Origin of the sequence: Streptomyces virginiae, from assembly GCF_040638905.1 — a bacterium.
Taxonomy (GTDB): domain Bacteria; phylum Actinomycetota; class Actinomycetes; order Streptomycetales; family Streptomycetaceae; genus Streptomyces; species Streptomyces virginiae_B.
Genome location: NZ_JBEZYV010000012.1, coordinates 53547 through 101007, shown reverse-complemented (window position 1 = coordinate 101007; position 47461 = coordinate 53547). Strand labels below are relative to the sequence as shown.

The window sequence follows — 47461 nt, the reverse complement described above, 5'->3', positions numbered from 1 at the left end:
CCGCGGGGACGGGCGGGATGTACTGCGTCGCGGCCTCGTCGTGCCCAGGGGCCGCGGGCACGGGCGGGATGTACTGCGTCGCGGCCTCGTCGTGCCCAGGGGCCGCGGGCACGGGCGGGATGTACTGCGTCGCGGCCTCGTCGTGCCCGGGGGCCGCGGGCACGGGCGGGATGTACTGCGTCGCGGCCTCGGGCAGCGGCGGATAGCCATAGCCGTGCGGTGCACCGGGGCCCTCGTAGCCGGGCCCGACCACGTGGCCGGGCTCGGACGCCGGTGCGGGGTACGCCTGCGGGTAGCCGTATGCGGCCCCGGGGTGCGCCTGCTGCGGCTGTTCCGGGTACGCCGGATAACCGGACGCCGGGTCCGGATCCCACGGGGCACCAGGCTGCGGTGCGCCCCCTTGTCCGCTCTGCGTCACCGGGACTCCTTCTCCGACTCGCCCGACCGTACGGAACCGTCCGGCAACGCTACCTGCTCGCGGGACGGAGCGGGGGCGGGGCCCGGGGAGCCGGGGCCGGGGGCGGGGTGGGGTGTCGTCCGGGACTGCATGATTTATGGCGCCCTGGGGCGGATCGGCCGTACTGGCTCCTACCGCGCCAACACATCACGTTTCACGTCCCGGCCAACACCCCACCCCATTTCCGACCTCGTTCCGTCCCCTATTCAGCCCCGCCGCACCATCCAGCCCCGCCGGCGTTTGAGGCGCGGGGTCCGGGCGGAGCCCCGGTTTGGTGCCGCTGGCATTCGGGGCAGACGGTCAGGCGACTCGGGCGGCGAATTCCCGGACCGCCGCCTCCTCCCGGTACGGCTCCAGCCGGGCCCTGAAGTCCACCAGGTACTCCGCCCCCCGGTTCGAGCGGAGGCCCTCCAGCAGTTCCGCCGCCTGCGTGGCCGTCTGGCAGGCCTGCTCCACCTCCCGCTGCTGCACCTGCGCCGCCGCCAGCAGCAGCAGTCCGATGGCCCGGCGGCGGGCCTTGCCCGCCGGGAGCCCCCGCAGGGCATCCTGCGCCTGCCGGGCCGCCGCGTCCCCCTGCTCCAGGTCCCGGTGGCAATGGGCCAGCTCGTCCGCGAGGTACGCCTCGTCGAAGTGGCGGATCCACACCGGGTCGTCGCCCGACTCCGGCTCCGCCCGCTCCAGCGCGCTCACCGCCCGCGCGGACAGCACGCCCGTCGCCCGGCCGTCGCCCAGCAGCGCGTGCCCGCGCGCCTCGGCGGCGTAGTACATGGCCTCGACCCGCGGAGTGACCTGCCCGCGGGTCCCCTCCTGGGCGGCCCGCGCCAACTGCGCGATCTCCCGCGGGTTGCCGAGCTCGGCGGCGAGGTGGCTCATGGACGCCGCCAGGACGTAGCCGCCGTACGCCCGGTCGCCCGCCGCCTGCGCCAGCCGCAGCGCCTGGATGTAGTAGCGCTGCGCCAGGCCCGGCTGGCCCGTGTCGACCGCCATGTAGCCGGCCAGTTCCGTCAGCCGGGCCACCGCCGCGAACAGGGCCCGCCCGACGGGTTCCCGGTAGGAGCCGCCGATCAGGCCGGACACCACCGAGTTGAGGTAGTGCACGACCACCGGCCGTACGTGGCCGCTGCCGAAGCGGTGGTCGAGGTCCTTGAGGGCTTCGGTGGTCGCCCGTACCGCCTCGACGTCCGACATGCCGACCCGCGAACCGCCGCTGCGGGCCACCTGGGTGTCGGCGCCGGTGATCAGCCAGTCGCGGCTCGGCTCGACGAGCGCCGACGCGGCCACGCTGGAGCCCACCAGGAAGTCGCGGCGGCCGACGTCGCTGCGCCACAGCTCGCAGACCTGCTCGATCGCGCCGATGACGGTCGGGGAGAACTGCAGGCCGACGCCGGAGGCCAGGTTCTTGCCGTTGGCCATGCCGATCTCGTCGATGGTGACGGTCCGGCCGAGTTTGCGCCCGAGCGCCTCGGCGATGATGCCGGGGGCCCGGCCGCGCGGCTGCTGGCCGCGCAGCCAGCGCGCCACCGAGGTCTTGTCGTAGCGGAGATCGAGGCCGTGTTCGGCCCCGCACATGTTCACGCGCCGGGCGAGCCCGGCATTGGAGCACCCGGCTTCCTGGATGAGCGCCTGCAGCCGTTCGTTCGGCTGGCGGGCGACGAGAGGCCTGGCTGCCATGAAAACCCCCTGCTGACCGCGGGTGATCCGTTGGAATGATCACTTCCCGCCTGATGTGCGGAGAATCTTCCGCTCTGCGTCGTGTCGCTACCCAGCAACAGCGCCCCGGCCTCCTACGCGCCCCCACGCATGCATCAGTGCGCCCCGTATGCAGGATCGATGCTCCGCCCGCACGCTGGTTTACGCCCGTAACCCCGGGTGATCCGGGCAGTTGTGATGGGCGTGGAAGAGACCATGGGAGTCACGGAGACCGCACCCATCCCCAAGCAGCGCGGCGAGCAGCTGCTGGACCATGCCGTGCGGTACGCGGAAGAACGGCACTGGGATGTCTTCGCCGGCACCTGGTTGGAGCCCGGGGACGGCCGGGAGCTGTGCTCCTGCGGGGCCGCGGACTGCCCGGTGCCCGGCGCGCACCCGGCGGTCAAGGACTGGGCGGCGCACGCCACCGGCAGTGCGGTGCAGGTGCGCCGGGTCTGGGGCAAGCACCCGCAGGCGTCGATCCTGCTGCCGACGGGCCGGACCTTCGACGCGCTGGACGTGCCGGAATCGGCCGGCTTCCTGGCGCTGGCCCGGCTGGAGCGGATGCAGCGCACCCTCGGGCCGGTCACGCTGACGCCCGACCACCGGATGCTGTTCTTCGTGCTGCCGGGCGCCGGCGTCAAGGTCGCGGACCTCGTGCGCACGCTGGGCTGGTCGCCGTCCGCGCTCGACCTGACTGCCCGCGGGGAGGGCGAGTACGTGGCCGCCCCGCCCACCCGCTTCGGCGGGCGGGGCGCGGTCCAGTGGGCGCGCCGCCCCACCCCCGCCAACCGGTGGCTCCCGGACACGGAGGAGCTGATCGATGCGCTGGCGTACGCGTGCGGCAGCGAGGCGGCGGCGGAACGCAAGCGGCGCCAGGGGTGAGCACGCTCCCACGCGATGACGATGCGTCCGGAAACTCATGACATAAGTAACTGATGAGGCCTCTCCCCCTCCTCCTATCGTGAAGGAGGAACGACCAAGGGGGACGCGATGAGAGGCAGGCGCATGCCGGACCAGGGCGATGCGACGGGTGGAACGTACGGGACGGATGGTGCGCGAACCGCGCCGTCCGCCGTGCGCGTGGAAGGTCTGTGGAAGCGGTTCGGCGAGCAGGTGGCCGTCGCCGGCATCGACCTGGAGCTGCCCGCGGGCAAGTTCGTCGGCCTCGTGGGGCCGAACGGCGCGGGCAAGACGACCACGCTGTCGATGGTGACCGGGCTGCTGCGCCCCGACATGGGGCGGGCCGTCGTCGCGGGGCACGACGTGTGGGCCGACCCGACCGAGGTCAAGGCGCGGATCGGCGTACTGCCGGAGGGGCTGCGGCTCTTCGAGCGGCTGTCGGGGCGCGAACTGCTCGGCTACATGGGCCGTCTGCGCGGACTGCCCGGCGATGAGACCGACAAGCGGGCGACGCAGCTGCTGGAGATCCTCGACCTCGCCGGTTCGCAGCACAAGCTGGTCGTCGACTACTCGACCGGCATGCGGAAGAAGATCGGCCTGGCGGCGGCGCTGCTGCACAACCCCGAAGTGCTCTTCCTGGACGAGCCGTTCGAAGGCGTCGACCCGGTGTCGGCACAGACCATCCGCGGGGTGCTGGAACGTTACACCGCGTCCGGTGCCACGGTCGTCTTCTCCTCCCACGTGATGGAGCTCGTCGAGTCGCTGTGCGACTGGGTGGCCGTGATGGCCGCCGGCCGGATCCGCGCCGCGGGCCCGCTGGCCGACGTACGGGGCTCCGCACCCTCCCTGCAGGCCGCCTTCCTCGAACTGGTCGGCGCGCACGGGCGTGACGCGTCCGGGGACTCGCTGGACTGGCTCGGCGGCAACTCCGGGGCGGTCACGCGATGAGCGCGCCCGCCGCCTCCGCCGGGGCCTCCGGTACGTCGGGTGCGCCCGCGGGGGTGTCCGGCGCGGCCGGGATCGCCGCCGGACCGGCCGCCGCCTCCGCGGCGCCGCTCGCACTCACCCCGATCTTCGTCCGCATCAAACTGTCGCTGCTGCGCAACGGCCTGAAGGGCTCCTCGAAGCGCAAGGCCGCCTACTTCTCGACGCTGGCCTTCGCGCTGGTGGTCGGCTTCTTCATGACGCTCGGCCTGGGCCTGCTGCACGGCCACGCGCACGCGGGCACGGCGGTGGTCCTGCTGGCCGCGATCCTGGCGCTCGGCTGGGCCTTCATGCCGCTGTTCTTCCCCACCGGGGACGAGACGCTGGACCCGAGCCGGCTGGTGATGCTGCCGCTGCGGCCGCGTCCTCTCGTAGCGGCCCTGCTCGCGTCCTCGCTCGTGGGCATCGGGCCGCTGTTCACGCTCTGCCTGGCGGTCGGCTCGGTGATAGCCGTCGCGCGCGGCGCCGCCGGCGCAGTGGCCGCGGTGGTGGCCGTACCGCTCCTGCTGCTCGGCTGCGTGGTCCTCGCGCGGGCCGTGGCGACGGCCAACGTCCGGCTGCTGACCAGCCGCAAGGGGCGTGACCTGGCGGTGCTCAGCGGTCTGGTCATCGCGGTGGGCGCGCAGCTCGCCAACTTCGCCAGCCAGAGCCTCTTCCAGTCGGGCGGCCTGTCCGCGCTGGAGCCCGTCGAGGCGGTGGTGCGGTGGCTGCCGCCGGCGACCGCCGTCGGCATGGTGGACTCCGTGAGCGAGGGCGCGTACGGCCGGGCGGCCGCCCAGCTGGTGCTGACCCTGGCCGCGCTGGCCGGCCTGCTGTGGTCCTGGGAGCGCAGCCTGACCCGGCTGATGGTCACCCCGGACGGCTCGACGATCTCGGCCTCCGGGCCCGTCAAGGACCGCGGTGGCGTCGGCGGCGGCTTCTGGTCGCTGCTGCCCTCCGGCCGGACGGGCGCCTCCATGCAGCGCACCCTGCGCTACGTCGTGAGGGACCCGAAGACGAAGTCGGCCTGGGTGACCGCGCTGGCGATCGGCATGATCGTGCCCGTCGCCAACGCGGTGCAGGGAACCGGATCGGTCTACCTCGGCAGCTTCGGCGCGGGCATGCTCGGCGTCCAGATGTACAACCAGTTCGGGCAGGACACCTCGGCGTTCTGGATGGTCGCGCAGACCATCTCGGGCACCCGCGACGCGTACGTGGAGCTGCGTGCCCGTGCTTTCGCGCTGGCCCTGGTCACCCTCCCGTACACGGTCCTCGTCACGGTGGTCACCGCCGCCCTGCTGGACGACTGGCAGGGCTTCCCCGCGGCCGTGGGCATGGCCCTCGCCCTGCTGGGCTCGATGCTGTGCACCGGGGCTCTGGCCTCGGCCCGCTTCCCGTACTCGATCCCGACGGAGGGCGCGTTCAAGAACGTCGCCCCGGGGCAGGGCGGGCTCGCCTGGGGCGGGATCCTCGGCGGGATGCTGGCGTCGGCGCTGGTGTGCGCGCCGGTGATCGCCCTGGCGGTATGGCTGAACACGGCCGAACACCGGGACGTGTCCTGGGTGGTGCTCCCGGTCGGCGTGGCCTGGGGCTGGCTGGCGGCCTGGGCGGGCCTGCGGCTCGCGGCGCCGACGGTGGCGCGCAAGCTGCCGGAGATCCTGTCGGCGGTGAGCAAGGGCTGACGTCGCCGGCCGCAACGCTACGGGCCGGCCTCCGCTCCCCTGGTGGGGGTGGAGGCCGGCCCGTTGCGTGGTTTGCGGGGCGCCAGGCGGACCGGGGCGCTCTGTCGGTCGGAGCAGCAGCTGCGCGATTACGCGCACAACCCGCCGGGTCGACTGCGCCGACGACTCGGCGAGTTCTACCCGGTTCCGGACGTCGGCCTGCCTGAGGCGTCGATCCAGAGGTGGCTCCTCCTCCTCGCCGACCACATCAAGCAGAGCATCGAGGGCGGCGAGGGTCCTCGCCCCTCCGTACTACTGCCCGAGACCCGCTGGGAATGGCACGCACGCTTCCCCGAACTCGGCCAGTTCCTCGGTGGTTGGTTCTCGCAGGACATGGCGGACGAATTCAGCGACCACGCGGCAGCCATCCGCGACTACGACGGCGCTACGGACCGCAGTCTCGTGGCCCGCCTCGTCGGCGAGATCCGCGAACTGCTCGCTCTCGGGCTGGACGAAGACGAACACGCCCTCGCCGTGGCGGAGCTGGGGATGGAGCTCGACCCGCCGACACAGCATTCGACGGGGCAGCTGGCTTGCTTCCGTGGCTGACGGACTGAGCGGCTTCCGACCGGAGTACGCGTAGCCGTCCGGACAGGTCGCTCTCCCACTCCGTCGGACCGGTGTCAGGAGGTGTGGGCCGGGATGTCGTCCAGGAAGGGCTCCAGGACGGCGCGCCAGGCTGTCGGTTGGTCGTAGTGGAGGTAGTGGCCGGCGTCGGGGATCTCCGCGTAGCGGCCGGCCGGGAGGACACGGACCATCTCCTGGGCCTCGGCGCGGCCCAGTTCGCCGTCCAGGCCGCGGACCACCAGGGTCGGGCAGCGGACCTGGGCCAGCTCCTCCCAGTGGGCGTCGTGGACCCAGGTTTCGCGGGCCGTCAGCATCTGGCGGCGGGAGAAGAGCGGGCGCCAGCCGTCCGAGGACTCGTGCATGACCTCGGCGAAGAAGGCGCCGCGGCCGGGGTCGGGGCGCTCCACGCGGGGGTCGTCCTCGCCGAACCAGCGGCGGGCGGCGTCCTGGGTGGGGAAGGGGAGGGGCCAGAGGTGGAACCAGTCCTCCCACTCGCGTTGGGAGGCAGCGCCGAGGGCCGAGGCGCGCATGTCGCAGATGACGAGGGCCGCGACCAGGTCCGGGCGGCGGGCGGCGAGCTGCCAGGCGGTGAGGGCGCCCATGGAGTGGCCGATCAGGGTGACGGGGGCGAGGCCGAGCTGTACGACGGCGGCTTCCGCGTCGGCCACGAAGGCTTCGCGGCCCAGGGTGGTGTGCGGGGCCGCACCGGCGGGCGGGCGGGCACTGTGGCCGTGGCCGCGCTGGTCCAGGGCGACGACGCGGCGGCGTTCTCCGAGCCAGTGGGCGGTACCGGCCCAGTGTGAGGCGCGGCCCATCAGCCCGTGCAGTAACAGCACGCCGGGGCGGGGGTCTGCTCCGGGGACCGGTTCTCGGAACTGCCAGGCGGCCAGCCGGACACCTTCGGCCCCTGTCACATCGATGCGCTGTACCACCGCAGATGCACCCCCTTCGCTCCCCGCCAGCCTATCGAACCCCCATTCGAAAACGGGGTTCTCGCCCACAACACCGCTCTTTCGAGTGACCTTGCTCAAGGATTGACCGCCGCTGCCGATGGAGATCCTTTCAACAGGGAGCGGGCCGCTCGGGGAAGACGGTCCGTGGGGACGACCTTGAGAGCTCGGGGCTCCAGGTCACACAGGGGAGGACCGGTCCCGGCGCCGCAAGGCGCCGGGACCACCCACACCGAAGGACCCCGGGGTCAGCGCTTCGCCACGAACACGTGCGAGGCGATCTCGGCCTCCAGCTCGGCGGCCTCGCCACCGCTGCCGACCAGCACACCCCCAGGGGACTCGGTCACGCTCACCACCGAGCCGGGCTGCACGCCCGCCCGCCGCAGCGTGTACATCAGCTGGGCGTCCGTCTGGATCGGCTCCCCGATCCGCCGCACGACCACCGTCTTGCCCTCGGTACCCGGGTCGAGCTCGGACAGGCTGATCATGCCGTCCTCCAGGAACGGCTCGGCCTCCGCCTTCTCGCCCAGCTCCTCCAGCCCCGGGATCGGGTTCCCGTACGGCGACTCGGTCGGGTGGCGCAGCAGCTCCAGCACCCGCCGCTCCACCGCCTCGCTCATCACGTGCTCCCACCGGCAGGCCTCCGCGTGCACCTGCTCCCACTCCAGGCCGATGACGTCGACGAGCAGGCACTCGGCGAGCCGGTGCTTGCGCATCACGCGCGTCGCCAGCCGCCGGCCCTCGTCCGTCAGCTCCAGATGGCGGTCCGTGGCGACGGCCACCAGACCGTCCCGCTCCATGCGCGCCACCGTCTGGCTCACCGTCGGCCCGCTCTGGTCCAGCCTCTCGGCGATCCGGGCGCGCATGGGGACCACGCCTTCCTCTTCCAGCTCGAGGATGGTGCGGAGATACATCTCCGTGGTATCGATCAGTCCGGACATTCGTGCCCCTCGGATTGCGTGCGCTGGCCCTGTCCCCAATTCTGACGCATCGGGCGGACAACCGTCCCGTGCCGCGGGCCAAGACCGGTCCCGGACCTCCCCCGGCCCCTGGGCCACGGGATTGACGGCCGTATTGACACGCCCTTGGTCCAGACCGCACGGTGAGCGGCGGACACGGACGCACCCCACCTCTGGAAGGGCCTTCGGCGTATGAGCGAGAGCAAGCTGGCCGGTCAGTTCTTCGACGCCGCCATCGGCCTGCTGGAGCGGGTCCGGGACGAGGAGGCCCCGCGCATCGCCCAGGCCGGCACCCTCGTCGCCGACGCCGTCGCCGGCGGCAACCGCCTCTTCGCGTTCGGCGCCGGCCACTCCTCACTGCCCGCCCAGGACGTCGTCTACCGGGCGGGCGGCCTCGCCCTGATGAACTTCCTCGCCGTCCCCGGCACCGCCGGAGTCGACGTCATGCCCGCCACCCTGGGCAGCGCCCTCGAACGCGTCGACGGCCTCGCCGGCGCCGTCCTCGACAGCAGCCCCGCCTCCGACGGCGACGTCCTCGTGATCATCTCCCTGTCCGGGCGCAACGCGCTGCCCGTCGAGATGGCCATGAACGCGCGCGCCATCGGCCTCAAGGTCATCGGCGTCACCTCGGTCGCGTACGCCACCGGCACCCGCTCACGGCACGCCTCGGGCACCTTCCTCAAGGACCACTGCGACGTCGTCCTCGACAGCAAGATCGCGGTCGGTGACGCGGAACTGAGCATCGACGGCATCGACGCCCCCTTCGCCCCCGCCTCCACCGTCGTCACCAGCGCGATCATGCAGGCGGTCATGGCCACGGCCGCCGGCGAACTCGCCGCCCGCGGCCTGGAGCCCCCGCTCCTGCGCTCGGGCAACGTCGACGGCGGCCACGAGTGGAACGGCCGCGTCATGCAGGAGTACGGCGACCGGATCTTCTTCCGTCACTGAGCGGACCCGGAGCCCGCCGCCAGGTCCAGGTCCGCGGCCACGCGGGCCGCCACCTCCTCCGCGTACGCCGCGTCCGCACGCTCGAACGCCGCCCGCGACGGCCCCCGCAGGAACGTCAGCGCCCCCAGGGTCCGCCCCCGGCTGCGCAGCACCGTGCACAGCACGTGCGCCGCGCCCTCGGGCCACTGCCGGGCCCGCGCCCACTCCGCGTCCGCCTCACCGCGCGGGGCGCTGGTGCGCACCGAGCCGATCCGGTCCAGCGCCTGCAGCGCCGGGTGCCCGGCCGCGTACCGTACGGGGATCGAACCGGGCCCCGGCAGCGCGGGCGGCGACGCGGCGCACCGTACGAGCCTGCGCCGCTCGGAGTCGGCCGCGGGGGCCAGTACGTCCAGCAGGGCGTGCTCGGCGAAGCCGGCGAGTGCGAAGTCCAGGCGTACGGCGGCCGCCTCCGCCGGGTCCTCGCACTCGGCGGCGGCCCGCCCCGCCCGGTGCAGCTGGTGGGAACGGAACCGCGCCTGCGCGGCGTCGAGCTGCTCCTGCCGGGCCTCGGTGACGTCCTGGAGCAGCCAGCCGACGCCCAGCGGCACCGGTTCCTCCGCGAGCGGTGAAGCCAGCCGCACGAACCCGCAGCGCCAACACCGGCGCCGTACGCCCTCGGCCGTGCGCACCGACACCCACATCTCCACGGGCGCGGGCGGCGCCCCCTCCGCGAGCACGTGCTGGAGCGCCCCCTCCAGCTCCTCCACCCCCTGGGTCAGCAGCTCGCCGAGGGGCCGGCCGAGCAGGGCGGTACGGCCGGTCCCGAAGGCCCGCGCGGCGTGCGCGTTGACCACGGCGGGCCGCAGGTCGACGTCGACGAGGACGACGCCCCAGGAGGCGTCCTCCATCAGGGCCTCGCTCAGCGCGATGGACCGCTCCAGGTCGATCTGTGCGTGCACCTCGCTGAAGGCGCAGTACACCCCCGCGGGCGAGCCGTCCGCGCCCGGCACCCCGGCGGACTGCGTCCGTACCAGGACGCGCCCGCCGTCCTTGGTGAGCAGCGCGAACTCGTGGACCTGGCGCCCGGGCACGTGCTGGGCGGACATCAGTCTGTCCTGTACGTCCTGCGCGTCGGCGGCCCGCACCGCCCACCCTTCGAACCCCTTGCGCCCCACGGCCTCCCCGGCGGACCAGCCCAGGATCCGCTCGGCCTCACGGTTCCAGTGGGTGATCACCCCGTCGGAGTCGAAGGCGCACAGCGCGGCGTCCATCCCGTCCAGCAGCGCGGCGAGCAGATCGTCAGTGGTCTCGTCACGTCCGGAAGCACTCACCTGGAACCCCCAGCAGGTGTTGGCGTATGCGGCACGTCAGATCATTGAACTCGAACGTGACGCAGCCCACACCGCATTCGGAGAAATCCCTGCGGTCCCCCACATCTGGGGCAACATGCCCGCGACGGCGACACAGAGAGCCGCTGACGCCCACCATCCGGCTCAAGGACCGAAGCCGTGCGGGCTCTGCGGTCGCGGGCGTGCAGCTGCGCGGCGATTCGGCCCGCAGGGGCGGACCACCCTCGTCCGCCGAGGGCTGGTCAGCATCGCGCCTGTGCCGGTTCACACCCGTGATGGAGTTCCACGTGGAGCAGACCGCGTTCGGCACGGTCTTGATCGCGGCGGCCGTGTCATCCAGTGACCGGGATTTCTCGGAGCGGACGCACTCCGGATTCGAGATCACAACGCTGACCAGCCGTTTTGATGTCTCCCACCGGAATTTGCGGCTGCTCCGGAGAGCCGACGGACACACCTGTGGATTCGCCGACGAAATTCGATTGAGCCACGAGCGCGGGCCTGCTTACAGTGGACGCACACTGAAAGGAGGTGATCCCGGAAATGTATGAACTCCGGACGCGTGAGGTGGCTGCGGGCTAGGGCCCGTCGTCAGCAACGCACCCAGTGCGGTGCCCGGCGGATCGCCCGGCGCCAATCCCAAGCAGTCACCCGACCCGCGGGCTCGCCGGCACGTCCGGCCGGCTCCTCTCACTGCAGGAGAGGACCCGAGCCCGCGGGTCGTCTGCGTCTACGCTCCCGCCGCGGGTGGGCAGGAACGGGAGCGGGCCGCCTCCCGCGGGGCGCGAACAGGCGGCGTGGTCCCCGCGGCTACGGGCAGAGCCGTTCCAGGCGCCACTTCTCGCCCTCCAGTACGTAGTGCAGCCGGTCGTGCAGCCGGTTCTCGTGGCCCTGCCAGAACTCGACCTCCTGCGGAACCACCCGCAGCCCGCCCCACTCCGGCGGGACCGGGACCTGCTCGCCCTCGGGGTAGCGCGCGGCCAGCTCGGCGTAGCGGCCGTCCAGCTCCGCCCGGGAGCCGATCACGCTCGACTGCTCGCTCGCCCAGGCGCCCAGCTGCGAGCCGTGCGGCCGGGACCGGAAGTACGCCGCCGTCTCGTCGCGGCCGATGCGGGACGCCGTGCCGGTGACGATCACCTGGCGGGCGATGGGGTGCCACGGGAAGAGCAGCGCGACGTGCGGGTTCGCGGCGAGCTCCCGGCCCTTGCGGGACGCGTAGTTGGTGAAGAAGACGAAGCCCCTGCTGTCGAACTGCTTCAGCAGCACCGTGCGCGAGCTGGGCCGTCCGTCGGGGGTGGCCGTCGAGACGACCATGGCGTTCGGTTCGAAGAGGTGCGAGTCGGCCGCCTGCTGGAACCACCGGGCGAACTGCTCCATGGGGTCCTCGGCGAGGCTCTCCTCGTGGACGATCTCCGAGCGGTACTGCTTGCGCATCATGGCGGGGTCAATGTCCTGATCGGTCACGCGAGCCATCCTGCCGCAGGTGGACCGGGGAGGGTGTGCCGTATGTCACGCTTCCGCAGTCGGGGCGCAGCCGCCAAAATCTTGGGGCCGGTCCGAAGGCCCCCGCACGGGTGACCATCGGCCGTGCCGGGCATCAACGGGGATGACCGCGCCGGACCGCGAGTCACGCCGGGAGCCGCGCGTGTTCGCACTATCTGAGGAGCCGCCTGATGTCCGACTTCGTACCCGGGCTCGAAGGGGTCGTCGCGTTCGAGACGGAGATCGCCGAACCCGACAAGGAAGGCGGATCGCTCCGCTACCGGGGTGTCGACATCGAAGACCTTGTCGGGCACGTCTCCTTCGGGAACGTGTGGGGCCTGCTGGTCGACGGTGCTTTCAACCCCGGCCTGCCGGCCGCCGAACCCTTCCCCATCCCCGTCCACTCCGGTGACATTCGCGTCGACGTGCAGTCCGCCCTCGCGATGCTCGCCCCCGTGTGGGGTCTGAAACCGCTGCTGGACATCGACGTCCAGACCGCCCGCGACGACCTGGCGCGCGCGGCCGTGATGGCGCTGTCGTACGTCGCCCAGTCCGCCCGCGGCCAGGGCCTGCCGATGGTCCCGCAGCGCGAGATCGACAAGGCCGAGTCCGTCGTCGAGCGGTTCATGATCCGCTGGCGGGGCGAGCCGGACCCCAAGCACGTCAAGGCCGTCGACGCGTACTGGACGTCCGCCGCCGAGCACGGCATGAACGCCTCCACCTTCACCGCGCGCGTCATCGCGTCGACCGGGGCGGATGTCGCCGCGGCGCTGTCCGGCGCCGTCGGCGCCATGTCGGGGCCCCTGCACGGCGGGGCGCCGTCCCGCGTGCTCGGCATGATCGAGGAGATCGAGCGCACCGGCGACGCCGTGGCGTACGTGAAGAAGGCCCTCGACAAGGGCGAGCGCCTGATGGGCTTCGGGCACCGCGTCTACCGCGCCGAGGACCCGCGCGCCCGCGTGCTGCGCCGCACCGCCAAGGAGCTGGACGCGCCGCGCTACGAGGTGGCCGCCGCGCTGGAGAAGGCCGCGCTGGAGGAGCTGCACGCGCGTCGCCCCGACCGTGTGCTCGCCACCAACGTGGAGTTCTGGGCCGCGATCATGCTGGACTTCGCGGAGGTGCCGGCGCACATGTTCACCTCGATGTTCAGCTGCGCCCGTACCGCGGGCTGGTCGGCGCACATCCTGGAGCAGAAGCGCACGGGCCGCCTGGTGCGCCCGTCGGCCCGCTACACGGGGCCGGGCCGGCGCAACCCGCAGGAGATCGAGGGCTACGCGGACATCGCCGACACCGCCTGACCGCTCGGCGCCTGCGCGGCTCGGCCGCCGCACCCCGCGGGGCGCCGCGTCCCGGACTCCTCCGGGCGCGGCGCCCCCGCCGCGTTTTCGGGCCGCCCGGCTCAGCCCAGGGCCGCGTCGAGGATCCGGGACCACTGGGCCACGACACGGGCCCGTCGGGCGGCGTCGTCGGTCAGGACGTTCGCCAGGCCCAGGCCGCGGGCCATGTCGAGGAGGCCCTGCACGGTCTCCCGTACGCCGGGCACGGACTCGTCGGCGCCCAGCAGTTCGACGGCTATGCGGTGGGTCTCGCGGCCGACCCGGGCCTCCAGCTCGGTGACCCGCGGACGCAGCTGCTCCTCGTTGGAGGCGGCGACCCACAGCTGGAGCGCGGCGCGGAAGAGGGCGCCCGTGTACAGGTCGACCAGTGCCTGCACCACGGCCGGGCGGGCGGCCGGGCCGGCGTGGAAGAGGTCGCGCAGGGCGGTGGAGCGTTCTTCGGCGACGTACTCGACGGCGGCGGTGAACAGGTCCTCGCGGGTCGGGAAGTGGTGCTGGGCCGCTCCGCGCGAGACGCCGGCGCGTTCCGCGACGGCGGAGACGGTGGACCCGGCCCAGCCGTGCTCGGCGAGGCAGGACACGGCCGCTTCCAGCAGGTGGCGGCGGGTGACGCGACTGCGCGCCTGCTTGGGGCCGGTCATGGCCGCGGCGGCGGCGCTGTCGGTCACAGGGCCCATGACGGGTCCCGGCGCTCGAAGCGGGCGGTGATGCCCTCGCGGGCCTCGGCGGAGGCGAAGTGGTGTGCGGACAGTTCGGTGAGCGCGACGCCGTCCTGGGCGAGGGCCGCCCGCACAGGGGCGGTGACCAGTCGCCTGGTCGCGGCGAGCGCCTCGGGGCCGGCCTTGCGCAGGCCCGAGAGGACGGGCGCGAGGATCTCGTCGACGTCCTCCCCGTGGAGGGTGAGCAGCCCGATCCGTGCGGCCTCGGCGGCGTCGAACGCCTCCGCCGTCAGGAAGTACCGGGCTGCGGCGCGCGGGTCCAGGCGGGGCAGGAGCGGCGCGGAGATGACGGCGGGGACCACGCCCAGGTGGGTCTCCGTGAAGGCGTACGAGGACTTCGGCCCGGCGGCGGCGATGTCGCAGACGCCGAGCAGGCCGAGGCCGCCGGCCCGGACGTGGCCGGTGACGCGGGCGACCACCGGCTTGGGCAGCTCGGTGATCTCGCGCAGCAGGGCCACGAAGTCGGCGGGGTCGAAGGGCGACTTGAGGTCGGCTCCGGAGCAGAACGTGCCGCCGGTGTGGGTGAGGACGACGGCACGCACCGCCGGGTCGGCCCCGGCCGCGGCGAAGGCGGCGCGGAGCTCGGCGACGAGCTCCGCGGAGAGGGCGTTGCGGTTGGCCGGGGAGTCGAGGGTGAGGGTGGTGACTCCGGCCGCCGTTGCGGCGTGGACGGGTGTGGCCATGGCTCCTCCGGAGCGGTCGCTGGGTGCGCGGGGTCCTTCGGGGGAGCGTATGCGCTCCTGCCCTGCGGGCTTGCTCGGCGGTGTTCGGGTTGCCCTGCGGGCTCGGTGTTGTCCGGCCGGGGCCGGTCCCCCAGGGGGTGTTCGCCGGTCTCGGGGGCTGCGCCGGTCCCCTGCGGGGGTGCTCGGCGGGTGCAGGGCATGCGGTCCCCCCGCGAGGTGGTCGGCGGTGTCCAGCGGTGGCCGGTCCCGCGCGGGTGCTTGGCGGGGTCGGGGTGTGGGGCGGTGCCCCGTACGAGGGTCTCCTCGGCTCGGCGCGTGCGGGCATTTCTCGGCCGTACCCGGTGGTCGCGCCTCGTCCTGCGGGGACCCTCCTACGTGTCCCCACCCCACCGCCGGCTCCGGCAGCGATCCGGGATCCCGTGAAGCGTCCCCGCCCACCGCCGGCTCCGGCAGTGCCGGGGATCCCATGGGGTGGCTCCGGCCTGCCCGCGGCCGGGTTGGTGGAGGGGAGGGGGGGACGTGGCGGGGTGTCCCCGCAGGACGAGCGCGCAACCACCGGGTACAGCCGCGATGGCCCGCACGCGCCGAGCCGAGGAGACACCCCGGCACAGCACCCCGGACCGACCAGACCCCACCCGGCTCCGCCGAAGCAAGCCCCACACCTCCGAGCCGCCCCCAGGGCAACCGGAGCGACCGGGCCGACCCCGCCGAGCCAGCCCGCAGGGCCCTAGTAGGACTTGGGGAGGCCTAGCGTTTGGTGGGAGACGAAGTTGAGGATCATTTCGCGGCTGACGGGGGCGATGCGGGCCACGCGGGAGGCCGTGATGAGGGAGCCGAGGCCGTACTCGCGGGTGAGGCCGTTGCCGCCGAGGGTGTGGACGGACTGGTCGACCGCGCGGACGCAGGCCTCCCCCGCCGCGTACTTCGCCATGTTCGCGGCCTCGCCCGCGCCCATGTCGTCGCCGGCGTCGTACAGCGCGGCCGCCTTCTGTGTCATGAGGCGGGCCAGTTCCAGTTCGATGTGCGCCTGGGCCAGCGGGTGGGCGACGGCCTGGTGTGCGCCGATCGGCTCCTTCCACACCTGGCGGGTCTTGGCGTACTCGACGGCCCGGGCGAGGGCGTAGCGGCCCATGCCGATGGCGAAGGCGGCGGTCATGATGCGTTCGGGGTTGAGGCCGGCGAAGAGCTGGAGCAGTCCGGCGTCCTCGTCGCCGACCAGCGCGGAGCATGGCAGGCGGACCTCGTCCAGGGTCAGTTCGAACTGCTTCTCCGCCGCCTGGAGTTCCATGTCGATGACCGAGCGGCCGAAGCCGGGGGTGTCGCGCGGGATGATGAACAGGCACGGCTTGAGGGCCGGTGCGGCCCCGCTGGATGATGCTGTTTCGGTGCGGCCGACGATGAGGGTGGCGTCGGCGATGTCGACGCCGGAGATGAAGACCTTGCGGCCGGTGAGGATCCAGCCGTCGCCGTCGCGGCGGGCTGTGGTGGTGATGCGGTGGGAGTTGGACCCGGCGTCGGGTTCGGTGATGCCGAAGGCCATGGTGAGGCTGCCGTCGGCGAGGCCGGGGAGCCAGGTCCGCTTCTGCTCGTCGGTGCCGAAGCGGGCGATGACCGTGCCGCAGATGGCGGGCGAGACGACCATCATGAGCAGGGGGCAGCCGGCGGCGCCGAGTTCTTCGAGGACGATGGCCAGTTCGGCGATGCCGCCGCCTCCGCCGCCGTACTCCTCGGGGAGGTTGACGCCGAGGTATCCGAGCTTCGCGGCGTCGGCCCACAGTTCGTCGGGGTGGGCGCCCTCGCGGGCGACGCGGGCGAGGTACTCGCGGCCGTAGCGCTGTCCGAGGGCGGCGACGGCGGTGCGCAGGGCCTTGTGTTCGGCGGATTCGATGGTGGAGCTCATGGCTGCGGTTCCTCCTGGACTACGGCGAGCAGGGCACCGAACTCGACCTGTTGGCCGGTGGCGGCGTGGAGCGCGGTGAGCGTGCCGGAGGCCGGAGCGAGGATGCGGTGCTCCATCTTCATGGCCTCCAGCCAGAGCAGGGGCTGGCCGGCGGTGACGTGGCTGCCGGGGGCGAGGCCGTCGGCCACGCGGACGACGGTGCCGGGCATGGGGGCGAGCAGGGAGCCCGGTTCGGTGCGGTCCTGGGGGTCGGGGAACCGGGGGACGGGGGTGAGGGTGTGGGCTCCGAGCGGGGAGTCGACGTAGACCTCGGTGTTGTTCGAATTTCGTTTCACGTGGAACATCCGGCGGATGCCGTCGACTTCGAGGGTGACGAGGTGCCGTTCGGCGGACAGGACTCGAATGCCCGGGTGGTCGACGGGGTGGTACTGGACCTCGTACTCGGTACCGGCGGAGGTGTAGCGGCGGGTCTGCGGCTGGGAGCGCACGTTGCGCCAGCCGCCGAGGCGGGCGGCGAGGGGTGCGTCCGGAGTGGGGGCGGCCTCGGCGAGGGCCGCGGCGAGGGCGGCCGTGCCGGCGTCCGGGGCGGTCTCGGTGAGGGCGGCGAGGTGGCGGTCGTAGAAGCCCGTGTCGATCTGTGCCGTGGTGAACTCCCGGTGCCGCAGGGAGCCTACGAGCAGTTCGCGGTTGGTGGTGAGCCCGTGGATGCGGGCTCCGGCGAGGGCGTGGGCGAGGGTGCGTACGGCCTCGGCACGGGTGGGGGCGTGGGCCACGACCTTGGCGAGCATGGGGTCGTAGTGGATGCCGACGGTGTCGCCGTCGGTGAAGCCGGTGTCGACGCGGACCTGGCCCGGGATGTCGAGGGTGTGCAGTACGCCGGTCTGGGGGCGCCAGTCCTGGGCGGGGTCCTCGGCGTAGAGGCGGGCCTCGACGGCGTGGCCGGTGGGCTCCGGGGGCGACAGCGGCAGGGCGGCGCCTTCGGCGACGCGCAGCTGCAGGGCGACGAGGTCGAGGTCGAAGACCGCTTCGGTGACGGGGTGTTCCACCTGGAGGCGGGTGTTCATCTCCAGGAAGTACGGGCGTCCGTCGGCGGTGACGAGGAACTCGACGGTGCCCGCTCCACGGTAGGAGACGGCGCGGGCGGCGGCGACGGCAGCGGCGTGCAGGCTGTCGCGCAGGGTGTCCGGCAGGCCCGGCGCCGGGGCCTCCTCGATGACCTTCTGGTGGCGGCGCTGGAGGGAGCAGTCGCGGGTGCCGAGGGCCCAGACGGTGCCGTGGGCGTCGGCGAGGATCTGCACCTCGACGTGGCGGCCGCGTTCGATGTAGGGCTCGGCGAACACCTCGCCGTCGCCGAAAGCGGAGGCCGCTTCGGCGGACGCGGCGTGGAGGGCCTCCTTGAGGACGTCCAGGTCGCGGACCACGCGCATGCCGCGACCGCCGCCGCCGGCGGCCGCCTTGAGCAGGAGCGGCAGGTCGGCGGGGGTGGCGGTGGCCGGGTCGACGGGGTCGAGGAGCGGGACGCCGGCGGCGCGCACCAGTTCCTTGGCCCGGGTCTTGGAGGCCATGGCCTCGATGGCCTCGGGGGGCGGGCCGATCCAGATGAGGCCGGAGTCCTGGACCTGGCGGGCGAAGTCGGCGTTCTCGGAGAGGAAGCCGTAGCCGGGGTGGACGGCGTCGGCTCCGGCGGCGAGGGCGGCCTTGATGACCAGGTCGCCGCGCAGGTAGGTGTCTGCGGGGGCGGCGCCCGGCAGCCGGACGGCCGCGTCGGCGGCGCGGACGTGCAGGGCGTCGGCGTCGGGGTCGGAGTGGACGGCGACGGTGGCCAGGCCCAGGTCGCGGGCCGTGCGGAAGATCCGTACGGCGATCTCGCCCCGGTTGGCGACGAGCAGGGAGCTGATCTGAGGGGTCATGTGCGGGCTCACATCCGGAAGACGCCGAAGCCGCCACGGGCGCCCTCGACGGGGGCGTTGTGGACGGCCGACAGGCACAGGCCGAGGACGGTACGGGTGTCGCGCGGGTCGATGACCCCGTCGTCGTACAGCCGCCCGGACAGGAACATGGGGAGGGACTCGGACTCGATCTGCGCCTCGACGAAGGCCCGCATCCCGGCGTCCTGTTCCTCGTCGTACGGGAGTCCCTTGGCGGCGGCGGACTGCCGGGACACGATGGAGAGGACTCCGGCGAGCTGCTGGGGGCCCATGACGGCGGACTTGGCGCTGGGCCAGGCGAAGAGGAAGCGGGGCTCGTAGGCGCGGCCGCACATGCCGTAGTGGCCGGCGCCATAGCTGGCGCCGATGAGCACGGACAGGTGCGGGACCCTGGAGTTGGAGACGGCGTTGATCATCATCGAGCCGTGTTTGACGATGCCGCCCTGCTCGTACTCCTTGCCGACCATGTAGCCGGTGGTGTTGTGGAGGAAGAGGAGTGGGATGTCGCGCTGGTTGGCGAGCTGGATGAACTGCGCGGCCTTCTGGGACTCGGCGCTGAACAGCACGCCCTGTGCGTTGGCGAGGATGCCGACGGGGTAGCCGTGGAGGGTGGCCCAGCCGGTGACGAGGCTGGTGCCGTACAGCGGCTTGAACTCGTCGAAGTCGGAGGCGTCGACGATGCGGGCGATGACCTCGCGCGGGTCGAAGGGGGTCTTCAGGTCGGGCGGGACGATCCCGAGGAGTTCCTCCGGGTCGTAGAGGGGCTCCTCGGCCTTCGGCGGGTCCTGGTGGGGCTTGCGGTGGTTCAGGCGGGCCACGATGCGGCGGGCCTGGCGGATGGCGTCGTACTCGTCGAGGGCGTAGTGGTCGGCGAGCCCGGAGGTGCGGGCGTGCATGTCGGCCCCGCCGAGGGACTCGTCGTCGCTCTCCTCGCCGGTGGCCATCTTGACCAGGGGCGGGCCACCGAGGAACACCTTGGAGCGGTCCTTGATCATGACGGTGTGGTCGGACATGCCGGGGACGTACGCGCCTCCGGCGGTGGAGTTGCCGAAGACGACCGCGACGGTAGGGATGCCTTCGGCCGAGAGCCGCGTGAGGTCGCGGAAGATCGCGCCGCCCGGGATGAAGATCTCCTTCTGGGAGGGCAGGTCGGCGCCGCCGGACTCCACGAGGCTGATGACGGGGAGGCGGTTCTGGCGGGCGATCTCGTTGGCCCGCAGCGCCTTCCTCAGTGTCCAGGGGTTGCTGGCGCCGCCCCGGACGGTGGGGTCGTTGGCGGTGACCAGGCATTCGACGCCCTCGACCGTGCCGATGCCGGTCACCATGGAGGCGCCGACGGGGTAGTCGCTGCCCCAGGCGGCGAGCGGGGACAGCTCCAGGAACGGGGTGTCGGGGTCGAGGAGCAGCTCGACGCGCTCGCGCGCCAGGAGCTTGCCGCGCTTCTTGTGGCGGGCCGTGTACTTGTCCCCGCCGCCCTGGAGGGCCTTGGCGTGTTCGGCGTCGAGGGCGTCGAGGCGCTCCAGTGCGGCCGTACGGGCACTGGTGTGCTCGGGGGCGTGGGGGTCGACGGTGGTGCGCAGGCGGGTCATGGGCCGGTCCCCTCCGGGGCGGATACGGGTGCGGGGCCCTGGGCGGGCTGCGGGGCGGGTGCGGGGCCCTCGGCGGGCCGCGGGGCGGCTGCGGGCGCCGCGGCGGTCGCGGTGCGGGCCTGGGGTGGCAGGAGGTCGACGGGGATGTCGAGGTGGCGGGCGCGCAGCCATTCACCGAGGGCCTTGGCCTGCGGGTCGAAGCGGTGGCCGGAGGCGACGCCGTCGCCGAGAATGCCGGTGACGGTGAAGTTCAGGGCGCGGAGGTTGGGCAGTTCGTGCCGCTGCACGGCGAGGCCGCGGGTCTCGGGGAGCAGGGCCTGGAACCGGTCGACGGTGAGGGTGTCGCGAAGCCAGTGCCAGGCGGGGGCGGACTCGGTCCAGACGCCGACGTTGGCGTCGCCGCCCTTGTCTCCACTGCGGGCCCCGGCCAGCGCCCCGAGGGGGGCGCGGACGGTCTCCCGGGGCTCCGCCCCGGGCCCGGCGGGGGCTGCGCCCCCGACCCCTTCGGGGGCTCCGCCCCCGGACCCCCGCGCCTCAAACGCCGGCGAGGCTGGAGAAGCGGCCGGCTCCGCCGGCCGGGCTGAAGGTGCGGCTGGCTCTGCAGGGGAGGCTTGAAAAGCGGCCGGCTCCGCCAGTGGGGCGGGAGCAGCGGGGGCGGGCATCGGGGCGTGGGTGCCGTCCGGGAGGACTGCGGTGTGGGGGACCTCCGTTGCCGGGGCCAAGGTCGAGGCGAAGACGCCGTAGGGCTGGGCCGGGCCGGGTGGGGTGGTGAGGTGGAAGCCCGGGTAGCTGCCCAGGGCCAGTTCGACGGCCGTCGAGGTCAGGGCGCGGCCGATCCGGTCCGGGGACGGGTCGCGGACCACCAGGCGCAGCAGGGCGCTCGCCGTCTCCTCCGTTTCGGCGTCGTCGTGGTCGGTACGGGCCAGGGTCCAGGCGGCGTCGGCGACACCCTCCAGGGCCTCGGCGAGCTGGGAGCGGACGAGGTCGGCCTTCTCCTCGATGTCCAGGCCGGTCAGGACGAAGACCACCTCGTTGCGCCAGCCGCCGATCCGGGTCACGCCCACCTTGAGGGTGGACGGCGGCTGCTCCCCGCGCACTCCCGAGATCCGCACGCGGTCGGCGCCGTCGTCGTCGAGCCGGACCGTGTCCAGGCGGGCGGTCACGTCCGGGCCGAGGTAGCGGACGCCCTGGGTCTCGTACAGGAGCTGGGCGGTGACCGTGCCCGCCGAGACCACCCCACCCGTCCCCGGGTGCTTGGTGATGACCGCCGAGCCGTCCGCCGAGATCTCCGCGAGCGGGAAGCCGGGGCGGCGGACGTCGTGGGCGGTGAAGAAGGAGTAGTTGCCGCCGGTGGCCTGGGTTCCGCATTCCAGGACGTGGCCCGCGACCACCGCTCCCGCCAGCCGGTCGTGGTCCTCCGGCGCCCAGTCGAACCACCAGGCCGCCGGGCCGCTGACCAGCGCCGCGTCCGTGACCCGGCCGGTGACGACCACGTCCGCGCCGGCCCGCAGGCAGGCCGTGATCCCGGCGCCGCCGAGGTAGGCGTTGGCCGTCAGGGCGCCGTCCTCGCGGGCGGTGAGGTCGTCGCCCTCGACGTGGGCCACGCAGACGGGCACGCCCACCTTGGCCGCCAGCGCCCGTACCGCGTCGGCCAGCCCGGCCGGGTTCAGACCGCCCGCGTTGGTGACGATCCGTACGCCCCGCTCGTGCGCGAGCCCGAGCGCCTCCTCCAGCTGGCGCAGGAAGGTCTTGGCGTAGCCGAGTTCGGGGTTCTTCAGGCGGTCCCGGCCAAGGATCAGCATGGTCAGCTCGGCCAGGTAGTCCCCGGTCAGCACGTCCAGCGGACCGCCGGTGAGCATCTCGCGCAGGGCGCTGGAGCGGTCGCCGTAGAAGCCGGACGCGTTGCCGATGAGGAGGGGGCGCCGGGTCACCGTCGGCCCCCCGGCTCGCGTCCGGCGCCCGCCGGCCCGGCGAAGGCCTGGGCGATGTCCAGCCAGCGGTCCGCGTCGGGGCCGGTCGCGGTCAGGTCCAAGTCGGCGCGGTGCGCCCGCTGGGTCACCAGCAGGCAGAAGTCGAGGGCCGGGCCGGTGATCCGCTGTGCGGCCTGCGGCGGCCCGTACGCCCACACCCCCGCGCCGTCGGGGGCGGTCAGCTCCACCCGGAACTCTCCGTCGGGGGCGGGCAGTCCGCGTACGGCGTAGGCGTAGTCGCGGGCCCGTACGCCGATCCGTGCCACGTGCCGCAGTCGCGCGGTCGGGGTGCGCCGCACGCCGAGCGCGTCGGCGACGTCCTGGCCGTGCGCCCAAGTCTCCATCAGGCGGGCGCTGGCCATCGAGGCGGCCTTCATCGGCGGCCCGTACCAGGGGAAACGGGTGTCGGGCGGGGCCTCGGCGAGGGCCTGCGCGAGGGCGCCCCGCGTGTCCCGCCAGCGGGTGAGCAGCTCGGCGGGCGGCAGCGCCGCGCCCTCCCGCGCGCCGTCGTCGACGAAGGAGTCGGGGGCTTTCAGCGCCTCCTCGACCATGTGGCCGAAGCCGGCGGCGTCGGTGAGGGAGAGCAGCGAGGCCCGGTCGGTCCAGTGCAGGTGGGCGATCTGGTGGGCGACGCTCCAGCCGGGTGCGGGCGTGGGACGGGCCCAGTCCGGGCCGGGCAACCCCTCGACGAGAGCGTCGAGTTCGCGTCCCTCCTCGCGCAGATCGGTGAAGACGGCGACGGCGTCGTCGACGGCGGACGGATCGGGCACGGTGCGCTCCCCTTCTCGGCGTGAGGGGAAGACTGACAGCACCCAGAAAAACAATCAAGCACGCTTGCATGATTTTCTCGGAGGGTGGCACCTTCGCGCCACCCGCACCAAGCCACCGCATCTCAGGGGCAGTTGATCCACACCCGCACGGCCCGCAGGTCTCGCGGCACGCCCACGCCGGGGACCGCGGAGGGCGATTCAGGCCGTAAGCCGGAAACCCGCGATACGTCACCGGATGTCCCGTCGATACTGAACGCTCCGCTCTGGGCCCGGGCGGGCGCCCACGTTCGTGTCACTCGACAAAGAGGATGAACTGACGTGACTGCAGCCGCCCGACCTCCCTTCTCCCTCTATCCCGAACTCGACGCGACCGCCCTCGGCGCCTTCGTCTCCGCGCTGGAGAGCGGCGACGTCACCGGCCTGCCGACCGCCCGGGCCGCCGCGGTCGCCGAGGCGCGCGCCCTCGCCGTCTTCACCCGCGGCAAGGTGACCGGCGCCGACGGCGACCTCCTCGACGCGGCGCTCTGGCGGCACACCGGCGCCCAGCCCCGCCCGATGATCGTCATGCCGTCGCCCTGGACCAGCCTGGGCTGGCTCGCGTACGCCGTCCAGGCCACCCTCTTCGCGGCCCGCGGCTACAACGTCCTCGCCTACTCCACCCGCGGCTTCGCGGGCTCCGAAGGCCAGGTCGACGTGGCCGGCCCGCTCGACGTCGCCGACGGCAGCCGCGCCCTGGACCACCTGATCGAGCGCAGCACCGGCCCCGTGACGAAGATCGGTTTCCTCGGGGGCTCGTACGGCTCCGGCATCAGCCAGCTCGTCGCCGCGCACGACACCCGCGTCGACGCCGTCGTCGCGCTCAGCACCTGGGGCGACCTCGGGGAGGCCTTCCACGAGAACTCCACCCGCCGCGTCGCGGCCGTGCAGGCCCTGCTCAAGGCGGCCGCGAAGGCACGGCTGAGCCCGCAGACACAGAGCGTCCTCGACAACGTCCTCACCGGCAGCGACGTCCGGGGCACCCTGCGCTGGGCCGAGGTCCGCTCGCCGTTCACCCACATCAAGGAGCTCAACCGCCGCCAGGTGCCCGTCTTCTTCTCGCACGCCTGGCACGAGACGCTCTTCCCCGCCAACCAGACGCTGCGGATGTTCAACGAGCTGACCGGGCCCAAACGCCTCGCGATCTCCATAGGCGACCACTCGGGCCCCGAGATGTCAGGCGTCCTCGGCCTGCCCAACCGGATCTGGACGGACGCCCACCGCTGGTTCGACCACCACCTCAAGGGCATCGACAACGGCATCGACGACGAGGGCCAGTTCATCGGCGAGGTCATGTGGAGCAAAACCCTCGAACCCCGCCCCACCTGGCCCTCCGTCACCGAACAGCTGCAACGGCTCTACCTCGCCGACGGCGGCGAACTCGCCCCGGACGCGGAGGCCGGCTGGACGGCGACCGTGCTGTGCGGGATGGACACCCCGGCGACCGTCGCCGACAAGGTCGTCGAGTCCGGTTACGCGGAGATGGCGGGCCGCCCGAAGGCCTACCTGACGGAGGACATCGACCGCACCGTCGCCGCCGTCTGGACCGCCGACCCGGCCGCGGAGACCGTCCGGCTGCGCGGCACGCCCCGGCTCCGCGTGACCTACCGGGCGGCGAACCCCGGGTCCACCTTCGTCGCGTACCTCCTCGACGCGACCCCGGACGGCACGGCCCACCTCGTCACCCACGCCCCGTACAGCGACCTGGAGTCCCCGCCCGACAGCCTGATCAGCGCGGACATCGAGCTCCAGGCCACGGCGTACGACGTGCGGCGCGGCCACCGCCTGATGCTGGTGATCGACTCCCGCGACCCCTTCTACGCCGATGCCAACCTACCCCGCGCGACGCTGGCCTTCACCTCCCCGGAGGCCACCCCGTCGTACCTGGACCTCCCCCTCGGCTGATGCCGTACGCCCGCCCAGCCGGTCCCCCGCGGCCGTCCGGGCGGGCGCACGCTCCACAGATGACGCACGGTGGACCGGTCCGGTTGCAGGCGCGGCCCGGCTACCAGTTGTCGTAGTAGCCGAAGATGTCGACGACCAGGTCGGCGCTGTCCCAGCCCTGGTTCCAGAAGTCGACGATGCCGTATTCACCGGAGCTCGCCTGGACCAGGTTGGCGGTGGTCCTGCCCGCCGTCCAGTTCAGGGTGGAGGAGACCGGGCGCTGCGGGGTGAGGGCGGTCCTGTCGGCGTAGCTGCCGGTGGAGTTGGGGTCCGGTGCGACCGAGAGGAAGCCCGCGCCGCGCGTGTTGGTGACCGTGGTGTTCAGCACCCAGGCCTCCTGCCCGATCGAGAAGGCCTGCCAGAGGTAACCGCGCGTGGGCCACGGTCCCTTGGACCAGCTCTCGCGCGTGTCGATCTGCCGGACCGGCGGGACCGGCACATAGGCACAGGGGCTCGCGGCGCTGTACGTGCCGACCAGTTCCACGATGACGTCGGACGGGGCCCAGGAGCCGTTGCGGACGGTGATCCGGCCGTCCTTGTCGACCGGCACGATCACCGAGTTCGCAACCGTCTGCCCGGCGGTGAAGTTCACGTTGGACGTGGTCGGCGCCGCCTGCCCGGCCGGGTGGGCGGTCAGGTGACCGGCCTCCTGCGGGTTGGTGGCCGTCACGTTCAGCGCGACGGCGGTGGCGCCCGGTTCGGCCACCTTGACGGTGAAGGAGCCCTGGCCGGCGACCGGACCGCCCTGCACGCCGGTCCCGTAGCGGGTGTCGACGACCCGGGCCGGCGCCTGCGGGGCGTAACCGCTGGCTTCCTGCTGGCCGAAGTAGCCCGTGACGTCGGCGATCAGATCGACCGGCTCCCAGCCGCCGTTGTACAGCTCGACGTAGCCGTCCGCACCGACCTGCGCGATCACCAGGTTGGGAACGGTCTGACCGGCCTCGAAGTTGATGTTCGACGCGGTCGGCCGCGTGGCGCCGGAGGCGAAGACGCTGACGTGCCCGCCACTGGTGCTGTTGGCGGCGGTCACGTTGAGCGCGACGGCGGTGGCCCCGGCGGGGATGCCGCCGTTCCCCGCGACCTTCAGACGGGTCGAGGAGTACCCCCTGACCTTGCCCTTGACGGCGCCCGTGCCGCTGCGGGTGTCCAGCAGGCGGGTGGGACCGTACGGGGTGAACTCCGAGCCCGCCGTCTTGACCCGGACCTCCCTGGTGTCGCTCGTCCCGAGGACCGGATCGACGACGGTGGCCTTGATCGTGTACTCGCCGAGCTCCTTGTAGGTGTGCGAGGTCCGCGTCTCCGAAGAAGCGGAGGCCGTCACCGTGCCCGTGGTCCCGTCACCCCAGTCGATGGTGGTCTCCAGCGGCGGCGTACCCCTGCCGAGCGAGGTCGTCAGCTCGACGCTGTGCGCCGACCACGCCCGGGCGCTCAGGAAGAGACTCAGCTGCGCGCCGCCGGTGGTGGCGGCACTCGTGAAGGTCTCGAACCCTGCCGCCGGATCCACGGCGGGCGCCCCCGCCGCCTGCCCGGCGGGCTTGACCGGATCAGCGGCCTGAGCCGTGCCGGGTATGCAACCGATGCTTGCCGCCACGATGGCGGCAGCGGACATTACGAGTCGGCGATGACGCACCGATCCCCCTGTTTTCTGCTTTTGAACGCGCTCAGCGTGAGCTCGCGCACAGCCTACAGAGCGGCGCGCGGGCGATCACCGGCGTCCCGGGCCAGACGCCGTGAGCCGGCGCGGCTTTGCTCGGGGCCGGCCTCGACCGGAAGCCCAGTCCGCCCCGATCAGCCCCGGACGAGGGCCGGACGCGGTCAGGGAGAAGCGCGTAGCGATCCGGGGCGGCTTATGCCCAGCCACAGGAACCCGCAGACGCCATCAGGCAGGAGCGCGTAGCGATTTACTGACGGGAAACCCCCGGCGCGACTTCGATCCCGCCCCGGCGGATCGGCCTCACCGGTCCGCCCCTCAGCACACCCCGCCCCGACCCGCCCGGGCCGTGGCGCGGAGGAGGTCGCGGAGGAGGTCGAAGTCGACCTTGGCGGGGTTGCGGAAGCGGAGGCAGGCCTTGCCCATGTCGTGGCCCGCCAGGCGGTCCGCGAAGGCGTCCCGGACGTCCGTGCGCATCAGGTAGAAGGAGATGTACTGCTTCTGGTTCGCCCAGGCGATCTCCGCGTCGGTCTCACCCGCCCGCACATAGGCCGGCATCCCGTACGCGATGCCCTCTTCGAAGCCCTCCAGCTCCGTCGCGCACAGCTCGCGCAGGCGGGCGAGGGCCGGCCTGCGGGCCTCGGGGGCGGCTTCCAGGTAGGCGGTGACGTCCATCAGGCGGGCTGCTTTCCGATCTGGGAGCGCACCGCGCCCATGCTGGCCGCGATGACAAGGGCGATGGCGAGGGCGTCGAGCCCCGAAAGGGCCTGGTTCAGGACGAGGAATCCCGCGGTGGCGGCGATCGCCGGCTCCAGGCTCATCAGGATCGCGAAGGTCGGAGCGGGCATCCGCCGCAGGGCGAGGAGTTCGAGGGTGTAGGGCAGTACGGAGGACAGTACGGCCACCCCGACGCCCAGCGCGAGGGTGCTCGGGACCAGCAGGTCCGCGCCGGCTTCGAACACACCCAGCGGCAGGGAGAGGACGGCGGCCGCGGCCATCGCGAGGGCCAGGCCGTCGGCCTGCGGGAAGCGGCGGCCGGTGCGCGCGCTGAATACGATGTACGCCGCCCACATCGCGCCCGCCCCGAGCGCGTAGGCCGCGCCCAGCGGGTCGAGGGAGCCGAAGCCGAGACCGCCCCCGCCGTGTCCGGACAGCAGCACCACGCCGCCGAGGGCGAGGCCGGCCCACAGGAGGTTCACCAGGCGGCGGGAGACGACGACGGACAGGGCGAGCGGCCCGAGCACCTCCAGGGTGACCGCCGGGCCGAGCGGGATCCGGTCGATGGCCTGGTAGAAGAGGCCGTTCATGCCGGCCATCGCCACGCCGAACGCGACGACCGTGCCCCAGTCGGAGCGCGTGTACCCGCGCACCTTCGGCCGGCACAGGAGCAGCAGCACGATCGCGGCGGCCGCCAGGCGCAGGGTCACCACGCCCGCGGCACCCGCCCGCGGCATGATCATGACCGCGAGGGCGGCCCCGAACTGCACCGAGATGCCGGCCGAGACCACCAGTGCGACCGGTCCGAAGCGGGACCGGGCCGCCGCCTCGGCGGAGGGTTCGGTGGGGAGTGCGGCGGCGGGGGTGGTCGTCGGGGACGCGGTCGGTGCGGGCATGCCTCCAGACTAAGCCGCCGTAAGGAGTGTTGCCGCTTCTGTTGCCTTACATGTTCGCTACGGCCCTGTGTCGGGAGCGCTCCGGGGGACTTCCTCCCTCAATCCGTCCGCGAGGAGTTCCACGAGGTGACGGGCCCGGACTCCGCCCAGCTGGGCGATCTGGGTGCGGCAGGAGAACCCGTCCGCCTGGACCAGCGCGTCCGGCGGGGCCGCGCGCAGGGACGGCAGGAGCTGTTCCTCCGCACAGGCCACCGACACCTCGTGGTGACCGGGCTCGAAGCCGAAGTTCCCGGCGAGGCCGCAGCACCCTCCGGCGGGCTCCCCCACGAGTCCGGCGCGTTCGCGCAGCCGGCGGTCCGCCGCGTCACCGAGGACGGCGTGCTGGTGGCAGTGGGTCTGGCCGACCACCGGGCGGTCGAGGCGGGGCGGCCGCCAGTTCGGTGCGTACTCCTCCAAGGTTTCCGCGACGGTGCGTACGGCTGCCGCCAGGCGGGCCGCGCGGGGGTCGTCGGGGAGCAGCGCGGGAAGGTCGGTGCGCAGGGCGGCGGCGCAGCTCGGTTCCAGGACGGTGACGGGGCCGGGGACGTCGCCGAGGGTGTCCAGGGTGCGGCGCAGGACCTTGCGGGCACGGTCGAGGCGGCCGGTGGAGAGGTAGGTCAGGCCGCAGCAGACCCGGCCGCGGGTGCGGGGGACGGACACGTCCAGGCCGGCCGCCCGGAGCACGCGGAGCGCGGCGTGGCCGACCTCCGGGGCGAGGTACTCCGTGAAGGTGTCGGGCCACAGGACGACGACGGCGGCAGCACCGGCCTCCTCCAGGCCAGCGGCCCCCTCCCGGCCCCCGGCCGGGACCGCCCGGCCGCCCGCCGCGCGCCCGCCGACCCCCCGCGTGAACGGCCGCTTCGCGAGTTCCGGCAGGGCGCGCTCCCGGGCCAGGCCCGGCACCGGGAGCGGCAGGAGGCGTGCGGCCGTGTTGACGGCGCCCGCCGCCCGCAGGCGGGCGATCAGGCGCAGCCATCCCGGCAGGCCGCCCAGCGTGTAGTGGGCGAGCGGCCGGATCCGGCCGGCCCAGTGGTGGTGCAGGAACTCCGACTTGTACGAGGCCATGTCCACGCCGACCGGGCAGTCGCTGCGGCAGCCCTTGCACGCCAGGCACAGGTCGAGCGCCTCGGCGACCTCCGGCGAGCGCCAGCCGCCGGTGACGACCTCCCCGGCGAGCATCTCGTGCAGCAGCCGTGCCCGGCCGCGGGTGGAATGCTGCTCCTCACCGGTGGCCCGGTAGGAGGGGCACATCACGCCGGGCCCTCCCGGCTCGCTCGTACGGCACTTCGCGATCCCGACGCACCGGGCGACCTCGCCGGCGAAGGGGGTGGCCGGGAGCACCTCGAAGCGGAGGTTCTCGTCCAGCCGGGCGGGCCTGACCAGCATCCCGGGGTTCATGCCGCCCGCCGGGTCCCACACGTCCTTGTAGGCACCGAAGAGCCGGATCACGTCCTCGCCGTACATCTTCGGCAGGAGTTCGGCGCGCGCCTGCCCGTCGCCGTGTTCGCCCGACAGGGAGCCGCCGTGGGTGACGACCAGGTCGGCGAGGTCCTCCGAGAAGGTGCGGTAGCGGGCCACGCCGGCGGCCGAGGCCAGGTCGAAGTCGATGCGTACGTGCACGCAGCCCTCGCCGAAGTGCCCGTACGGGGTGCCGCGCAGGCCGTGTGCGGCCAGCAGGGCCCGGAAGTCCCGCAGGTAGGCGCCGAGCCGGGCCGGCGGGACCGCGCAGTCCTCCCAGCCCGGCCAGGCCATCCGCCCGTCGGGCGTCCTGGTCGCGGTGCCCGCGGCGTCCTCGCGGATCCGCCACAGCGCCCGCTGTTGCGCCGGGTCCGTGAGGACCAGCGCGTCCAGCGCGTCGGCGCCCCGTACGACGGCCCGCGCCCCACCCTCGTCCGGCATCTCCACGAACAGCCAGGCCCTGCCGCGGGGCAGCCCCGCGACGCCGCCGCCGAGCCCCCCCGCCCCGGCTACCACCCCCGCCGCCCCGGCCACCGGCCCCGCCGGCCCGCCGAGCAGGTCCTCGGCCATGCCCTCGACCGTCAGGGGCCGGTACGGGAGCAGCCCGGCGGCCGCGTCCGCGGCCGCGCTCTCGTCGGCGTACCCGAGGACGGCCAGGGCGGGCGCGGGCGGCAGTTCCACGAGGCGCACCACCGCCTCGGTGACCACCCCGAGGGTGCCTTCGCTGCCGCAGAATGCCTCGGCGAGCCGCACCCCGCGTTCGGGCAGCAGCGCGTCCAGTCCGCCGTAGCCCGAGATCCGCCGCGGGAAACGGGGCGGCATGCCGGTGCGCAGCAGGCCGAGGTGGGCGCCGACCAGTTCGCGCAGGCCCCGGGGGGCGCCGTCCCAGCCGGTGCCGATGCGGTGGGCGGCGCCCGCGTACGTGGTGACGGCCAGCTCTGTGACGTTGTCGGCGGTGGTCCCCCAGGCCACGGAGTGGGCGCCGCACGCGTTGTTTCCGATCATGCCGCCGAGGGCGCAGCGGGAGTGGGTGGAGGGATCGGGCCCGAAGGTCAGTCCGTACGGGCGTACGGCGTCGCGGAGGCGGTCGAGGACCAGGCCGGGCTGGACGACGGCGGTGCGGGCGGCCGGATCCACGGACAGCAGGGCGTCCATGTGGCGGGTGAGGTCGAGGACCACGCCCACGCCGGTGGCCTGCCCGGCGATGGAGGTGCCGCCGCCCCGGGGGACGACGGGGACGCCGGCGTCGGCGCACACGCGCAGTGCGGCGGCCACGTCGTCGGCGTCGCGCGGGGCGACGACGCCGAGGGGTACGCGGCGGTAGTTGGAGGCGTCCATCGTCACGAGTGCGCGTGCCGCGGCGCCGAAGTCCACCTCGCCGCGCAGCTCCGCCCGCAACGTCCGCTCGACTTCACCGGGTGTCGTCACGGCGCCCAGCCTGCCACCGTCCGCCGACGTCCGCCGAGGCCGCGCCGACATCGCGCGGGCGTCGCACCGGGCGTCGCGCCGCGTCTCATCCGGTGGACGCGCTTCCGGAGCGTGGACCCGGACCCGATACGCTCCGCTCGTGGCTGAGATCCAGATTCCCGCTGACATCAAGCCCGCCGACGGACGCTTCGGCGCGGGCCCCTCCAAGGTGCGGATCGAGGCGCTGGACGCCCTCGCCGCCACCGGTACCTCCCTGCTCGGAACCTCACACCGCCAGGCCCCGGTCAAGAACCTGGTCGGATCGGTGCGCCAGGGCCTCCGGGACCTCTTCTCCCTCCCCGAGGGCTACGAGGTGATCCTGGGCAACGGCGGCTCCACCGCCTTCTGGGACATCGCGACCGCCGGTCTGATCGAGCGGAAGTCCCAGCACCTGACCTTCGGCGAGTTCTCCTCGAAGTTCGCCAAGGCCGCGAAGCTCGCGCCGTGGCTGGACGAGCCGTCCGTGATCTCCTCCGAGCCGGGCACGCACCCCGAGCCGGTGGCCGAGGCGGGGGTGGACGTGTACGCGTACACCCACAACGAGACCTCGACGGGTGTCGCGGCGCCGGTCAAGCGGGTCGAGGGCGCGGACGCCGGGTCCCTCGTTCTGGTGGACGCGACCTCGGGCGCCGGCGGTCTGCCGGTGGACATCACCGAGACGGACGTCTACTACTTCGCCCCGCAGAAGTCCTTCGCCTCCGACGGCGGTCTGTGGCTGGCGGCGTTCTCCCCGGCGGCCCTGGAGCGCGCGGCCCGCGTCCACGCGTCGGGGCGGCACATCCCGGAGTTCTTCTCGCTGCCGACGGCGATCGACAACTCGCTGAAGAACCAGACGTACAACACTCCGGCGCTGTCGACGCTGTTCCTGCTGGACCAGCAGCTGGAGTGGATGAACAGCCAGGGCGGCCTGGAGTTCACCACCGGCCGTACGGCGGCCAGTGCGCGCAACCTGTACGGCTGGGCGGAGGCGTCCAAGTACGCGACGCCGTTCGTCGTGGACGCCGACAAGCGCTCCGCCGTCATCGGAACGATCGACTTCTCGGACGAGATCGACGCGGCGGCCGTCGCGAAGGTGCTGCGCGCCAACGGGATCGTGGACACCGAGCCGTACCGCAAGCTCGGCCGCAACCAGCTGCGCGTCGCGATGTTCCCGGCGATCGACCCGGCAGACGTGCAGGCGCTGACGGCCTGCATCGACTACGTGATCGAGAAGCTCTAGCAGTCGTCCGTCCGACACTTCCCGAGCCCCCGGCGACTCCTCGTCGCCGGGGGCTTCTTGTTGTGTGGGGCTGGGACCAGGGCGGGCTCCGGGCCCGGGAATCGGGGCGGAGAGCCGGCGGACGGGACGCCCGGGCCACCCTCGCGGCCTGCGGGTCCATGGCGAAGGACGCCGGGATCGAGGTCCACCGTTCAGGAAGGCACCACCGCCCTCTTCGCCGTCGACGCGATCGACACCTTCAAGAAGGACCCCTTCCCCACCGACACGGTGTACGGGGGCACCCACGGCCGGCCCGAGCTGCGCTCCTCACGTGCGGCGGCAACCCCGCGAAGGACCGCCACGGGGACGCGGACGTCGTCGTGTTCGCCCACCTCACGGGCAAGCTCCGACCGCGCACGCGATACCTTCAGGAGTTCCGTGGGGCGATTCTTGGAGGCAGCGGCGTGAGCGTGCGAGTGACGGCGGCCCAGAGCGGCGTGGACCCCTTCGGCACGGCCCGGCTGCGGCGCGGCGTGCTCGATGCCTGGGGTGCCGGCCCGGCCCGGTTCCGCGAGGACGCCAACGCCGAGGAGGACCTCGCCCTCGGCGGGTACCGGGACCGGCTCGTCGTCGAGCTGGCCCAGAACGCCGCCGACGCCGCGGCCCGCGCCAAGGTGCCCGGCCGGCTTCGGCTCACCCTCCACGAGGGCGAGGGCGGCCACGCGCTGCTGGCCGTCGCCAACACCGGTGCCCCGCTGGACGCGACGGGCGTGGAGTCCCTGAGCACCCTGCGGGCCTCCGCCAAGCGGGAGCCCGCATCGGAGAGCGTCGGCCGGTTCGGCGTCGGCTTCGCGGCCGTCCTCGCCGTCTGTGACGAGCCCGCGGTGCTCGGCCGCCACGGCGGTGTCCGCTGGTCCCTCGCCGAGGCCCGCGAACTGGCCCGCGAGGCCGCCGTCGGCAGCCCCGGCCTCGGCGACGAACTGCGCCGCCGCGACGGCCACGTCCCGCTGCTGCGGCTCCCCCTGCCCGCCGAGGGCACCGCCCCCCAGGGCTACGACACCGTCGTGGTGCTCCCGCTGCGCGACGCCGCCGCCGAGGACCTCGTCGAGCGACTGCTCGCCGGCATCGACGACGCCCTGCTGCTGACCCTGCCCGGGCTGTGCGAGGTCGTCGTGGAGACTCCCGCCGGCTCGCGCACCCTCAACCGCCGCGACGAGGGCGCGTACACCGTCGTCGAGGACACCGCCGGCTCCGGTACGCACACCACCCGCTGGCGCACCGTCCGCCACGGCGGCGCCATCGAACGGGCGCTGCTCGCCGACCGGCCCGTCGAGGAACGGCTGCGGCCCTCGTGGGCGGTGTCGTGGGCGGTGCCCGTCGACCCCGACGGCGCCCCGCTGCGCCCGACCACCGCGCCCGTGGTGCACGCCCCGACCCCCACCGACGAGCCGCTGGGCATCCCGGCGCTGCTCATCGCCACCCTGCCGCTGGACACCAGCCGCCGCCACCCCGCGCCGGGGCCGCTGACCGACTTCCTCGTGGAGCGCGCGGCCGACGCGTACGCCGAACTCCTCGGCTCCTGGGACCCGGTGAGCACCGGGCTCGTGGACCTCGTCCCCGGCCCGCTCGGCAAGGGCGAGCTGGACGGGGCCCTGCGCGCCGCCGTGCTGCAGCGGCTCCCCCGTACGGCCTTCCTCGCACCGGCCGCACCGCCCGAGCACGCGGAGGAGCGCAACGCCCTGCGCCCCTTCGAGGCCGAGGTGGTGGAGGGCGCGGGCGCCGACACCGTGCGCGTCCTGGCGGAGGTCCTGCCGACCCTGTTGCCGGCGGGTCTGGAGCGCCGCGCCGAGCTGCGCACCCTGGGCGTGGGCCGGCTCCCGCTGGGCGATGCCATCGAGCGGATCGCGGGCATCGAGCGGACCCCCGAGTGGTGGTACCGGCTCTACGACAGCCTCGCCGGGGTGGATCCCGACCGGCTGTCCGGGCTGCCCGTGCCGCTCGCCGACGGCCGCACGGCGATCGGGCCGCGCCACGTCCTGCTTCCGTACGCCGAGACGCCCGCGGAACTGGCCCGGCTGGGGCTGAAGGTCGCCCACCCGGAAGCGGCGCACCCGCTGCTGGAGAAGCTCGGGTCCCTCCCGGCGACGGCGCGTGCCGTCCTGACGACCCCGCAGGTACGGTCGGCGGTGGCCGCCTCCCTGGACGCCGGGGAGATCTGGGACGAGGACGCCGACACCCTGGACGCCGACGAACTGGCCGAGGTGGTCCTGGGGCTGGTCCGCGACGCGGAGCTGGCGCCCGGGGACGAGCCCTGGCTGGGGGCGCTGGCCCTGCCGGACGAGGACGGGGAGCTGACCCCGGCGGGCGAACTGCTGCTGCCGGGCTCGCCGCTGGCGGCCGTCATCCGCGAGGACGAGGTCCCGTACGTGGACGCCGAGCTGGCCGAGCGCTGGGGCGGGGGCCCGCTGACCGCGTGCGGGGTGCTGGCGTCGTTCCAGCTGGTGCGCGCCACGGACGTGGTCCTGGACCCGGACGAAATGGAGCCGCGCGAGGGTGACTTCGCCGAGCCGGACGACGCCGGGCTGCTGGACGCGGTGGACGTGTGGTGCGAGGACGTACTGGACCAGCTGCCGGAGCTGCCCGTGCCGCCGGTGGCGACCGAGCTGGTCGCCGTCCGCGACCTGGACCTCGTCGACGACGACTGCTGGCCGCAGGCATTGGCGATGCTGGCGCAGCCGCCGCTGCGGGACGCGCTGACCCAGCCGGTGCGGATCCTGCTGCCGGACGGCACGACGCAGTCGGTGCGCCCGTACACGGCGTGGTGGCTGCGCGACCACCCGGTGCTGGACGGCCGCCGCCCGGCGGGCCTGCGTGCGGCGGGCGGCGACCCGCTGCTGGAGGGCCTCTACACCTCGGCGGACGCGACCGGTTTTGCAGACGAGCAGGTGCTGCGGGCGCTGGGGGTACGGACCTCCGTCGCGGCCCTGCTGGACGAGCCCGGGGGCGCGGCCGAGCTGCTGGGCCGGCTCGCCGACCCCGACCGGGAGGTGACGGACCGGCAGCTGCACGGCCTGTACGGGGCTCTGGCCGATCTCGCCCCCGAGGAGGTGACCCTGCCGGACGAGCTGCGGGCGGTGGTGGACGGCGAGGTGCTCGTGGTGGACGCGGCGGACGCCGTGATCGCGGACGCCCCGGACCTGCTGCCGCTGGCGACGGGCCTGCCCCTGCTGCCGGTGTCCCCTTCCCGGGCGGCCGACCTGGCGGACCTCCTCCAGGTGCGCCGGCTGTCGGACACGGTCCCGGCGGAGGTGACCACGCCGGGCGAGGAGCACGAGGTCCCGGAGTCGGTGCGGGTACTGCTGGGTCCGGCGACCCCGGCGACGTACGTCGAGCACGAGGAGCTGGTCGCGGGCGGCACCGAACTGGACTGGCGGCGCACGCCCGACGGCACCCTCCACGCGTCCACCCTGGAGGGCGTGGCGGCGGGCCTGGCCTGGTCGGCGGGCCAGTGGCCGCGCCGCTTCGAGGTGGCGGCCCTGCTGGAGGACCCGTCCCGCACGACGGAACTGGCCCGGGACCGCTGGTTCGACTAGGGAGTGTCGTCAAAGTGCCGCCGGCCAGGCGGGACTTTGACGACGACCTAAGGGCCGTCTCTGTCGGATCGTGCCGGGCCCGCGCGGTCAGCGCCTTCCGACGGGGCGCGGTGGACTTGCTCGTCCGTCACCGGCCCGGACCGGCCGGCCCGGCGGCCAGACACACCAAAGACTGACGCCCGGGACGCGGTCGGGTCACCGCTCCCGGGCGGTACCGGTGGTTCCGGTGGCCAGGGGGAGCAGGTCGGGGCGTTTGGCGGTGCGGCCGTCGCCGGAGGAGCGGCCGCGCAGGCGGCGGCCCAGCCAGGGGCCGAGGAAGGCGGTGGCCCAGCGCAGTTCGGCCGCGACGGCGGAGCGGAGCAGCGCGTCCGGCGGCGGCAGCGGCTGCGCCCAGGTGTCGTCGCTGCCGGGGAGGCCGACGGCGTGGGCGAGGGCGGCGGCGATGCGTTCGTGGCCGAGTGAGCTGGCGTGGAGGCGGTCCTCGGTCCACATCCGCGGGTCCGCCACGGCCTCCGGCAGGGCGGTCTCGGCGACGAAGACCCCGTGCCGGGCGGCCGCGGCGCGCACGAACTCGTTGAGTTGGAGCAGGCGGGGGGCCAGCGGTCGGGCGAGGGGCGCGATCCTGCCGATGTCGGGGAAGGTCACGGTCGCCACGTGCGCCCCGGCGGCCGTGAGCGCGGCGAACATCTCCTCCAGGTGGCCGGCGACCTCGGCCGCCACGAAGCGGGGCCGCAGCACGTCGTTGACCCCGGCGACGACGGTGGCGATGTCGGGTCGCAGGGCCAGGGCGGGTCCGAGCTGTTCGGCGCGGACCTGGCCGGCGAGACGTCCCCGTACGGCGAGGTTGGCGTAGAGCAGGCCGGGGCGGGCGGTCTCCAGGTGCCCGGCGAAGCGGTCGGCGAAGCCGCGCAGGCCCGCGGTGTCGTCGCCGTCGCCGAGCCCTTCGGTCTGGCTGTCGCCCAGGGCGACGTAGCGCCGGTACTCAGTGCGCGTCGGCACGGGTGGTCAGCCCCTCTCGCTCTCGCAGGACCGCCGCGCTACGGCGGCACCAGTCGCGGTGCCCCTGCTCGAAGGCGATGCCGCGCAGGCCGGTCAGGTACCCGCCGATCGCGTCGCCGCGGAGCAGGAACTCCTCCTCGTCGAGGTCGCCGCGCATCTTGCGCAGCACCCTGCCGAGGAGGTCGATCTTGGCGTCGGCGGCGGCCGCCCGCTCGTCGAGCTGTGCGATCACGGACGTGGTACCGATCCGGTCGGCGTTCTGGACCTTGACGAGGAGGTCGTCGCGGATGACCGAGGGCTTCACGGCCGCCGCCGCGAACGCTTCCAGCTCGGCCCGGCCGGCGTCGGTGACCTGGAAGAGCCGCTTGTTGGGGCGCGCCTCCTGGACCACTTGGCGTCCCTCGACCAGGCCTTCCTTCTCCAGCTTGGCCAGCTCGGTGTAGAGCTGCTGGGGGGAGGCGTGCCAGAAGTTCGCGACGCCGATGTCGAACGACTTCGCCAGCTCGTAGCCGCTGAACTCGCCGTCCAGCAGTGCCGCCAGTACGGCATGTCGCAAGGCCATCGCGCCTGCCCCTTCCCTTTTCCTCGTCCTCCACCGCATGATACTCACGAAACTGACTAGTCAATTTCTTGATTATCAGGAGGAGCCGTGGAATCCGTGACGGAGACGACCGCCGAACGCTTCCGTGCCGCCGTGGAGAAGCGCGACCTGTCCGCGCTGGAAGACCTGTTCACCGAGGACATCAGGCTGTACAGCCCGGTGAAGTTCCGCCCCTTCCAGGGCAGGCCGATGGTGCTGGGCCTCTTCGGGGTCCTGCTGCGCGTCTTCGAGGACCTGCGCTACGTCGGCCACTTCGACGGCGCGACCGAGACCAGCGCGGACGGCACCCCGGCCCCGGCGTCGGTCCTGCCCTTCCGGGCCACGGTGGACGGCAAGGAGATCCACGGCATCGACATGCTGCACTTCGACGAGTCGGGCCGCATCAAGGAGTTCACGGTCATGGTCCGGCCCCAGTCCGCGGTCCACACCCTGGGCCAGGCCGTCCTGACCGGCTTGCAGGCGGACGGACTGGCGTAGGGCGCGGGCGACCGGCCGGTCAAGCAAGTCAGGCCGGTCAGGCCGGGAACTTGCGGTCGACCCGGCGGAAGGTGAATTCGATGAGGGTCGCGGCGGCCGCCGCGACCGCCACCGCGGTCCACGGCATCGTGGCTCCGACCAGCTTGAGCTGGAAGAAGTCCTGGAGCCACGGCACGATCAGGACGATCAGGAAGGCTCCGCCCATCGTGCCCACCAGGGCCACGCGCCACCAGGTGTACGGGCGGGCGATGATCGCCAGGACCCACATCGAGGTCAGGAACAGCGTCAGCGTCGCCGCGCTCGTCTCCGCGGGCAGGGCGTCCGCGCCCGTGTAGTGGTGGCGGGCGACCAGGTAGGTGACGAAGGTGGCCGTCGCCGCGATCACGCCGCCGGGGATCGCGTAGCGCATCACCCGTTTCACGAAGTGCGGCTTCGCGCGCTCCTTGTTCGGGGCCAGAGCCAGGAAGAACGCCGGGATGCCGATGGTGAGGGTGGACAGCAGCGTCAGGTGGCGCGGCAGGAAGGGGTACTCGACCTGCGAGCAGACCACCAGAATGGCCAGCAGCACCGAGTAGACCGTCTTCGTGAGGAAGAGGGTGGCCACGCGCGTGATGTTGCCGATCACCCGGCGGCCCTCGGCAACCACCGACGGCAGGGTGGAGAAGCTGTTGTTGAGCAGGACGATCTGCGCGACGGCGCGGGTGGCCTCCGAGCCCGAGCCCATCGAGACGCCGATGTCGGCGTCCTTGAGGGCGAGCACGTCGTTGACGCCGTCGCCGGTCATGGCGACGGTGTGGCCCCTGGACTGCAGGGCGCCGACCATGTCCCGCTTCTGCTGAGGGGTCACGCGCCCGAAGACGGAGTTGCCGACGAGGACCTCGGCCATCTCGGCCTGCTCGGCGGGCAGCTTGCGGGCGTCCACGGTGTTCTGCGCGCCGGGCAGGCCCAGCTTGCCGGCAACGGCGCCGACGGAGACCGCGTTGTCGCCGGAGATGACCTTCGCCCTGACATTCTGGTCCTCGAAGTAGCGCAGCGTGTCGGCGGCGTCGGGGCGCAGCCGCTGCTCCAGGACGACCAGCGCGGTCGGCCTGACCCCGGTGGCGACGGCCTCGTCGTCCAGCTCGCGGGCGGAGCGGGCGAGCAGCAGGACCCGCAGGCCCTGTTCGTTGAGGTCGTTGATCTCGTCGAGGGCTTGGTCCCCGGCGGGCAGCAGTACGTCGGGCGCGCCGAGGAGCCAGGTGTTGTTCTCCCCGTCGCCCTCGCTGAAGCTGGCGCCGCTGTACTGGCGGGCGGAGGAGAAGGGCAGGGACTCCGTGCACCGCCACTCGGTGCTGTCGGGGTAGGCGTCGATGATCGCCTGGAGGCTGGCATTGGGGCGCGGGTCGGACTCGCCGAGCGCGCCGAGCACCTTCTTGACGTACGCCGGCTCCGCACCGCCGAGCGGGCGGAGCTCGGTGACGTCCATACCGCCCTCCGTGAGGGTGCCGGTCTTGTCGAGGCAGACCACGTCGACGCGGGCGAGGCCCTCGATGGCGGGCAGCTCCTGTATGAGGCACTGCTTGCGGCCGAGGCGGATGACGCCGATCGCGAAGGCCACGGAGGTGAGGAGGACGAGCCCCTCGGGGATCATCGGCACGATCCCGCCGACCGTCCGGGCGATGGCGTCGTTGAGGTTGTTCTCCTTGACGACGAGCTGGCTGATGATCAGGCCGATGGAGGTCGGGATCATCATCCACGTGACGTACTTGAGGATGGTGGAGATGCCGGAGCGCAGCTCGGAGTGGACGAGCGTGAAGCGGGAGGCCTCTTCGGCCAACTGGGCGGCGTAGGCCTCGCGGCCCACCTTGGTGGCGGTGAACGCGCCGCCGCCGGCGACGACGAAGGAGCCGGACATGACCTGGTCGCCGGGCTTCTTCAGGACGGGGTCGGCCTCGCCGGTGAGCAGGGACTCGTCGATCTCCAGGCCGTCGGCCTCGCCGACGGACCCGTCGACGACGACCTTGTCGCCGGGGCCGAGTTCGATGACGTCGCCGAGGACGATCTCGGAGGTGGAGATCTCCGCGGTCCGGCCGTCGCGGCGCACGCTCGGTTTGGCCTCGCCGATGACGGCGAGGCCGTCGAGGGTCTTCTTGGCGCGCAGCTCCTGGATGATGCCGATACCGGTGTTCGCGATGATCACGAAGCCGAAGAGGCTGTCCTGGATCGGCGCCACGCAGAGCATGACCACCCAGAGGACGCCGATGATCGCGTTGAAGCGGGTGAAGACGTTGCCGCGGACGATGTCGGTGGTGGAGCGCGAGGAGCGCACCGGGACGTCGTTGACGTCTCCGCGGGCCACGCACTCGGCGACCTCGGCTGTGGTCAGCCCGCCCGGCTTGAAACGCGGCGCCGGAGGCCGCACGGGGTGCACCGGGTCGACCTCCGCCCCGGCGTCTATGGCCGTCCCGGGCCCGCCGCCCGGCTCCCGCCCGTCATGGTCGACCCTCGCCCGCTCCGTCATGTTTTCGACGGTAAGCGGGGTTGTAGGGCTTCACCTGCCGAGAAGCCGGAAGACGCGACTTCCGGATGACCCGAATCGTCCCCGGGTAGGAGCCGGCGCCGCCCCGCGGACCACCGCACCGCCCCGCACCGAAGCCCCCGCGAGGGCACCGCACCGCTCCGCACCGGAGCCGCCGCAAGGGCACCGCTCCCGTCCCGACGAGGCGCAGGGGCGCCGCTCCCGCCGGAGGCGGCCCCGACAGGCGTCCGGGCCGTCTCTTTCGGTGGCACCCGCGTACCGGACGTACAGGGGGCTCCGACGACCTGCCTAGGCCTCCGCGGCTCCGCCGGCTCCGCCCGACTCCTGCCGAGCCTGCGCAGCAGCATCGGCGGCGTGCCGCTTCAGCGCCGCCTCGCGGCCGCGGACGTACCAGATGCCGATCAGGCCGAGGAAGCCGCCGGCCGCGCAGGTCCAGACCCACCACAGCTGGCCGCGGTCGGCGAACCACCCGTAGAAGGGCAGCTGGACCACGAAGAGGGCGAACCACAGGATCGTGCCACCCGTGACCGTCGCGACGACGGGGCCCTCAAGGGGCTCGGGCGCCTCGTGCTTCGCAATCCATTTCGCCATGCAGCCAGTTTAAGCGGGGGCCGGAGCGCGCCCCGTCCGGCCGTTCGGCCCGCCCGGCCCTCGCTCCCGCTGCCCCGCCACGGGGCCACCCGCTGTCTACGCGCGGAGATGGACGGCCCTTCTCTGATGTGTTCATACTGAAACGGTTTGGGCGCGGCCCATTTTCTTCGTATGAACCACCAATGAGGACCGTATGAGCACCCCGGCCCCCGCCCCCGCACCCGCCACTCCGGAGCCCTCCCCCCGGGAGCCCTCCGGCGGGCTGGACCGCTACTTCAAGATCTCCGAGCGCGGCTCGACCGTCGCCCGCGAGGTCCGCGGCGGTTTCGCGACCTTCTTCGCCATGGCGTACATCATCGTGCTGAACCCGATCATCCTGGGCAGCGCGAAGGACATGTACGGCCACCAGCTCGACAGCGGTCAGCTCGTGACGGCCACCGTCCTGACGGCCGCCTTCACCACGCTCCTCATGGGCGTCATCGGCAACGTCCCCATCGCGCTCGCCGCCGGCCTCGGCGTGAACACCGTCGTGGCCCTCCAGCTCGCCCCGCGCATGAGCTGGCCCGACGCGATGGGCATGGTGGTCCTGGCCGGCTTCGTCGTGATGCTGCTGGTCGCCACCGGGCTGCGCGAGCGCGTCATGAACGCCGTCCCGCTGGGCCTGCGCAAGGGCATCGCCATCGGCATCGGCCTGTTCATCATGCTGATCGGCCTCGTCGACTCCGGCTTCGTATCCCGCATCCCGGACGCCGCGCACACCACGGTTCCGCTCCAGCTCGGCGGCAACGGCCACCTCGACGGCTGGCCCGTCCTGATCTTCGCGATCGGCACGCTGCTCACCCTCGCCCTGCTGATCCGCAAGGTCCCCGGCGCGATCCTGATCTCCATCGTCGCCATGACCCTCGTCGCGGTCGTCGTCCAGCTCGTCGCCGACCTGCCCGCCTCCGGCTGGGGTCTGACCGTCCCGGCGTGGCCCGGCAACCCGGTGGCCGCGCCCGACTTCGGGCTCGTCGGCCAGGTGAGCCTGTTCGGCGGCTTCGGCAAGGTCGGAGTGCTCACCGGCATCCTCTTCGTCTTCACCGTGCTGCTGTCCTGCTTCTTCGACGCCATGGGCACGATCCTGGGCGTCGGCGACGAGGCCAAGCTGATCGACAAGACGTCCGGCGAGTTCCCCGGCATCAACCGGGTCCTGTTCGTCGACGGCCTCGCCGTCGCCTCGGGCGGCGCCACCTCCTCCTCGGCCACCACCTGTTTCGTGGAGTCCACGGCCGGCGTCGGCGAGGGTGCCCGTACGGGCCTGGCGAACATCGTGACCGGCGCCCTGTTCGCCGTGGCGCTGTTCCTCACCCCGCTGGCCACCATGGTCCCGTCGCAGGCCGCCACGCCCGCCCTGGTCGCGGTGGGCTTCCTGATCCTGGCGGGATCGGTCAAGGACATCGACTGGAGCGACTTCACCATCGCCGTCCCGGCCTTCCTGGCCATGGTGATGATGCCCTTCACCTACTCGATCACCAACGGCATCGGCATCGGCTTCATCGCCTTCAGCGTGCTGCGTCTGGCGACCGGCCGGGGCCGCGAGGTCCCGACCGCCATGTACGTCGTGTCGGCGGTGTTCGTCTTCTACTACGCGATGCCCGCCCTCGGCCTCGGCTAGGACATCCCGCCGGGCGTCCTACGTCAGCCCGTAGAACTTCTCCGTCTCGTCGACGGCCGACTTGAAGCGCTCGTCGAAGTCATCGCGAATGAGCGTCCGGACCACATAGTCCTGGACGCTCATTCCGCGTTTGGCGGCATGGATACGGAGCCTGTCGAGGAGCTCCCCGTCTATGCGCATGCTCAGCACATGTGTCCCCATGGCGAAAGAGTCGGGGCAGTGGGTGCGCACGCGTGTCACTTTCGGCCGCCGACTCACCCGTACGAGTGACCTGGCACATACCGGGTGCATGACCGGGAAACCCGTGTTCTTTAGCGAGAGTAATGAGTTACTCTAAATACATGCCTGACCTCTCCCATGGCGACGATGCTGCCGCCGTGAACGACCTCCGCTCCGCCGTCATGCGGCTGGGGCGGCGCCTGAAGCACCAGCGCGTCGACGAGTCGCTGAGCCCGACCGAGATGTCGGTCCTCGGCACCCTCGCCCGCTGCGGCCAGGCCACACCCGGTGAGCTGGCGCGGCGGGAGCACGTCCAGCCGCCGTCCATGACGCGCATCGTCGCGTTGCTGGAAGCCAAGGGACTGGTCACGCTGGAACCGCACCCCGACGACCGCCGCCAGAAGGTGGTCCGCCAGACGGAGGAGGCCGAAGCGATGCTCGAAGAGAGCCGCCGCAAGCGCAACGCCTTCCTGGCCGGGCTCGCGGCAGAGCTGACCGAGGGCGAATGGGCCAAGCTGCGCGCGGCCGCACCCGTCCTGGAGAAGCTCGCACACCTGTAGGAACGACGCCAGGAGGCGAACGCTTTTGAGTACGGGAAACGGAGCAGACTCCGCACCCGGCCACATATCCACCCCCACTACCGCCGCGCGACCCGCGGCAAGCGCGGCACCCGCGAGCAGGAACTCGATGTTCAGCTCGCTGAGGATCCGGAACTACCGGCTCTTCGCCACCGGCCAGGTCGTCTCCAACACGGGCACCTGGATGCAGCGCATCGCCCAGGACTGGCTGGTCCTCTCACTGACCGGCTCCGCCTCCGCCGTCGGCATCACCATCGCCCTGCAGTTCCTGCCGATGCTGGTGTTCGGCCTCTACGGAGGCGTACTCGCCGACCGGCTGCCCAAGCGGCCCCTGCTCCTCGCGACCCAGAGCGCGATGGGCCTCACCGGCATCGCGCTCGCCGCCCTCACCCTCGCGGGCAACGTCCAGGTGTGGCACGTCTACCTCGCGGCCCTCCTCCTCGGCCTGATCACCGTCGTGGACAACCCGGCCCGCCAGACCTTCGTCCCCGAGATGGTCGGCAAGGACCAGGTCGCCAACGCCGTCAGCCTCAACTCGGCCAACTTCCAGTCCGCGCGGCTGGTCGGCCCGGCGATCGCCGGCGTGCTGATCACCGCCGTCGGCTCCGGCTGGGCCTTCCTGCTCAACGGCCTCTCCTTCGCCGCGCCCATCGCAGGCCTGCTGATGATGCGGACGAAGGAGCTGCACCCGGTGCAGCCGCGGCCCCGCGCCAAGGGCCAGCTGCGCGAAGGCCTGCGCTACGTCGCCGGCCGGCCCGAGCTGGTCTGGCCGATCGTCCTCGTCGGCTTCATCGGCACCTTCGGGTTCAACTTCCCGATCTGGCTGTCGGCGTTCGTGAGCGACGTCTTCCACGGCGACGCGGGCACCTACGGCCTCTTCAACACCCTGATCGCGGCCGGCTCCCTCGCCGGCGCCCTGCTCGCGGCCCGCCGCGGACACTCCCGCCTGCGGCTGCTGGTGGCCGCGGCCGCGCTGTTCTCCGTACTGCTGCTCGTGACGGCCTTCGCACCCGGCTTCTGGCTGTTCGCCGCGCTGCTCGTACCCCTCGGCGTCTTCGGCCTGACGGTCAACGTCACCGCCAACTCCAGCGTGCAGATGGCCACCGACCCCGAGATGCGGGGCCGGGTCATGGCCCTCTTCATGATGGTCTTCACCGGCGGCACCCCGCTGGGAGCCCCGCTGCTGGGCTGGATCACGGACACCTACGGCGCGCGCATCGGCATGGCCTCGGGCGCCCTGATCTCCCTGGCCGCATCCGTGGCCATCGCGGTGGTCCTGGCCCGAGTCGGCAACCTCCGGCTGCGGGTCGGCCGCCACGGGGTGGCCTTCGTCCCGGCCGTTTCGCGCCGCCGCGAACTGGTGACGGTGGCGTAGCCCCTCGCCTCCGGCGGGGCCCGGACCGGCGCCTCACGGGGCTCCGCCCCGGCCCCCGCCGGGCTCCGCCCGGACCCGCGCCTCGAACGCCGGCGAGGCTGGACTTGGCTACCCTCGCCGCATGAGACTGTTCGCCGCCGTTCTGCCGCCGGACGCGGCCGTCGCCGAGCTCGCCGCCGCCGTGGACGCGGTGCGCGACGACCGGCTGACCTGGACCGCGGAAGCGGGCTGGCACTTCACGCTCGCCTTCATGGGCGAGGTGCGCGACGACGTGCTCCCCGAGCTGTACGCCCGCCTGGAGCGGGCCGCCCACCGGACGGCGCCCTTCGCGCTGCGCCTGCACGGCTGCGGGCACTTCGGCGACCGCGCCCTGTGGACCGGCGCCGCCGGGGAGCTCGACGCCCTGCGCCTGCTCGCCGACCGGGCCGACGCGGCCGCACGGCGGGCCGGGGTACCCATGGAGCAGCACCGCCGCTACACCCCGCACCTGACCCTCGCCCGCAGCCGCCATGCCACCACCCCGCTGCGCCCGTACCTGGACGCCCTCGCGGACTTCGAGGGCACCGCCTGGCAGGTGGACACCCTCAGCCTGGTCCGCAGCAACCTGCCCGCGAGCGGGGTACCGGGCGAACAGCCCCGCTACGAGACCGTGCGCGCCTGGCCGCTGGCCGGCTGACCGCGTGCGCACGGCGAACGCCGTGAGGCGGCCCGTCCTGCAGGGACGGGCCGCCTCACGCGTCTTCACCTCGGGCCGTCGCCTTCAGGTGGTCACCAGCCGCCGGTGCCGATCTCCTTGCGGGCGCCGAGGCCGCCGGCGCCGGTGCCCGGGTAGAGGAAGAGCTTGCCGGTGGAGTTCTGGACGGCGATCAGGTCGTCCGAGAGCTGCGAGTTCAGCAGGTCGCCGCCGATCAGGTCGGACATGCCGTTCCAGCCGCCGGAGCCGATCATGATGCGCGGGCTCAGGTAGCCCTTGTCACCGGGGTACATGAACAGCTTGCCCGTGGACTTCTCCACCGCGACCAGGTCCTGACGGCCGCTGTTGTTCAGGTCCATGCCGGTGAGGTTGGACATCCCGTTCCAGCCGCCGGAGCCGATCTCCTTGCGGGGGGCGAGCTGGCCGCCCGCCGTGCCCGGGTAGAGGTACAGCTTGCCGGTGGACTTCTCCACGGCCGCCAGGTCGGCGATCTTGTCGCCGTTGAGGTTGAGGGCGGTCAGGTTGGACATGCCGTTCCAGCCACCGGAGCCGATCATGATGCGGCTGCCGCCGGAGCCGATCGTCGAGTTGTCGGCGCCCTTGTAGAGCCACAGCTTGCCGGTGGACTCCTCCACCGCGGCGATGTCGTCCTTGCCGTCGCCGTCGAAGTCGCCGCCGGTCAGGTTGGACATGCCGTTCCAGCCGCCGGAGCCGATCAGGACACGGCTGCCGCCGGAGGCGATGGTGCCGTTGGACGCGCCCTTGTAGAGCCACAGCTTGCCGGTGGACGCCTCCACGGCGGCGACGTCGACCACGTTGTCGCCGTTGAGGTCGGCGGAGGCCAGGTCGACCATGCCGGTCGAGCCGGTACCCCCGTCACCGGGGCCCTCGGGCATCGGCTCCGGGGTCTTGGTGGCGCAGTTCTTGCTGGTCAGCGACTTGGACCAGGAGCCGGAACCGCTGAAGACACTGCCGTTGAAGGTCGGACGCTGGTCGACCAGGTCGTGGCGCTGCTCGAAGTGGAGGTGGGCGCCGGACGAATTGCCGGTGCTGCCCACGATGCCGATCTGCTGTCCGGCCTTGACCGTCGCGCCGCTCGATACGTTGAAGCCGTTGAGGTGGGCGTAGACGGTGGACCAGCCGCCTCCGTGGTTGATGACCACGTACTTGCCGTAGCTGGAGCCGCCGAGGTCCCTCACCTTGGACACGACGCCGTCGGCGCTCGCCACGACGGGCGAGTTGACCGTCGAGCCGCCCTGCGTCCAGTCGATCGCGTTGGCGGTGGGGCTGTGGTGGGGGCGGGAGGCGCCCTGCCAGGTCTCGCCGCACTTGAACGGCATCTGGAAGTCGGGGCGTTCGTCGCCGGAGGTCGCCGCCATGGCCGTCATCTGCGAGCCCTCGGGCAGGCCGAGGTCGTCCGCCGTCAGCTGGGTCATGTCGCCGTGCGGATCCCCCGGAGCTCCGTCGGCGTTCGCACCGCCGGCCGAGAGGGCCACCGCGGCGACGGTGGCGCAGACGAGGCCGGTGGCGATGCGGACCCGGCGGGACATGAGGCGGGAGAGGCCGGAGGCGGTGGTGGTGGCGGCGGCGGTGGTCTCAACAGACATGGGAGTGCTTCCAAACCGGCACGGAGGTGCCAAAAAAGAGTTTCAGGGAAGGGGAGTTGCGAAAGGAGAGCGGGGAGATGCGTCGAGCGTGGGGCTACCAGCCGCCGGTGCCGATCTCCTTGCGCGCCCCCAGACCCGTGCCGGTGCCCGGGTAGAGGTAGAGCCTTCCGGTGGCCTTCTCGACGCCGACGAGGTCGTCGTTCGCGTTCGAGGTGAAGTCGCCGCCGGTGAGGTCGTTCATGCCGTTCCAACCGCCCGAGCCGATCTCGGTGCGGGCGTTCAGGCCGGT

At 73.0% G+C, this 47461-nt stretch carries 38 protein-coding genes and 1 pseudogene (1 of these 39 running past the window's edge); 15 read left to right on the top strand and 24 right to left on the bottom strand.

Annotated elements, in window-relative coordinates; genetic code table 11:
* Both AB0F82_RS19200 and AB0F82_RS19195 read right to left on the bottom strand, forming a co-directional pair.
* A pseudogene (locus AB0F82_RS19200) lies at positions 1–418 on the bottom strand (hypothetical protein); the annotation flags it as partial.
* Positions 419–757: 339 nt separating this feature from the next.
* On the bottom strand, positions 758–2128 hold the full coding sequence (locus AB0F82_RS19195) for a transcriptional regulator (RefSeq protein ID WP_356815086.1): 1371 nt from the start codon (positions 2126–2128) through the stop codon (positions 758–760).
* Between the two features lie 222 nt (positions 2129–2350).
* On the opposite strand from AB0F82_RS19195, the gene AB0F82_RS19190 reads away from it, so the two are divergent.
* From AB0F82_RS19190 to AB0F82_RS19175, 4 genes are all read left to right on the top strand, one after another.
* Positions 2351–3031 carry a bifunctional DNA primase/polymerase gene (locus AB0F82_RS19190; RefSeq protein ID WP_362629026.1) on the top strand — a complete coding sequence of 227 codons (681 nt, stop codon included), beginning with the start codon at positions 2351–2353 and terminating at the stop codon, positions 3029–3031.
* A 123-nt stretch (positions 3032–3154) separates the two neighbouring features.
* Positions 3155–3997 (top strand): ABC transporter ATP-binding protein, encoded by an 843-nt coding sequence (locus AB0F82_RS19185; protein ID WP_362629210.1) that lies wholly within the window; start codon positions 3155–3157, stop codon positions 3995–3997.
* On the top strand, positions 3994–5694 hold the full coding sequence (locus tag AB0F82_RS19180) for a transporter (protein WP_362629023.1): 1701 nt from the start codon (positions 3994–3996) through the stop codon (positions 5692–5694). Before AB0F82_RS19185 ends, AB0F82_RS19180 begins: the two co-directional genes overlap by 4 nt.
* 42 nt (positions 5695–5736) lie before the next feature.
* Positions 5737–6282: a contact-dependent growth inhibition system immunity protein gene (locus AB0F82_RS19175; RefSeq protein WP_362629020.1), complete on the top strand. Its 546-nt coding sequence runs from the start codon at positions 5737–5739 to the stop codon at positions 6280–6282.
* A gap of 74 nt (positions 6283–6356) precedes the next feature.
* On the opposite strand, the gene AB0F82_RS19170 is transcribed toward AB0F82_RS19175, so the two are convergent.
* On the bottom strand, positions 6357–7232 hold the full coding sequence (locus AB0F82_RS19170) for an alpha/beta fold hydrolase (RefSeq protein ID WP_356815095.1): 876 nt from the start codon (positions 7230–7232) through the stop codon (positions 6357–6359).
* Positions 7233–7498: 266 nt separating this feature from the next.
* On the bottom strand, positions 7499–8191 hold the full coding sequence (locus AB0F82_RS19165) for a metal-dependent transcriptional regulator (RefSeq protein ID WP_030665907.1): 693 nt from the start codon (positions 8189–8191) through the stop codon (positions 7499–7501).
* 210 nt (positions 8192–8401) lie between these two features.
* Between AB0F82_RS19165 and AB0F82_RS19160 the strand changes: the two genes are divergently transcribed.
* Positions 8402–9157 carry an SIS domain-containing protein gene (locus tag AB0F82_RS19160; RefSeq protein ID WP_356815096.1) on the top strand — a complete coding sequence of 252 codons (756 nt, stop codon included), beginning with the start codon at positions 8402–8404 and terminating at the stop codon, positions 9155–9157.
* Here AB0F82_RS19160 and AB0F82_RS19155 read toward each other — a convergent pair.
* Entirely contained in the window at positions 9151–10467 is a 1317-nt protein-coding gene (locus tag AB0F82_RS19155; RefSeq protein ID WP_356815097.1) for a PAS domain-containing protein, read from the bottom strand. The genes AB0F82_RS19160 and AB0F82_RS19155 overlap by 7 nt on opposite strands.
* Positions 10468–10772: 305 nt before the next feature.
* Here AB0F82_RS19155 and AB0F82_RS19150 point away from each other — a divergent pair, with 305 nt between their 5' ends.
* Positions 10773–11033 (top strand): hypothetical protein, encoded by a 261-nt coding sequence (locus AB0F82_RS19150; RefSeq protein ID WP_362629017.1) that lies wholly within the window; start codon positions 10773–10775, stop codon positions 11031–11033.
* 259 nt (positions 11034–11292) lie between these two features.
* Here the strand turns inward: AB0F82_RS19150 and pdxH are convergent, their stop codons facing one another.
* Positions 11293–11955 carry a pyridoxamine 5'-phosphate oxidase gene (gene pdxH, locus AB0F82_RS19145; RefSeq protein WP_356815099.1) on the bottom strand — a complete coding sequence of 221 codons (663 nt, stop codon included), beginning with the start codon at positions 11953–11955 and terminating at the stop codon, positions 11293–11295.
* 200 nt (positions 11956–12155) lie between these two features.
* Here pdxH and AB0F82_RS19140 point away from each other — a divergent pair, with 200 nt between their 5' ends.
* On the top strand, positions 12156–13262 hold the full coding sequence (locus AB0F82_RS19140; RefSeq protein ID WP_030027765.1) for a citrate synthase 2: 1107 nt from the start codon (positions 12156–12158) through the stop codon (positions 13260–13262).
* A gap of 101 nt (positions 13263–13363) precedes the next feature.
* Here the strand turns inward: AB0F82_RS19140 and AB0F82_RS19135 are convergent, their stop codons facing one another.
* The 7 genes from AB0F82_RS19135 to AB0F82_RS19105 all read right to left on the bottom strand — a co-directional run bounded on the left by AB0F82_RS19135 (position 13364) and on the right by AB0F82_RS19105 (position 22860).
* Positions 13364–13978 carry a TetR/AcrR family transcriptional regulator gene (locus AB0F82_RS19135; RefSeq protein ID WP_362629013.1) on the bottom strand — a complete coding sequence of 205 codons (615 nt, stop codon included), beginning with the start codon at positions 13976–13978 and terminating at the stop codon, positions 13364–13366.
* Positions 13966–14703: an enoyl-CoA hydratase family protein gene (locus tag AB0F82_RS19130; protein ID WP_356815101.1), complete on the bottom strand. Its 738-nt coding sequence runs from the start codon at positions 14701–14703 to the stop codon at positions 13966–13968. The genes AB0F82_RS19135 and AB0F82_RS19130 overlap by 13 nt, the downstream gene beginning before the upstream one ends.
* Positions 14704–15430: 727 nt before the next feature.
* Positions 15431–16603 (bottom strand): acyl-CoA dehydrogenase family protein, encoded by a 1173-nt coding sequence (locus AB0F82_RS19125; protein ID WP_362629010.1) that lies wholly within the window; start codon positions 16601–16603, stop codon positions 15431–15433.
* The gene (locus AB0F82_RS19120) at positions 16600–18513 is read right to left on the bottom strand and encodes a biotin carboxylase N-terminal domain-containing protein (RefSeq protein ID WP_362629007.1); all 1914 of its coding nucleotides are present in this window, start codon (positions 18511–18513) and stop codon (positions 16600–16602) included. Before AB0F82_RS19120 ends, AB0F82_RS19125 begins: the two co-directional genes overlap by 4 nt.
* An 8-nt stretch (positions 18514–18521) precedes the next feature.
* Positions 18522–20120: an acyl-CoA carboxylase subunit beta gene (locus AB0F82_RS19115; protein WP_356812979.1), complete on the bottom strand. Its 1599-nt coding sequence runs from the start codon at positions 20118–20120 to the stop codon at positions 18522–18524.
* Positions 20117–21979 carry an acyclic terpene utilization AtuA family protein gene (locus AB0F82_RS19110; protein WP_362629207.1) on the bottom strand — a complete coding sequence of 621 codons (1863 nt, stop codon included), beginning with the start codon at positions 21977–21979 and terminating at the stop codon, positions 20117–20119. The genes AB0F82_RS19115 and AB0F82_RS19110 overlap by 4 nt, the downstream gene beginning before the upstream one ends.
* Before the next feature lie 68 nt (positions 21980–22047).
* Positions 22048–22860 carry a TIGR03084 family metal-binding protein gene (locus tag AB0F82_RS19105; protein ID WP_362629003.1) on the bottom strand — a complete coding sequence of 271 codons (813 nt, stop codon included), beginning with the start codon at positions 22858–22860 and terminating at the stop codon, positions 22048–22050.
* Positions 22861–23178: 318 nt separating this feature from the next.
* Between AB0F82_RS19105 and AB0F82_RS19100 the strand changes: the two genes are divergently transcribed.
* The gene (locus tag AB0F82_RS19100; RefSeq protein WP_362629000.1) at positions 23179–24801 is read left to right on the top strand and encodes a CocE/NonD family hydrolase; all 1623 of its coding nucleotides are present in this window, start codon (positions 23179–23181) and stop codon (positions 24799–24801) included.
* A 100-nt stretch (positions 24802–24901) separates the two neighbouring features.
* On the opposite strand, the gene AB0F82_RS19095 is transcribed toward AB0F82_RS19100, so the two are convergent.
* From AB0F82_RS19095 to AB0F82_RS19080, 4 genes are all read right to left on the bottom strand, one after another.
* Positions 24902–26431 (bottom strand): PKD domain-containing protein, encoded by a 1530-nt coding sequence (locus tag AB0F82_RS19095; protein ID WP_362628997.1) that lies wholly within the window; start codon positions 26429–26431, stop codon positions 24902–24904.
* Positions 26432–26809: 378 nt separating this feature from the next.
* Positions 26810–27166 (bottom strand): iron chaperone, encoded by a 357-nt coding sequence (locus AB0F82_RS19090; protein ID WP_356812975.1) that lies wholly within the window; start codon positions 27164–27166, stop codon positions 26810–26812.
* A complete protein-coding gene (locus AB0F82_RS19085; RefSeq protein ID WP_362628994.1) occupies positions 27166–28104 on the bottom strand; it encodes an EamA family transporter in 939 nt (312 codons plus the stop codon). Before AB0F82_RS19085 ends, AB0F82_RS19090 begins: the two co-directional genes overlap by 1 nt.
* Positions 28105–28161: 57 nt before the next feature.
* On the bottom strand, positions 28162–31080 hold the full coding sequence (locus AB0F82_RS19080) for an FAD-binding and (Fe-S)-binding domain-containing protein (RefSeq protein WP_436842115.1): 2919 nt from the start codon (positions 31078–31080) through the stop codon (positions 28162–28164).
* Between the two features lie 88 nt (positions 31081–31168).
* On the opposite strand from AB0F82_RS19080, the gene serC reads away from it, so the two are divergent.
* Together serC and AB0F82_RS19070 are read left to right on the top strand one after the other, a co-directional pair.
* Positions 31169–32287 carry a phosphoserine transaminase gene (gene serC, locus AB0F82_RS19075; protein WP_356812972.1) on the top strand — a complete coding sequence of 373 codons (1119 nt, stop codon included), beginning with the start codon at positions 31169–31171 and terminating at the stop codon, positions 32285–32287.
* Between the two features lie 443 nt (positions 32288–32730).
* Positions 32731–35859 carry a sacsin N-terminal ATP-binding-like domain-containing protein gene (locus AB0F82_RS19070; protein ID WP_356812971.1) on the top strand — a complete coding sequence of 1043 codons (3129 nt, stop codon included), beginning with the start codon at positions 32731–32733 and terminating at the stop codon, positions 35857–35859.
* 195 nt (positions 35860–36054) lie between these two features.
* Here the strand turns inward: AB0F82_RS19070 and AB0F82_RS19065 are convergent, their stop codons facing one another.
* Together AB0F82_RS19065 and AB0F82_RS19060 are read right to left on the bottom strand one after the other, a co-directional pair.
* Positions 36055–36858: an SGNH/GDSL hydrolase family protein gene (locus AB0F82_RS19065; RefSeq protein WP_356812970.1), complete on the bottom strand. Its 804-nt coding sequence runs from the start codon at positions 36856–36858 to the stop codon at positions 36055–36057.
* Positions 36842–37420: a PadR family transcriptional regulator gene (locus AB0F82_RS19060; RefSeq protein WP_362628986.1), complete on the bottom strand. Its 579-nt coding sequence runs from the start codon at positions 37418–37420 to the stop codon at positions 36842–36844. The genes AB0F82_RS19065 and AB0F82_RS19060 overlap by 17 nt, the downstream gene beginning before the upstream one ends.
* 96 nt (positions 37421–37516) lie before the next feature.
* Between AB0F82_RS19060 and AB0F82_RS19055 the strand changes: the two genes are divergently transcribed.
* The gene (locus AB0F82_RS19055; protein WP_362628983.1) at positions 37517–37936 is read left to right on the top strand and encodes a nuclear transport factor 2 family protein; all 420 of its coding nucleotides are present in this window, start codon (positions 37517–37519) and stop codon (positions 37934–37936) included.
* Between the two features lie 37 nt (positions 37937–37973).
* Here the strand turns inward: AB0F82_RS19055 and AB0F82_RS19050 are convergent, their stop codons facing one another.
* Positions 37974–40436: an HAD-IC family P-type ATPase gene (locus AB0F82_RS19050; protein ID WP_362628980.1), complete on the bottom strand. Its 2463-nt coding sequence runs from the start codon at positions 40434–40436 to the stop codon at positions 37974–37976.
* 306 nt (positions 40437–40742) lie between these two features.
* Positions 40743–41045 (bottom strand): DUF2530 domain-containing protein, encoded by a 303-nt coding sequence (locus AB0F82_RS19045; RefSeq protein ID WP_362628977.1) that lies wholly within the window; start codon positions 41043–41045, stop codon positions 40743–40745.
* 193 nt (positions 41046–41238) lie between these two features.
* Here AB0F82_RS19045 and AB0F82_RS19040 point away from each other — a divergent pair, with 193 nt between their 5' ends.
* Complete coding sequence (locus AB0F82_RS19040; protein ID WP_356812965.1) at positions 41239–42699, top strand: NCS2 family permease; 1461 nt, start codon at positions 41239–41241, stop codon at positions 42697–42699.
* Positions 42700–42717: 18 nt separating this feature from the next.
* Here the strand turns inward: AB0F82_RS19040 and AB0F82_RS19035 are convergent, their stop codons facing one another.
* Positions 42718–42900 carry a hypothetical protein gene (locus AB0F82_RS19035; protein WP_030662366.1) on the bottom strand — a complete coding sequence of 61 codons (183 nt, stop codon included), beginning with the start codon at positions 42898–42900 and terminating at the stop codon, positions 42718–42720.
* 140 nt (positions 42901–43040) lie between these two features.
* Between AB0F82_RS19035 and AB0F82_RS19030 the strand changes: the two genes are divergently transcribed.
* The 3 genes from AB0F82_RS19030 to thpR all read left to right on the top strand — a co-directional run bounded on the left by AB0F82_RS19030 (position 43041) and on the right by thpR (position 45547).
* Positions 43041–43478, top strand: coding sequence for a MarR family winged helix-turn-helix transcriptional regulator (locus AB0F82_RS19030; protein ID WP_356812964.1), 438 nt, complete (start codon positions 43041–43043; stop codon positions 43476–43478).
* A 25-nt stretch (positions 43479–43503) separates the two neighbouring features.
* A complete protein-coding gene (locus AB0F82_RS19025) occupies positions 43504–44871 on the top strand; it encodes an MFS transporter (protein ID WP_390078781.1) in 1368 nt (455 codons plus the stop codon).
* Positions 44872–44992: 121 nt separating this feature from the next.
* On the top strand, positions 44993–45547 hold the full coding sequence (thpR, locus tag AB0F82_RS19020) for an RNA 2',3'-cyclic phosphodiesterase (protein ID WP_362628973.1): 555 nt from the start codon (positions 44993–44995) through the stop codon (positions 45545–45547).
* Between the two features lie 92 nt (positions 45548–45639).
* Here thpR and AB0F82_RS19015 read toward each other — a convergent pair whose 3' ends face one another.
* Positions 45640–47172, bottom strand: a complete 1533-nt coding sequence (locus tag AB0F82_RS19015) for a peptidoglycan DD-metalloendopeptidase family protein (RefSeq protein ID WP_362628971.1) — start codon at positions 47170–47172, stop codon at positions 45640–45642.
* Between the two features lie 94 nt (positions 47173–47266).
* A protein-coding gene (locus AB0F82_RS19010; RefSeq protein ID WP_362628968.1) for a VCBS repeat-containing protein crosses the window boundary here: on the bottom strand, positions 47267–47461 show its 3' end. 1236 nt of this gene lie beyond the right edge of the window; the window shows 195 of its 1431 coding nt (coding positions 1237–1431); its start codon lies beyond the right edge, outside the window; its stop codon occupies positions 47267–47269.

What these genes read in the sequence shown, in the direction of transcription:
- AB0F82_RS19085 (WP_362628994.1), bottom strand. Translation starts at nt 28,104, where the DNA reads ATGCCCGCACCGACCGCGTCCCCGACGACCACCCCCGCCGCCGCACTC.
- AB0F82_RS19165 (WP_030665907.1), bottom strand. Translation starts at nt 8,191, where the DNA reads ATGTCCGGACTGATCGATACCACGGAGATGTATCTCCGCACCATCCTC.
- AB0F82_RS19135 (WP_362629013.1), bottom strand. Translation starts at nt 13,978, where the DNA reads ATGGGCCCTGTGACCGACAGCGCCGCCGCCGCGGCCATGACCGGCCCC.
- AB0F82_RS19040 (WP_356812965.1), top strand. Translation starts at nt 41,239, where the DNA reads ATGAGCACCCCGGCCCCCGCCCCCGCACCCGCCACTCCGGAGCCCTCC.
- AB0F82_RS19060 (WP_362628986.1), bottom strand. Translation starts at nt 37,420, where the DNA reads ATGGCCTTGCGACATGCCGTACTGGCGGCACTGCTGGACGGCGAGTTC.
- AB0F82_RS19115 (WP_356812979.1), bottom strand. Translation starts at nt 20,120, where the DNA reads ATGACCCGCCTGCGCACCACCGTCGACCCCCACGCCCCCGAGCACACC.
- AB0F82_RS19030 (WP_356812964.1), top strand. Translation starts at nt 43,041, where the DNA reads ATGCCTGACCTCTCCCATGGCGACGATGCTGCCGCCGTGAACGACCTC.
- AB0F82_RS19050 (WP_362628980.1), bottom strand. Translation starts at nt 40,436, where the DNA reads ATGACGGAGCGGGCGAGGGTCGACCATGACGGGCGGGAGCCGGGCGGC.
- AB0F82_RS19110 (WP_362629207.1), bottom strand. Translation starts at nt 21,979, where the DNA reads ATGCTCACCGGCGGTCCGCTGGACGTGCTGACCGGGGACTACCTGGCC.
- AB0F82_RS19035 (WP_030662366.1), bottom strand. Translation starts at nt 42,900, where the DNA reads ATGGGGACACATGTGCTGAGCATGCGCATAGACGGGGAGCTCCTCGAC.
- AB0F82_RS19080 (WP_436842115.1), bottom strand. Translation starts at nt 31,080, where the DNA reads ATGTCGGCGCGGCCTCGGCGGACGTCGGCGGACGGTGGCAGGCTGGGC.
- thpR (WP_362628973.1), top strand. Translation starts at nt 44,993, where the DNA reads ATGAGACTGTTCGCCGCCGTTCTGCCGCCGGACGCGGCCGTCGCCGAG.
- pdxH (WP_356815099.1), bottom strand. Translation starts at nt 11,955, where the DNA reads ATGGCTCGCGTGACCGATCAGGACATTGACCCCGCCATGATGCGCAAG.
- AB0F82_RS19185 (WP_362629210.1), top strand. Translation starts at nt 3,155, where the DNA reads ATGCCGGACCAGGGCGATGCGACGGGTGGAACGTACGGGACGGATGGT.
- AB0F82_RS19130 (WP_356815101.1), bottom strand. Translation starts at nt 14,703, where the DNA reads ATGGCCACACCCGTCCACGCCGCAACGGCGGCCGGAGTCACCACCCTC.
- AB0F82_RS19045 (WP_362628977.1), bottom strand. Translation starts at nt 41,045, where the DNA reads ATGGCGAAATGGATTGCGAAGCACGAGGCGCCCGAGCCCCTTGAGGGC.
- AB0F82_RS19180 (WP_362629023.1), top strand. Translation starts at nt 3,994, where the DNA reads ATGAGCGCGCCCGCCGCCTCCGCCGGGGCCTCCGGTACGTCGGGTGCG.
- AB0F82_RS19125 (WP_362629010.1), bottom strand. Translation starts at nt 16,603, where the DNA reads ATGAGCTCCACCATCGAATCCGCCGAACACAAGGCCCTGCGCACCGCC.
- AB0F82_RS19120 (WP_362629007.1), bottom strand. Translation starts at nt 18,513, where the DNA reads ATGACCCCTCAGATCAGCTCCCTGCTCGTCGCCAACCGGGGCGAGATC.
- AB0F82_RS19195 (WP_356815086.1), bottom strand. Translation starts at nt 2,128, where the DNA reads ATGGCAGCCAGGCCTCTCGTCGCCCGCCAGCCGAACGAACGGCTGCAG.
- AB0F82_RS19140 (WP_030027765.1), top strand. Translation starts at nt 12,156, where the DNA reads ATGTCCGACTTCGTACCCGGGCTCGAAGGGGTCGTCGCGTTCGAGACG.
- AB0F82_RS19015 (WP_362628971.1), bottom strand. Translation starts at nt 47,172, where the DNA reads ATGTCTGTTGAGACCACCGCCGCCGCCACCACCACCGCCTCCGGCCTC.
- AB0F82_RS19160 (WP_356815096.1), top strand. Translation starts at nt 8,402, where the DNA reads ATGAGCGAGAGCAAGCTGGCCGGTCAGTTCTTCGACGCCGCCATCGGC.
- AB0F82_RS19090 (WP_356812975.1), bottom strand. Translation starts at nt 27,166, where the DNA reads ATGGACGTCACCGCCTACCTGGAAGCCGCCCCCGAGGCCCGCAGGCCG.